A 57,671-nucleotide genomic window follows, 5' to 3' on the forward strand; every position below is an offset into this window, starting at 1 on the left:
CGCCGGCAACCGCTAAGTAGATAACGTTTGCGCGCGCAGTTCGGGGCGGTAGCGGATCGACAAAACTAAGCGTCAGGTGAACGAGGTTGTTGTTGCCATCGAATGGCGATGTAACGTGGCGTCGAGGCGACCCACTCTTATAGAGTGCAGCCGGCGCGCCGCCCTGGACGCGTCGCTGCTACTTTGTTTTTGATTGGCGGGTCAAAACTCTGCGGCCGCCCGAAGAGGCCCAGAGCTGAATAACGAGCCCTTAACTAATCAGCGCCGCAAGCGGTTCCACGATTTTGGCGTAGGACTCTTCCAGCACGTCGAAACATTCGTGGCAGGCGTCCCGTCGGCCACGCGCAATGGCCCGCACCAGCCGGAACTGCATCACCATCGACTCGGTCGCGATGCGTTGCGCGGCTGTCGGCATTGCGTCAGGGATAGCGAAACCACGCTCGCGCATCCAGACGAGGTATCTCGACATGAACTCGAAGTTCGAGCCGAGTTGCCGCATGACGTTGAACGTGTACAGATTGAAGTGCTCCGGGCCGCGCTCGAACAGCATCTCGAGATGCTCGGGAAAAGCCGCACGCCATTGCGTGATCGGATTGCGCGCCGGGCGCCGTTGCAAATGCGCAACCAGCAGATCCGCCGATGCTTCCGCCAGCGCCGTGCCGCTCAGCGGCGCCCGGGCGCGCTTGCAGAACTCGACGTAGGGAAACAGTAGCTCAGGGCGGCCATCGAGTTCCGGCAACCGGCGAAACACGCCTTCATAGTCCTCACCGTCGAGCACGAAGTAACCCGTGTTGTGGAAATAACCGAGCCGGCGCGAGCGCGGATCGATGTAATCCACGCCGATGGTCGTCTTCGTGTGATCGTTGCGGTATGACGTGGCGCGCGTATCGGGCAGGTAAAACGCATCGACTTCAGCCAGCACCGTATGGCCGCGCTGGGTCTGCGTACGCACTCGGTCTTCCAGCGAATCGTAGATGGCCAGTTCCTGAACCTGCAAACCATAGAGCTTGTCGAGGTCCTCCAGCGGAAACTTGAAGAACGTGAACTGGTCGCCTTCGAAGTCTTGCGTCACGGTAAAGGCAAGCGCTGCGCGCGGATCGAGTCCATAGCCGTGCAGCAACTCGATCCACAAGTCGACGTAGCAATTTGTTTCTGCCCAGACCCGTTCGCCCTGATGCAGGGAGTGCGATTGGTGCTTGCGCACGCGCATGTGATGCGGGTGCAGTTGCACGACCCGGCCGCGCTCGCGGCTGGAATCCGTTGCGCCGCCGCTATGGACGGCAGTCATGACAGCGCCTCGATTCCGGCGCTGATATGCGTTGGCGTATCGCTCCGGAGGAGCCCACGCGACGGCGAGCCGGCGGCGTCGAGGCTGGGGTCAAGGCCGGCGTCATCGGCGAGCGAATCAGCGGGAACGTTAAGCCGGGCGGATTCGGCAAGGATGCGGCGCAGTGCGGATTTCAAGTAATAGCCCCCCAAAGAAGCGTCACTAAAGGTGTTTCACCCAGGACCGACGGCAGCCGCTTGATATCGGCTCTGTCGTGTGTCCGGAACCGGACTGGTCGTGCAATCGGCAATCTGGCGCACGTTTGTTTTGAAAGCTGGAAGCTCATCCGTACAAGCGGTTTTCGGGCTTTTCTTCCAGCCTTTTTCTCGCGGCAGTTTGTCATTCACCGATTGCGGTTCGGTTACCCGTATTTGACGGATTGACAAGGGGTTGCGTCGGTGCGATGCCGCACGGAAGTTAAGTGGTCTACGACTTAAGGTATGAACATCAAACAAGCCGGTGTTGCCGGCTTTATCTGGATCAGGACCGGCACATGAACTGGAAAGCACTCGACTTCGAGCAAATAACCGCACGGGAGCTGTATTTGATCCTGCGGGCGCGAAGCGCTGTGTTCGTTGTCGAACAGTCCCATGTGCATCTGGACCTGGACGGACGCGATGAAACATCGCTCCATGTCTTTGCAGTCGACGATATCTCCCGGCCGATGCCCGTCATGGCCTATGCGCGCTTGCACGAGCGCAGCAGGGGGCCGGAGGCGTCGAACGTGGTTGTGGTGGACAAGATTCTCACAAGCCCGCTACGGCGCGGCGACGGCACGGCTGCGGCGCTGATTGCACGTGTTCTTGCGGAAGCCGGGGAACGGTGGCCCGGACGGGGCGTGCGCTTGCTGGCGCCGGTGAGTCTGCGCGGATTTTACGAGGCATTCGGATTTCGCAAGGATGAGGGACCGTTCGTCGAGCGCGGGGTGCGCTTGATTGGGCTGATACGCAAGAGCCGTCATAACGAGCGGATGAGCCAGCGTGCCGGCGAAGCGGATTTCGTCGATATGGTCGAAGAAGTTTGAAGTTGTCCGAAACGCAGCCGCGCAAGAAGTACACGACGTTCCTGCAATACGACTCTGAAGGACCTGACGTCGGCATAGACGTTTCCAAATGACACAGAGGACGCGAGTGACGTGCATTGCACGAACACGACGCCGACCTCGCCTTCACGGGATTTAACGATGTCGAGTGTATCCATCACGAGAGTCAACAGCCGGTGCGCGCCGCCGCCCTTCGTCCGGACAATACGGCCACCGCGGACGCTGCGGGTACGCCGTGACGTTCAGCCACGAGGACAGTGGCGCAGCAAGACATCGCGCTGCCATCCAGGCTGATGCCGCGTACATGAGCGCCGTCATCGATCGGCCCGATCAGTCCAATCATGCGGGACCCAGCCAGGTACCCGACAGCGCGACAGAACACCCAGTATCCAACGAGGACCGTTTGAATCTGCTTATCGTCACGCATACCGTCGGCAACGACGGGCAAGGGCGCGTCAACTACGAGGTCGTCCAGGCGGCGCTTGCCGCGGGCCATTCGGTCACGCTGCTCAGCACCAAGGTCGACGAGACTTTGAGCCAGCATCCGCGCGGTACTGTTGTTCGCCTACCCGCGAGCCGGGTGCCCACGCGCTTGCTGCAATACCAGATGTTCGCGTTGCGTGCCGCTGCGTGGATTCGCGCTCATCGTCATGAGTTCGACGTGGTGCAGGTCAATGGATTTATCGCGTGGACGCATTCCGATGTGAACGCCATCCACTTCGTCCATAGCGGTTGGTATAAAAGCGGCCATTACCCGTTTCGCCTGAGCGGCGGGTTGCATGCCGCGTATCAACTGCTGTGCACGCGGCTCAATGCGTGGTGCGAACGCTGGGCGTTCAGGCATGCACGCGTGCTGGTGCCGGTGTCGGAAAAGGTGAGTGCGGAGCTGGTATCGCTTGGCATGTCGCGTGACAAGATCCGCGTGATCCATCACGGCGTGGATAACGTCGAGTTCTCGCGGGACTTGTCGCAGACATCGCAGCGCGAGCGTTTCAAGTTGCCGGAAGACCCGTTCATGCTGCTGTTCGCCGGCGACCTGCGCAACGCGCGCAAGAACCTTGACACCGTGCTCCGCGCGCTCGTGAAGTGTTCGCCCAACGTACACCTCGCGGTGGCCGGCGGTGTGGCGAGCAGTCCGTATCCGGCAATGGCCGCTGCGCTCGGCGTGGCGGATCGCGTGCATTTCGTCGGGATGATCCGCGATATGCCCACGCTGATGCGTTGCGCCGATGCGTTTGTGCTCCCGTCGCGTTACGAAGCCATGAGCCTCGTGCTGCTCGAGGCGCTTGCTTGCGCGTTGCCGGTGATTACCGTGCACACGACCGGCGGCGCGGAAGTGGTCACTGAGGAGTGCGGCATCGTGCTCGACGATCCCGACAACGAAACCTCGCTGGCCGAAGCCATCTCGCTGATTGCATCTGACCCGCTGCGTACGCGCGAAATGGGACAGGCGGCTCAGGCGCTGGCCGCGACATTGTCCTGGCGGAGCATGGCAGCGCGCTATCTCGCGCTGTTCGAAGAGATTGCGAAAACGCGCAAGGCCGCTCGCCACACGGTGCGGGCTCGCCAGGAGACTGTATCGATGAAGGGATGAAGTGATCGCGAGGCTATCGACGCGAATTGAAGGAGGCGTTTTAGTCACAAGTGCCCCGCAGTCACCCGCAAGAAGCAAGAAGGGCCCCGGCGCCCCAGGCGCCGATCAACCTCGAACCAGACTAGTCATGAAAATCGTTCACATGGCCACGCATGCGCAATGCAACGGCAACGGCACCGTCAACGCGATGGTCGATCTGGCGTGCATGCAGGCGCGCGCCGGACACAACGTCGCGGTCGCTTCCGCAGGCGGCGCCTTCGAGTCGTTGCTGCGGCGCCATGGCGTCACGCATTCGCTGCTGCATCAGTCGCGCCAGCCTTGGCGTGTGCCGGCCATGGTCGCGGGGTTCGGCCGGTTGATCGAGCGCTTCAATCCCGATGTGGTACACGCGCACATGATGACCGGCGCGTTGATCTCGCGCTTCGGCAACATGCGCCGCCGCTTCGCGCTGGTGACCACCGTTCATCACGATATCCAGAAAAGCGCTTCGATGGTGCGCTTTGGTGATCGCGTGATCGTGGCGAGCCACGCCGCAGGGGACGCCATGCTGGAACGTGGCGTGCTGCCAGACACCTTGAGCGTGGTGACAAGCGGCACCATTGGTTCCCCGCGTGTTCCCGGACGACAGCCGCCATCATTGCAGTTACAGCATCCGAATGTAGTGTGCGTGGCAGCGATGTTCGAGCGCAACGGCATTGCCGACCTGCTGCACGCGTTTTCGCATGTGCGGCAGACACAAGACGCGCAGCTCTATTTGGTGGGTGACGGACCTGATCGTGGACTGATGGAAAGTCTTGCAGAACAACTTGGTATTGCTAACTGTGTCACGTTCACAGGGTTCGTCGCGGATCCCCGCGCGTATCTGGCCGAAGCTGACGTATTCGTGTTTGCTGCCCATCAGGCTCCCGGGCCGCTGGTGATCAGCGAAGCGCGGGAGGCGGGTTGTGCGATCGTCGCGACGAAGGTGGGTGGCGTTCCGGAGATGCTGGAAAACGGGAGTGCGGGGGTGCTCGTGGCGCCCCAGGAGCCGATGCAACTGGCCGCCAAACTGGGATGGTTACTGATGGATTCGCCAGTACGTGCGCAATATGCCGCGCGTGCAAAGCGAGATCTGGAGCGTTTTTCGGTGCAGCGCGTGTGCACGGAACATCTGGCGGTCTATGAACAAGCAATTTCCCAGAGCGAGCGCCGACAAAACCGTCCGTCGACACGGCGTGCGCCGGTGGCGTGACAGGGGACTCTTGCAGCCGCAGGCTCCAGGCCAGTTGATTGGGAATGAGTCCCTTGAGGAAGTCCACGTCGCGCGTGACTCCCACGCCCAGATGATGATTGCCAATCGCGTCATTTTGCATAAACGCTTTCGTCGTTATTTAGTTCGTATACCGTAACAATTGGCTATTCGAGATGTCGCCCGCCGTTCCGCAGCGACTCGGCCATTTGACTCAGGAAGTCAGTGCTGAGCGTGGCGTCATCGTCGGTGAGCGTTACATGCATGCCTGTTACCGCATCGCGCGCACAGTTGCGGTTCGCGCCGAGGCCGCGGCGGGGGGCCGTCCATGAAGACGGCACGCGGAAAGTCAGCAGCCGTCATTTCACGCGTGAGCGTATCAGTGCTGTCGTCCGAGATCACGATCGGGATGCGCCGGATACGTGGAGGCTTCGACCGAACGCAACGTCCGGAAAAGATTCCCGGGACGATTGCGCCTGCAGATACATACCGGGAAGCGCGGCGCATCAGACGGACTGGGTTGATCGACAGCGGCGCCCATGTATTTTCCCGGCATTTTCCGGTTCTGTGCCGCGCATGCGCGACACGGCGAGATGCCCTATTTGACTCGGCAACGAAAAAGCCGTCTGTTGGAGATTGAACATCGAACATCGACCGTGGAGGGAATAACGGTGGCGGGAACTGCTCGCGATGGCGGAAATATCAGGGTGTGCTCGCGCAGTGTGTGCGGGCGCACTGAATCATCGGCGTAGTGAAAGTGTAATGGGCACACCACTTAACACGCAGTCGCGATGCTCTGTCGTGTTCGTCAACCCGGGCGCGGCCCGTCGGACAGGTGAAGCTAGGTGACGCGCGCATCTCGGTCACGTTCGTCCGCCGAGTGCCTTGAACGGCAGAACGACCGAATAGCGTGCGGGCGTTCGCACGCGCACACAACGAAATAGATTTACCTGCTTAAATTGCGCATCAATCGATGCGTGTTTTTCACGCGTCCGCACCTGTAAGACGCGCTCGGCCCTCAATCAGCTTCAACGCTTCAGGAGTCACCGTGGACGTGTCCCACTATCCGCTTGCCGGCATCCCCAAGACGGGCGCCGCGAGTGTTCGCGTGCAGCCGGTCATTCTCGCCGGCGGGTCCGGCACGCGTCTGTGGCCGTTATCGCGGCAGCAGTTCCCCAAGCAACTCATCGAACTCATGGGCGCGGAATCGCTGCTCGAAGCCACGCTCCGCCGTCTTGACGGCCTCGACGGACTTGATGTGGCAACGCATGGCCACGATACCGTGCACTACACGAGCAACGACGAACTGATCGTGGTCTGTGGCACAGAACACAAGTTGCTGACTGCCCAGCAGATCGAGCGTAATGGCCGTCGGGCGCGCATTGTGCTCGAGCCCTGCGCCCGCAACACTGCACCGGCACTTACGCTCGCTGCGTTGGCAGCAGTGGCTGCCGGATCCGGCGACGATCCGGTCATGGTGGCCATGCCCGCTGATCACGCCATGTCCGATCTTGATGCGTTCCGTCGCACGATCGCCAAGGCGATCGAACATGCCGCAAGGGGTGCGCTCGTTACGCTGGGTGTCGTTCCCGACAAGATCGAAACAGGCTACGGCTATATCAAGGCCGGCGCGCCCCTGGGAACTGCGGATGATGGCGCCCCTCAAGCGCGAGTGCTCGAACGGTTCGTCGAAAAACCGCGGCGGGAAATTGCCGAACAGTATCTGGCGTCCGGCGAGTATTGGTGGAATAGCGGCATTTTCGTGTGCCGGGCGTCGGTCTGGCTTGCGGCTATCGAGCACTTCCAGCCTGCTATTCACGCCGCGTGCGTGATCGCGTATGAACGCGGCCTGCATCAGGACGGCTTCACACAACTCGATGTCGCCGCATTCGAAGTCTGCCCCTCCGATTCAATCGATTTCGCCGTCATGGAGCGGATTGCGCACACGCGGGAGTTTCCGGGCGTCGTGGTTCCGCTCGCCGCCGGCTGGTCCGATGTCGGCGCGTGGGACGCCGTATGGGACATGTCGGATAAGGACGATGACGGCAACGTTGCTCGTGGCCGCGTGATCTTCGAAGGGTCAGCAGACAGTTTCGCGCATTCCGATGGCCGGCTGGTCGCGTGCGTGGGAGTGACGGGCGTAGTCGTCGTGGAAACCGCGGATGCGATTCTGGTGGCATCGAAGGATCGTGTGCAGGAAGTGCAGGCGATGGTCGGGCGACTGAAAGCCGCCAAAGGCGCCGAGGCGCAGGATCATCGCAAGGTTCAGCGGCCTTGGGGTTTCTATGACTCCATCGATCATGGCGAGCGTTTTCAGGTAAAGCGTATTGTGGTGAAACCGGGCGCGCGGCTCTCGCTGCAGATGCACCATCATCGTGCGGAACACTGGATCGTCGTGCGCGGCACGGCGCTCGTGACCCGCGGGGAAGAGACCTTCTTGGTAAGCGAAAACCAGTCCACCTTCATTCCCCTCGGTACCACGCACAGGCTCGAAAACCCCGGTAAAACGCCGCTCGAAATGATCGAGGTGCAATCGGGGACGTATCTGGGCGAAGACGATATCGTACGTTTCGACGATCAGTACGGACGGGTACCCGAGAAGAAAGCAGCAGGCTGAACACCGATGAACGTATGGCGATTTGCCGGGCAATCAGCATCAGGCCCGGGCATCAGGAAGCACTTAAATCAAAAGTATCAAGAAGTACTTAATACAGCGATTGCCGACGCAGTATCGCGAAACGCGAGACAAAGGGATAACCCTTGCGAGGGACATTCCGACTGGCGCTAGCGGTATTGGACACGCAATTTATCGTGCACGGTGAAAGGCTGCCGAGTAGTCAGATAGATGTAATTAGTCTGACGAATAGGCAACACTTACCGGGCCTTCCGGTGAGCTTGGGGAAGCCCGCCGGGTGCGCAGGGACACAATGTAGGGCAAGGGGAGAGGGGTGATGGACGAAAACAAAGAGCGATCATTGGTGGCTAAGGTGATGGACGGCCTCGTGTCGGGCATCGTCGAACAAAAGTACGGCGCGATCCTGCCACCACAGGACGTCTTGTCGAAGGAGTTCGATGTGAGTCGGACCGTGATGCGAGAGGCCTTGAGCATGCTGCTCGCGCGTCACATGCTGGATGTGCGCCCCAAGACGGGCACGCGGATCCGGCCGATGAGCGACTGGCGATTGATCGATGAGGACGTGGTGAGCTGGCGCTTCCGTGCGACGCCGGATCAGGCGTTCCTGCGCGACGTGATCGAGTTTCGAATGCTGATCGAGCCGCGTGCGGCTGCATTGGCCGCGACTCGTGCAACGCCGGACGAAGTAAGCGGGATTCGCGATGCGTTCGACGCGCTTGCGTCGCTCACCGGCAGCGAGCCCGAGTACCAGGCCGCCGATGTCGCGCTGCATACGCGTATTGTGGCCGCGAGCGGTAACCAGTTCTTCCAGCAGATGACGGCTATCGTGCGGGGTGCGCTGGTGACGGTCTATCCGATCGTGGCGGGCATTGCGACCATGCGCGACGCGACGCTCGAAGCGCAGCGCCGCGTGGTGGAAGCGATCGAGGCACACGATGCCGGTCTGGCCGAGCGCGCGATGAGCACGCTGATCGATGTCACCGCGGAGGAAGTCGGAGGGGCTTTTGCGCTTGAACGCCGCGAGGACAGTCCGTCGCGGCCGGTCGGCGAATCCGAATCTGCCGGCGCCTGACATACGCTGGAAGCTTCGCGTCCGGGACGGTTCCGGCGTGCCGAAGCTGGCCCGAGGTTTCTGGTCACGTTGATCGTGGCCGGGCGCGAGCAGCGCCCGATTCGGGTTTTTACTGACGCAAACGTTTCACCTCATCTTCCCGCCTGACACCGACGTGTGATGGCCTGTGCGTCGAACGAACGACAATCTCCCCCGTATCCCCCTTGAGCTATGTGACCGAAACGCGATGCCTTGTGCAGGCTTCGTGCAGAGCACTTGCGTGGCGGACAATGGGACAATGTGCGCATCGCCGGCCTTGGCCGACTATTCACCAAGCATGCAGGGGAGCGGGACAGATGAACGCACAGAGCACGATCCGATGGGGCATCGTTGGCGCGGGAATGATTGCGCACAGGTTCGCCGAAGGGCTGGCCTTTGTGCCGGGCGCAACGCTGGGTGGCGTCTGGTCGCGCCGGCCCGAGCCGACGGCGGCGTTCGCCGGGAAGTTTCATACCAAGGCGTATGAGAGCTTCGACGCGCTGCTCGACAACATCGACGCGTTGTACATTGCGACGATGCAAGACAGCCATCCGCAGTACGCGTTGCGTGCTTTCCAGGCGGGACGTGCCGTGCTTTGCGAGAAACCGGCAGCCGTCAACGCGCGGGCGTTGCAGGAGATGATCGACGTGGCGCGGTCATCGAAGCTGCTGTTCATGGAAGCGATGAAACCGCCGTTTTATCCACTCTACACGCAGTTGCGCGACCATCTTGCGGCCGATCCTATTGGTGAAATCGGTCTGGTTCGGGCCGGTTGCTCGATCGCGAACGTGCCGCTTTCGCACCCCTCGTATTCGATGAATATGGGCGGCGGTGCGTTGCTCGATATTGGTATCTACGAAGCGTTTCTCGCGGTCGACTGGCTGGGTGAGCCGCTGGAAGTCCAGACCTTCGGACGCATCGGGCAAACCGGCGTGGACACCTTCGCGAGCCTGAACGTGCGGCATGAGCGTGGCGTCGCACAGTTGTTTTGCGGATTGGATCTGCAAGGCAAGGGCGATGCGTTGCTGGCCGGGACCGGCGGTACGGTGACTATCCACGAGAACTGGTGGAATCCTGCGCGCGCAACCGTCCGCTATGTGGATGGCCGCACTGTTGAGCTGGATGCACCGTTTGAGGGTGGCGGCTTGAACTACGAGACCGCGCATTTTTGCGAGCTGCTGCGCAGTGGTGCGACAGAGAGCCCGATCATGCGGCATGCCATATCCATGCAGATGATTTCCATCACCGATGCCGCTCGCCGTGACCTGGGCGTTCGGTTCCCTTTCGAAACCGAGTAAGCACGGGCTGACCGTCGAGTTAATTTAAGCGTCATTTCAGGTTTCGACGTTAAGCTGCGTCGTCCTCAACCGCCGGCATTTCCCACCATGCGACTGTTACCCCGACTCTGGCGCGAAAATCGGAACCTGATTGCGTTCCTGGTGCTGATGGCGCTGTTTCGCAGCGCCATCGCCGACTGGAATGTGGTGCCGAGCGGCTCCATGCTGCCGACCATTCGCGAGGGTGACCGGATTGTCGTCGACAAGATGGCGTACGACCTGCGCATTCCGTTCACGCATATTGCGATTGCGCGCCTGCATGATCCGCAGCGTGGGGACATTGTGACGGTGGATTCATCGGCGGCCCATGAGTTGATCGTCAAGCGGCTGATCGGGGTGCCGGGCGATGTGATCGCCATGCGCGATAACGTGCTTTATATCGATGGCAAGCGGGCGGGGTATCAGCCGGTCGATATTACGGGCGTGGAGGGCGATACGTCTTCGCCTGGCGAGTATCTCGACGAGAAGCTCGGGCGTGTTACGCATGTTGTGAGGTTGTCGGTGCTGGCGCCGAGTCCGCGGCGTTCGTTTGGGCCGGTGACGGTGCCCAAGGGCGAGTATCTGATGCTCGGTGACAACCGCGATGACAGCGCGGACTCGAGGTATTTTGGGTTTTTCCCACGCAGCGAATTGATGGGACGGGCTCGACGGGTAGCGTATTCGCTTGATCCGGATCGGCATCATATGCCACGGATGGACAGGTTTGGGGCCAAGCTGGACCAAAGTGGGACGCTCGCGCCGGTGGACGGGTCTTGAGGGTGGGTTCCCTGCGTTAACCCTCCGAACCCGCTCCCTCAATGCCGCCCCGGCAACGCCAACCTACGCTCAAACAGCCGCTGGACGAACTCCAGCACACTACACAGCACCCAATACACCACAGCGGCAGCAAGATACAACGGCAAAGGCTGATACGTAGCGGCAATGACTTCCTGCGCACTCCGTAGCAATTCGGTAACCGTGATCACCGACACCAGCGACGTATCCTTGATCAAGCTAATGAGGCTATTAGAAAGACTCGGCACGGCAATCCGCAGCGCCTGCGGACCGATCACATACCGCAACGTCTGCATCCTCGACAAACCCAAACTATAAGCCGCAAGCCACTGCCCACTCTGAATCCCGAGAATAGCGCCGCGCATGCTTTCGGACAGATAAGCCGCCACATTCGCCGACAACGCGATCACCCCCGCCGGCGTAGGATCGAGCGAAATACCCAGGCTCGGCAATCCGTAATAGATCACGAAGATCTGCACCAGCAGCGGCGTACCGCGCATCACACTCACATAAGCGCGCCCCAGGCCGACCAGCGTGCGGCTTCGGCTGATGCCCATCATGGCGAGTATCGTGCCCGCGATCAGGCCGAAGAACATCGAATAGACCGCGAACTTGATCGTCAGGACGGCGCCTTGTGCGAGCGCCGGTATGGATTGAACGAGCAGGGATGTCGTGGACATGAAGGAATAGAGTAGGTGTAACGTCGGAGGCGGGCATCAAATGCAAAGGGCGGCACCCGAAGAAGCCGCCCCGATGCCGAACGCTTGAGGGTCCGGTTTACTTCGCTGGCTTCGTTACGTCGATACCGAACCACTTGTCCGAGATCTTCGTGAACGTACCATCGGCCTCAAGCTGGGTCATTGCGTCATCAATGGCTTTCTCGAACTTCGGATTGCCCTTCTTGAACGGAATACCCGACGGATTGCCCGGGCCCACATTCGCGCCCGTGCGCAGCGGCAACTGCGAATTCTTCATCAGGTACGCAAGCATCAAGCGGTCGTTCAACGCAGCGTCCAAACGGTTCGATGCGAGATCGCGCAAGTACTCAGGCGCGCCCGGATACGTCTTTACATCGATACCCGGCACGGCCTTGGCCATGTCCATGTAGTTCGTGCCCAGACCCACGCCAAGCTTCTTGCCCTTCAGGTCGTCAAGCGTCTTGAAGTCCCGCGTGTCGTCCTTGCGCTGAATCAGTTGCGCATTCGAATACGTATAGGCAGGCGAGAAATCGAGCGTCTGCTTGCGGGCATCGGTAATGCCGACCTGATTCACGATCACATCGAACTTGTCAGCCTGCAAGCCTGCAATGATCCCGCTCCATTCGGTCGTCACGAACTCCGGCTTCACGCCGAGCTTCGCAGCAACTGCCTTCGCGATATCCACGTCGAAGCCAACCAGTTCACCTTGCGGTGTCTTCGAGTTGAACGGGGGGAACGTACCTTCGAGGCCAATGCGCAACGTACCGCGTTGCTTGACCGAATCCAGCAGGTCTGCCGCGTGAGCGGCGGCCGAGAGCGACGCGCCGATCAAGCCTGCCACGAGCACTTTCTTGAAGAGAGAGAGTTTCATGAATTTTTGCCTTTGTCCTGGTTTTTGTCAGTGATCTGAAGTGCGGCGATGATAGCTAAAACGCAAGACCGTCTTCAGATCGTTTGCTCATGTGGATATGAGCCCTGGCGTAGTGAAAAGGGAAGACCTGATTATGCGGCGGCACTCGTGCGGGCCAGCGCTTCGACGCATTCCGTCACGAGCGCCGGGCCGCGATAGATCAGGCCGGTGTAGATCTGCACGAGCGATGCACCCGCGGCGAGTTTCTCGCGCGCGTCGTCGCCCGACATGATGCCGCCCACGCCGATGATCGGCACCTCGCTGCCCAACTCCGCGCGCAACTTGCGGATCACTGCATTCGATGCTTCGAACACCGGCTTGCCCGACAAACCACCGGCTTCATCGCCGTGTTTCATGCCCGTCACAGCGGTGCGCGACAGCGTGGTGTTGGTCGCGATCACGCCATCAATCTTGTGGCGCAGCAAGGTGGCGGCAATCTCCTTGACCTGCTCGTCGTCGAGATCGGGGGCGATCTTCAGTGCGAGCGGCACCAGCTTGCCGTGCAGGTCGGACAGACGTTGCTGTTTGTCCTTCAGCGCGCCGAGCAGCGCGTCGAGTTCGCCCGCGCCTTGCAACTGGCGCAGGTTTTTCGTATTCGGCGACGAGATGTTGATCGTCACGTAGCTCGCGAACGGGTAGACGCGTTCGAGGCAATACAAATAATCTTCGGCGGCGCGTTCTATGGGGGTCTCGGCATTCTTGCCAATATTCAGCCCCAGTACGCCGCGATACCGCGCGGCCTGGACGTTCTCGACGAACTGATCGACGCCGCGGTTGTTGAAACCAAGCCGGTTGATCAGCGCCTGCGCGTCGGGCAGGCGAAACATGCGGGGGCGCGGGTTGCCGGGCTGCGCGCGCGGCGTGACCGTTCCCACTTCAATGAACCCAAACCCGAGCGACGCCAGTCCGTCAATACACGCTCCGTCTTTGTCCAGCCCCGCCGCGAGCCCGACCGGATTGCGAAAGCTCAGGCCCATGACGGTACGCGGCGAATCGGCGGCGCGCTCGGCGAGCATGCCGGCCAGGCCGGTGCGGCCGGCGGCGCCCAGCATACGCAGCGTCAAATGATGGGCATCTTCCGCATCCATGCGAAAAAGTTGCGCGCGGGCGAGCGGGTAGAGGGAGCTGAACACGAGGAGGAAGGGCCGGAGCGGCGTAAATTGAGACGCGCCATTTTAACGGCTTTGGGGAGGCACGCCGAAAAGCGATGACAAGTGGATGAAAAGGGCCTTTGGAACAGGCCATCGCAGGGCCGGCTTGGATCGTCAGCGCCGCGGTTTATCCAGTGGCATCTTGCCGGGCATGGGCGGCGTTCCGGCGGAGTGCATGGTAGTGGGATCGAGTAAGCCCCAGTGGCCGTCGATCAGGCCCTCCAGCGGCCGGAAATTGGCCTTGTACGCCATTTTGTCGCTCTCACGAATCCAGTAACCCAGATAGACGTGGGGCAAATCCAGGCTGCGCGCCTGCTCGATCTGCCACAGGATGTTGTATGTGCCGAAGCTGGTGTGCGGCAGGCCGGGCTCGAAAAACGTATAAACCGACGAAAGTCCGTCTCCGAGGATGTCGATCATGCTGATCATGCGCAGCGTGCCGCGCTCGGGCGGGTCGTCGGCGAGATTGCCGGGCTGGCCTGCATCGGGGTTATCGGGATCAGCAGGGTCAGCGGGATTCTTGGCGCGCATAGGCTCGCGGAACTCCACCAGGCGCGAGTTGATCCGGCTTTGCAGCAAAAATTGCTCGTACTGGTCGCGGCTGTCGCGATCCATGCCGCCGCCCGCATGCCGCGCCGACTGATAGCGCATATAGAGCGCGTAGTGTTCTTCGTCGTAGTGAAGCGGAGCGACGCTTGCCACCAGTCCGCCATGCTGCTTCCAGATGCGCCGCTGGGTGCGGTTCGGCTTGAAGTCGTCGATAGGCACGCGCACCGGCACGCAGGCACGGCAGCCGTCGCAATACGGGCGATAGGTAAAGACCCCGGAGCGCCGGAAACCCGCCTTGACGAGTTCGGTGTAGACGTCGGAGTTGATCAGGTGACTGGGTGTCGCCACCTGGGAGCGCGCAATGCGTCCATCCAGATAGCTGCACGGGTACGGCGCCGTTGCATAGAATTGCAACGCCGAAAGCGGTGAAAGCGGCAGCTCATTGGGGTGAGTCACGTTGGCAGCTCTCGTTCTAAGCGTCTATCTTGCTTACCGTCCCAACCGTGCCGCAGCGGTCCGATGCAGGGCGGAAAACCTCGGTTGTGTCGCTAACTTGCATGCTATATATCACGTTCGATGCATCACGTTCGATGATTCTGGATTCGTTCGCGAATTTCAAAGGGTGCATCGGTTGGCGTCCTGGACCTCGCGCCTCGTTCAAAACCAGCCTCGTTCATTCAGGCGGCAACACGGCTGGCCGAAGCGTTTCGAGCAGCGCGTATTTGTCGAATGCCCACGGGACCGGCGGTTCCCCGACCGCCCCACGCAGATGTCTCACAAATGCCTTGCGGGAGATCTCCCGGCCGCCCAGCGACGCCAGATGCGACGTATTCTGCTGGCAGTCTATCATCTCTATTTTATGGTGACGCAAGTGTCCGATCAGCGCCGCGAGCGCGATTTTCGAGGCATCGGTGCGATGCGCGAACATCGATTCGCCGAAAAACATCCGCCCGAACGACACGCCGTAAAGACCGCCCACGCGCTTGCCCTCGAACCACGTTTCAATGCTGTGCGCCCGTCCTTCGCGATGCAGCGAGGAATACGCTTCCACGATATCCGCCGTGATCCACGTGCCGCGCTGGCCTTCGCGCGGCGTCTGGGCGCAGGCGCGCATCACGCCGGCGAAATCTTCGTCCACGCGAATTTCCCACGACGCCTCGCGCAACACATGCCGCAGCGTTTTACGCAGTGAAACGGAGACTTTGAATTCATCGGGAATCAGCACCATGCGCGGATCGGGACTCCACCAGAGCACCGGCTGGCCGTCGGAATACCAAGGGAAAATGCCGCGCTGATACGCATCGACCAGACGGCTGCTCCGCAATTCAGCGCTGGCCGCGAGTAATCCGGGCGCGCCGCTTGCCTCGCCGAGCGCGCGCTCGACGGGGGGAAACGGATCGTCGGAGGCGAGCCATGGAACCATGATCCGGGGAGGCGCTCAGCCTTCGCGCAGCGAGCGGAAGATGTCGCCGGTATGCAGGGCGTAGTTGCCGGCGGCGCGGTCGGCGAAAAAGAAGCGCAGCGTCTGTCCGACTGTCGGGAACGCGATTTCGTCCCAAGGGATTTCGCTCTCGTCGAAGAGCTTCACTTCAAGACTTTCCTCGCCGGCGTCAATGTCCAGATCCAGGAGCCGTGCCAGGTAAAAAAGATGCACCTGATGCACGTGCGGCACGTTCAGCAGCGTGAAGAGACTCTGGATTTCGACGCGTGCGCCGGCTTCCTCCAGCGTTTCGCGCGAGGCGCCTTCGCTGGTGGTTTCGTTCATCTCCATGAAACCCGCGGGCAAGGTCCAGTAGCCGTAGCGCGGTTCGATCGCCCGGCGGCACAGCAGCACTTTGTCGTCCCAGACGGGCACGGTCCCAACCACGTTGCGTGGATTTTGATAATGCACCGTGCCGCAATTATCGCAAACATAGCGCTGGCGATTGTCGCCAGGCGGAATGCTCAGGCTGACCTGGTGGCCGCAGACGGAACAGAATTTCATAGGGGAGAAGTCTGAAAGTGTCGTGCGAGTGTATCACCGAGCTTGATGCCCGCGGCAGCGTGGACATCGGCCAAAAAAAGGCGCCATGCAGCCGGGGTGCGCGACGGGGCGCGCCCTTGTCCTGCACTTGTCCAGATAGCCGATCAGCCCGGATCGGACGCAACCGGGCAGACGCTTGCGGCTGGCTTCTCGCTACAATAAGTGCTTCGGATGCACCGCTTCTGGCGCTGCCGCTTTCACCATTGCACCACTCCACGGCCCATACAGATCCCCACGATGTCCACCACGCCCGCCGCTCCACGCCCGCCAATGCTGTCCACCGCCGACGCACTCGCTACTTTGCTGGCGGCCGCGCGCCGGGTGGACGGCGCACAAACCGTCGAGACCTTCGAGGCGCTCGGACGCGTGCTGGCCACAGCGGTCGTGTCGACGCTCGACGTCCCGCCCATGCGCACCAGTTCCATGGATGGCTACGCTGTGCGGGCCGCAGACCTCGCCGGCGCGTCTGATGCGAGCGCCGTGACGCTACCCGTGTCGCAGCGTGTGCCGGCTGGCCAGACGGCCGAGCCGCTGGCTGCCGGCACGGTCGCGCGCATCTTCACCGGGGCCACCGTGCCGCCGGGTGCGGACACCATCGTGATGCAGGAAATGGTTCGCGCCGACCATGCCGGCGCGACGTTTTCCCACGTGCCGCCGGAGGGCGAATGGATCACCCAGCAGGGTGCGGATATCCGTCGCGGCTCTGTGATCCTGCCGGCCGGCACGCGGCTTACGCCGCAGGCGCTGGGGCTCGCGGCATCGGTGGGAAGCGCTGCGCTCGACGTGGTGCGCAAAGTGCGCGTGGCGGTGTTTTTTACGGGTGACGAACTCACCATGCCCGGCGAGCCGTTGCGCCCCGGCGCGATCTACAACTCGAATCGTTTCACGCTGCGTGCGTTGCTTGGCGAACTGGGTTGCGACGTGACCGACCTCGGTATCGTGCCTGACCGGCTGGACGCAACCCGCGAAACCCTGCGGTGGGCGGCACGCGATCATGACCTGATCCTCACATGCGGGGGCGTGTCAGTTGGCGAGGAAGATCATGTGAAACCGGCGGTGGAAGCCGAAGGGCGCATTTCCATGTGGCAGATCGCGATGAAACCCGGTAAGCCGCTCGCGTTCGGCGCAGTGCGGCGCGAGCCGGCCGACCAAAGCGGGGGCGAGGCGTTTTTCATCGGGTTGCCGGGGAATCCAGTCTCCAGTTTCTGCACATTCCTGCTGTTCGTGCGGCCGTTCATCCTGCGGCTGGCGGGCGCCGAAGCGGTTGAGCCGCGCGTGTACGCCATGCGGGCTGATTTCACGCAGAAAAAGGGTGACCGGCGCAATGAATTCCTGCGTGCCCGCGTGAACGAAGCCGGTGGCCTGGAGGTATTCGGAAATCAAAGTTCGGCTGTGTTGACATCCACGGTCTGGGGCGACGGTCTGATCGATAACCCGCCGAATCACGCTATCCAGGCCGGTGAGACCGTGCGTTTTATCCCGTTTTCAGAACTGATGCGTTGAAGTTGCGTCGAAGGCAATCATGAAAGTCGAATTGAGGTTTTTTGCAGGCGTGCGCGAAGCGCTTGGCGTAGCGAATGAGAGCGTGGAGCTGCCGGACAGCGTGTCCAGCGTCGGCGACGTGCGGGCCTGGCTGCGCATGCGCGGCGGGGCATGGGCGGAAACGCTCGCCGAGGGCCGCTCGTTGCGCATGGCGTGCAACCACGAAATGACGGATCCGTCGCGACGCATCACTGAAGGCTGCGAAGTCGCGTTTTTCCCGCCCGTCACGGGAGGCTGAGATGACCCGAGTTCGCGTGCAGGAAGCTGATTTCGATCTCAGCACGGAAGTCGCCGCGCTGCGCGCCGACAATCCCAAGGTGGGCGCGGTGGCGTGTTTCGTCGGCACGGTGCGGGATTTGAACGAAGGCCAAACCGTTCAGGCAATGGAGCTGGAACATTATCCCGGCATGACCGAAAAGTCGCTGGAGGGTATTGCGGAGCAGGCTCGAGAACGCTGGCCGGGTTCGGATGTGCTGATCGTGCATCGCGTGGGAAAACTCTTGCCGCTCGATCAGATCGTGCTGGTTGTGACAACCGCCATGCACCGGGCGCAAGCGTTCGAATCGTGTGCGTTCGTGATGGATTATCTGAAAACGCAGGCGCCGTTCTGGAAGAAGGAAAAGACGGAACACGGCGAGAAATGGGTCGATGCCCGTGAATCCGACGACGCTGCGCTGAAACGATGGGATCTGGAGCCGCCAAAAGGGGCGGGGGCGGGGGCGGGGGCGTAGGCAACGGGCAACGGGCAACGGCAATTTGCGCTCCGCTCGGCCGTCTGCCGTTGGGTATGCGGACCGGGAAACCGCAGTTATATGCTGCGGCTTATGCGTTGCTCGATTTGTCGCGTTCCTCGGTGTTTTCATCGCCGGACAGCCTGACCGGAAAGGGTTCGCCGTGGCTGTGGTCGGGCAACTCCGTCGAAGAAGGCTCGTTCTCGCTGCGGCCTGTGCGCAGGCGCTTGAGCGACGCCATCAAAGCGAGCTGTGCGTCCGGGATGGCATAGTCCCAGCCGAATTTGCTCAGTTGCAGGCTTTGCGCAATGCGCAGCGCGGGCTCCATGAACTGCACGGCTGCGGCGGGCTCGTAGCGGGTGTCGACGGTATCGAGGAAAAGCGTGAGCCAGCGGGCGAAGTGCTGGGGTTCAATATCGCCGAGAGGCCGGTGCGCCTCTTGGACGTTGCCCCTATATCCCTTCGTTCCAAGCACGAGGCTCGACCAGAACGTCGTCATCTTCGCCAAATGCGTGTCCCAGCGCCCAGTGAGTTCACGGGCGAAGATCGGGCCAAGCAGCAGGTCATCGTCGACACGCCGGTAGAACGCGTTGACCAGTTCCCGGATATTGGTTTCGTCGGGTTGCGCGATGCGGACGAATGTGGCCGGTAGCGGGTCCGTCTTGCCAGGCGGCTCAGTCGGTGACTTGCTCATAGGATTCGATGGCGGGTTTCAGTGGGGGATTTGTATGGCTGGCGAAACGCAGATAGCGGCTCTCGAACCGGCGAACGCAATTCCGGTCTGCCGGGTATCACCAAGATGCCACACACAGAGGGTATTTGACGGAAACGGAATAAACTACGAATCTATCGACGAATGGACTCATAAATTGGGCATATAAATGGGCGCTTAAAGCGGGCTCATAGCAGGCTCTTGAAGCCAACGTTTGCTCTATGAGCCATCCGTAAATGGGGCCAGGAGTCCTGCCGACAAGGAAACCAGGCTAACAGGCTAGGACAATAAGTTCGACCTGTATGCGCGGCAAATAAACAAAAGATGTTTGATTGACATTCGGCTATCTGCTTTCATGATAATCGACCGTTACTCGTGATGCAGCGGATGATGCAAGCGGCGACTGGCCGTGGCGATCGTGGCCATGGCATGCTCGACAACCGGAATGCGGGGTTGGGTCAGGCACGCACGGCCTGGTTCGGGTCGAGCATGTGCCTGGCTATCTGTGCCGCCAGACGCCGTATCCTGTATCCGTGCGATTGACGCTGATTGACGCTTTTACTACGCTCCGGACCGACGTGACCACGCGATCGGCTCTTGCGACTGATTACGCGAACTACGCGAACACCCATGCGACTGACCGATTACACCGACTATTCGTTACGCGTCATGCTCTACCTGGCCGTCCGGCCCGAGGGGCTGTCGACCATCCAGGAGATCTCCGACGCCTACGGGATCTCCAAGAACCATCTCATGAAGGTGGTGCAGCGGCTCGGGGAGCTGGGCTGGGTAGAAACCGTACGCGGCCGTAACGGCGGCCTGAGGCTCGATCCTCGCACACCATCGCTAAGCATCGGCGAGGTTGTGCGCAAGACGGAGAACGATTTTTCGATAGTCGGCTGTTTCGCCGATGAAAGCGAGCCCCACCGGCATTGCGTGATCCAGTCACATTGCCGTCTGCGGGGCGTGTTCGCCGCCGCGCGCGATGCGTTCCTCGCGGAGCTCGACCAGCATACGGTCGGCGATCTGGCGTCGCCGGCTGACGAGCTCGCGGCCGTGCTCGGCATCGTGCGATTCATGCCGGCAGCGGCGGGCATCAGTCGCATCGCCGGACATGGCTGACTGAGCTTCCCGGCGCGGCTCGTGCTGGTTCTTCGACCTGGATCAGTCCATCGCCATCGTGATCCGATCACAATGGTCCTGTGACGTGCACATTCGACAGACGCCAACTCGCCGTGTTGCTCCCGACTCGACGTTTTTGCGCAGGATGAGCGCTACCAGCCGCAATTAAGCGCTATCGAGCGCTATCAAACCGCTCGGCGCGACCCCAGCGTGTCAACCGGCATTTCGCAGAAAAATGCGGTTTTTGGGCGGCGGAACGCTTGAAAGTGCCGGATCACGCCTCATTTTGAACACATCCCGATTTGGAGGTCTCAATATGAGAATCGACAAGCTAACTACGAAGTTCCAGGAAGCACTGGCTGACGCGCAGAGTCTCGCCGTCGGCAATGACAATCAATATATCGAACCGGTTCACTTGCTTTCCGCGCTGATTGCGCAGCAGGACGGTTCGGCGCGCTCGCTGCTCTCGCAGGCGGGCGTGCAGGTCCAGGCGCTGCAAACCGCGCTCAAGGACGCCATGACGCGTCTGCCGCAAGTCCGGGGCACGGACGGCAACGTGCAGGTCAGCCGCGATCTCGCCGGCTTGCTGAACAGCGCGGACAAAGAGGCGCAAAAGCTCAACGACACGTTTATCGCGAGCGAGATGTACCTGCTCGCCATTGCCGATGACAAGGGCGAAGCAGGGCGTATTGCCAAGCAGCACGGCCTCACGCGCAAGGCGCTCGAAGCGGCGATCAATTCGGTTCGCGGCGGTGCCCAGGTGAATAGCCAGGATGCCGAAAGCCAGCGCGGCGCGCTGAAGAAATACACCGTCGACCTGACCGAACGCGCGCGCGCGGGCAAGCTCGACCCGGTGATTGGCCGGGACGACGAAATTCGCCGTTCAATCCAGATCCTGCAACGCCGGACGAAAAACAATCCGGTGCTGATTGGTGAGCCGGGCGTGGGCAAGACCGCCATTGTCGAAGGTCTCGCGCAACGGATCGTGAACGGCGAAGTGCCGGAATCGCTCAAGAGCAAGCGCGTGTTGTCGCTCGACATGGCCGCGTTGTTGGCCGGCGCCAAGTATCGCGGGGAATTCGAAGAGCGTCTCAAATCCGTGCTGAGTGACATTGCGAAGGACGAAGGCCAGACCATCGTTTTTATCGACGAAATCCATACCATGGTTGGTGCCGGTAAAGCCGAGGGCGCCATGGATGCGGGCAACATGCTGAAGCCGGCGCTCTCGCGCGGCGAGCTGCATTGCATCGGCGCAACGACGCTTGACGAATATCGCAAGTACATCGAAAAGGACGCGGCGCTTGAGCGCCGGTTCCAGAAGGTGCTGGTCGATGAACCGTCGGTGGAAGCGACCATCGCGATCCTGCGCGGCCTGAAGGAAAGGTACGAACTGCATCACGGCGTGGAAATCACCGATCCGGCGATCGTCGCGGCGGCGGAATTGTCGCATCGCTATATCACGGACCGTTTTCTCCCCGATAAAGCCATCGACCTGATCGACGAAGCAGCGTCCCGGGTCAAGATGGAAATCGATTCGAAGCCCGAAGAGATGGACCGGCTTGATCGTCGGCTGATCCAGTTGAAGATCGAGCGTGAAGCGGTCAAGAAGGAAAAGGACGAGGCATCGCAGAAGCGCCTGCAGTTGATCGAGGAGGAAATCGTGCGGCTGGGTCGCGATTATTCCGACCTCGAGGAAATCTGGATGGCCGAGAAAGCGGCCGTGCAGGGCAGCGCGACGCTGAAGGAAGAGATCGAGAAAGTGCGTGCGGATATCGTGCGTTTGCAGCGTGAAGGCAAGCTCGAGAAGGTGGCCGAATTGCAGTATGGCAAGCTGCCCGGACTCGAAACGCAATTGAAGCAGGTCACGCAGTCGGAGACCGCGGAACAAAGCAATCCGACGCGGCCGCGCTTGCTGCGCACGCAAGTGGGCGCCGAGGAAATCGCGGAAGTGGTGTCGCGTTCGACCGGCATTCCCGTGACGCGGATGATGCAGGGGGAGCGGGAAAAACTGTTGCAGATTGAAAGTAAGCTGCACGACCGCGTGGTGGGTCAGGATGAAGCGATCGGCGCGGTGGCCGATGCGATCCGCCGCTCGCGCGCCGGGTTGTCGGATCCGAATCGTCCGTATGGTTCGTTCCTGTTCCTTGGACCGACGGGCGTGGGCAAGACCGAGTTGTGCAAGGCGCTCGCCTCGTTCCTGTTCGATTCAGAGGATCACATGATCCGGATCGACATGAGCGAGTTCATGGAGAAGCACAGCGTCGCGCGCTTGATTGGCGCGCCGCCGGGTTATGTCGGGTATGAGGAAGGCGGTTACCTGACCGAGCTGGTGCGTCGCAAGCCCTACAGCGTGATCCTTCTCGATGAGATCGAGAAGGCGCATCCGGACGTGTTCAACGTGCTGCTGCAAGTGCTCGACGACGGCCGCATGACCGACGGGCAAGGGCGCACCGTGGACTTCAAGAATACGGTGATCGTCATGACGTCGAATCTCGGTTCGCACGTGATCCAGGCGATGGTCGGCGAGCCGCACGAGGCCGTGAAGGAAGCCGTTTGGGAAGAGGTCAAGCTGCACTTCCGGCCGGAATTCCTGAATCGTATCGACGACGTCGTGGTGTTCCATTCGCTCGACCGCGAGAACATCCAGATGATCGCGAAGATCCAGTTGCAGCGGCTGCATGAGCGGCTCGCGAAGCTGGAGATGCAACTCGACGTGTCGGAGGCCGCGCTGGAACACATCGGCAAGGTGGGTTACGACCCGGTGTTTGGTGCACGGCCGTTGAAGCGCGCGATCCAGCAGCAGATCGAGAACCCGGTCGCAAAGCTGATCCTGGCAGGCAAGTTCGGACCGAAGGATGTGATCCCCGTCGATATGCGGGATGGCGAGCTAGTGTTCGATCGCGTCGTGCATTAAAGACGTGCGTTGAAGGCGCCCGACGAAGTAGGTCGGGCGTCGTTCGTCCCACAAAAAAAGGGCAACGGATTACTCCGTTGCCCTTTTTTCTACTTGCCTAAGACCTAAGCTAAAAAACGCTTACGCCTTCGGTTCTTCGCTCTTGCCGAACAAGCCTGCCAAACCCCCGAGGCCGCCCAGCGAACCCAGCAGACTGCCCACGTCGAGCTGGCCGTTCGCCGGCACTTGGCCGTCCGGCGTCGCGTGGTTCACGAGATGCGGTAACACCGAAGCCAAAATGCCGGACACTTGGTCGCCGGACAAGCCAGCTTTCTGTGCCATCTGGCTGACCGCGTCCGAACCGAGCACATTGGTCACGGTGTCCGAGCTGATCGGCTTGTTTTCGCCGTTGCCAACCCACGACGAGACGATGTCGCCCGCGCCATTTTCGTGGAAACGCTGAATCAAGCCGTTCAGGCCGCCGGGCTGGTTGTTGACGAATTCCATCGCAATGGCGACGAGGCCGGACTGGGCGCCGCCACCTTGAGACGAATTGCCGAAAGAAGAGGCGAGGGTATCGAGTAGGCTCATGGCTGTCTCACTTGAAAACGATGCTGGTTAGATGCCGCCCGGCGTCGTGCCGGTTGGCGCTTGCCGGACGGAAAACATGCTGTCCCGTGAAGGACGGCCGGTGTGTTTCTGCTGCAAGGCGACCTGGGCGGCTTGAATTCGAGCTGCGCGTTGATGGCTGTTCTACGCGGCCGTCCCACGCTCGGATTCAGCGCCGAAGTGCGTCGCCGTCCTCAGGTTGCTGCCGCGTCGCTCGCGGCTTTCTTTTTCTTGGATTTCTTCGACGCCTTGGCGCCGCTCGCGCCCGAGGCGGCGTCGGCCGTTGCTGTTGTTGCTGGCGTGGCTGTACTCGAACTAGCTGCCGCGCTGGCCTTGGCTTTTTTACCCTTCTTGCCCTTGGTGGCGGAAGCCGCGTCTGCCGTTGTTGCCGGCGTCGTGGCCGGTGTCACTGCGGGCGTGGTGGCCGTGGTCGCGGCGGGTGACGTAGCGGCGGTTGCGGCCGTGGACGATTTCACCGTCGATTTGGCGGGTGCTGCAGCGCCTGCGTTGGTGGTGGCGGCTGGCGTCTTGCTGGCCTTTGTCCCTGTCGGCGGTGCGGATGAACCGCCAACCGTCAGCCCGGCCTGCTCCAGATTCGTCACGGATTTCGTGCCGAGTCCTTTCACGCGGCTGGCGAGATCGTCGGCATCCTTGAACGGGCCATTCTTCGTCCGTTCGTCGATGATCGCCTTCGACTTCACCGGCCCAAGCCCCTTGACCGCTTCAAGCGAGGTTTGATCTGCCGTATTCACGTCGACGGCCGCGAACGCGGCGCCTATGGACAACGCAAGGGCCAGACACAGCATCAACAGCTTTTTAAGCATGACAAGTGCTCCAGGTTAAAAAAATAAAAAGAAGAATCGATGCAGGCCTTACTGGAAGCCTGGCTAGAAAGTCCAATAAGCATAGGACAAAATGCGGGTCAGGATAATGGCAGCGACCTCCGTCCGGTGTGGACGGGATTATTTTTTACAACATCGCCGGCTATTATTTTGCCGGTTGTACCCAATCCACTGGCCGGTTTCGATTCCGTTTAGCGATTATCACCAGACTCATGGCGGATGCGGGCGGCTCGGTTCAGATTTAACGTTTTCCGGATATAAGCTTGTCGGAATCGATACTTTCCCGGGTTTGATTCTTCTGGCTTGATGCTTCGGGTTTGATCTCTCGGCTTTGACCTTATTAACCTTTTGTCTTGATTTTCGCAAACGCGCCGCGTACTTCGAATTTCACTGAATCGACCACCACGCCCTGGCGGTCGACCAGCTCCAGCGTGTGATGCCCTGGCCACGGCAGCCATGCCATGCGCGTCATGGCAGGGGAAGGGCCGGCCAATTTGCCGTCCAGCCGCCACACGCTGCCCGCCGGTGAGCTTTGCGCGCTCTCGAACCAGACCCGCTGGCGCGCGGCGGGAATATCGGGATCGAGCGCGAAAATAGTGCCGTCGGTGGGAGATGAGATTCGGGCCGTGCCATTGCGCACCGCGGCACCTTCCGCACTCGCCGACAATGCGATCCGTGACATTTGCGTGCCGCTCAGGAACCAGTCGTCGCGCGCTGGCTCGATATCGTTTTGATAAACAATCTTCGTGCGCACCACGCCCGGGGGCGCGATGGGCGGCCGGCTTGGGGTCCGCCGGTGCAGATAATTAACGAGTGCGGCCCACACAGGCGCGGCGCCTGTGACGCCGGAGACGTCCCACATCGGCGCGCCGTCCGCGTTGCCCACCCACACGCCAACCGTGTAGCGCGACGTGTAGCCGACCGCCCAGTTATCGCGCATGTCCTTGCTCGTGCCGGTTTTCACGGCGCTGAAAAAGCGCGTGGCAAGGACGCTGTCGAAGCCGAAGGTACGCGTGCGCGCGTTGTTGTCGGCGAGGATGTTCGTCACGATAAAACTGGCCTGCGGGCTGAAAACGCGCGTGCCGGGCGCGATCGGTGCGATCGGTGCATGCGCCGGCAAGTCGGACATCGGCCCGGTGAGCCCGCCGTTCGCCAACGTCCGGTACGCGTTCGTGAGTGTCGCGAGCGTCACGTCGGCGCTGCCGAGCGCAAGACTGAAGCCGTAGTAATCGCCGGCTTGCGTGAGCGGCAGGCCGAGCGACACCAGTGTTTTCGCGAACCGGTGCGGCGTTACCATCACCAGCGTGCGCACGGCCGGTACATTCAACGACGAAGCCAGCGCCGTGCGCATGCTCACCCAGCCCTTGAAATCGTGATCGTAGTTCTGCGGGATATACAGGCCGCCGCCGGTGGCAAGATCGAGCGGGGCGTCATCGAGCAAAGACGCGGGAGTGAGACGTTTTTCGTCGATGGCCTGAGCGTACAAGAACGGCTTCAGCGTCGAGCCGGCCTGACGCAACGCGGCGACGGCATCGACTTCCGGTGCGTTCGACAACCCGCCCGCCGAACCGACCCACGCGAGAATCTCGCCGCTGCGGTTATCGATGACGATCGCGGCACCGTCGTGCACGTTGCGCTGATGCGCGCGCGAGTTGAGTTCGAGCAAGGTTCGCGCGAGCGAGTCGCGGGCGAACCGCTGCAGCGAGCCGTCGAGCGTGGACTGGACACGCGCGCCCGCTGCGGGATGCACTTCGCTGGCCACACGGCGCGCGAAGTGCGGCGCGAGCGCGTCGTAATCCAAGGACCGCGGCGAGGCGGATGCAGTGCGCGTGAGCGTCAATTGCACGAAGCTGTCGAGGTTCGCGCAAGGATCCGTGGCTGACGGCCGCGCCCGGTTCATGTCCCTCAAAATACCGCATGCCCGAGCGGATACCTTCGCGTAATTCGCATTCGGCGCACGCACCAGCGCGGCGGTGAGCGCGGCTTCGCGTTCGTTCAGCCCGGACGGAAGTTTGCCGAACAAAGTCTGCGACAACGCCGACAAACCCACGATCTCACCGCGAAACGGCACGAGATTGAGATACGCCTCGAGAATCTGGTCCTTGCGCCAGGCGTGATCGAGCCATAACGCGCCGACCGTCTGCGTCGCTTTCTCGCCGATTGATCGGCGCCCAGGCCGGCGATCTTCATCGATCAAACCGGTCAGTTGCATGGTCACCGTCGACGCTCCGCGCGTGCGCGTGTTCCACAGGTTCGCCCAGGCGGCGGCCGCTGCGCCGCGCCAGTCGACCCCGCTGTGCTCGTAGAAGCGCTTGTCCTCCGACACCACAATCGCCTCGCGCAACGCCGGCGATACATCCTGCAACTCGACCCAGTCGCCGCGCCGCTCGGTTGTGTCGATGCGTGTGCGCTGCAGCGGCTCGCCGTTGCGGGCGAGCAGCACCCAGTCGGAACTGCGCCAACTCGCGCGCACTTCGTCGAAGCTCGGCAGCGCATGAGCCGAGCTCGCAAGCACACAACCGATAAGGGCGAGGGCGGCGCGTTTCATCGCGTTATTTGGCCGCGGCCAGTGGCGCGACGATCATTGTTGCGTTGGGAATCGCGCCGAATACAGACGGCGCGTAGAGCGCTTCCACGCGCGTAGGCGGCAACCCGAACGTGCCCGCGTTGTTCAGCCGGACGGTGTATTCCACCTGCAATTTCCCCTTCGGCAGATAGTCGTAATACGCGCGATACCCCTCGAAACCACGCTCGATAAACGCCGGCCAAGCGCCTTGCGGGCTCTTTTCTCCTTCGGTCGCCACTTCGGAGTCGCGGCCGAGGCCCGAGCCCAGAATCGTTGCGCCGGCCGGAATGGGATCGTTGACGACTACCCATGTCATATCGCTTTGGGCATCGATGTCGAGATGCACACGCACGATGTCACCCCGCGAGAGCGCGCCCTTGACCGCCGGATCAACCGGTGTGATGGTTTTCGTGATCCGGTAACCCGCCGCGAACGGCGCTTTCAACGCGACGGCCGCGAGGCTCTCGATGGTCGCCCAGGGTTTGCCGCTGCCTTCTTGCGTCAGGTTCAGCGTGCCGGATGCCCACGGCAACGTCACGTTGCGCGGATTCGCAGGCGAGGGCGGCGCATTCCATGCGATGGCTTTCTCCGTCGTGCCCAGCGCAATGCGCGTTTGACCGCTCACCGGCGTGCTCTCGAACACCTTGGAGAAGCGCTGCACGGCGAGCTTGCCCCACAGGTTCGACGTCGTCGTTTGCCACGCGCCGTTCGTCTGCAACGCGAGCAAACCGCCGATCAGGCGCGGCATTTCGTCCTTCCATGCGGCGTTGTCGGCGAAGAGCAATGCCGTGCGTGCCGCGTTCGATTCGGGGCCGGTCATGAGCCAGTAGAGGTCGTCGTCGGCGGCGGTGGAGAAGGTTAAGCGAGTGCCCGAATACGTCAGGCGTGCCCGCAGAATCTGCTCGACCTGAGCGCGCTGATCGTCGCGTTGTGCGATGCCATCGACACGCGAAAGGATCGAGTAGTAATCGAGCAGCGCCGACGTCGGCCATTGATTCGGCGCGATGGTGATCGAGCCGAGCATGCGCGGCGTAGCCAGCCCGTAGCGCGACAACGCTTCGATCGCCGAGAGTTTTACGAAGTCCAGATCCTGCCGCGGTGACCAGAATTTCCGCTCGATCTTGCCTTCCACGAAGTTGGTCAGCGCAGCCGCGAGTTTGTCGCGCAGGTCGCCGGGCAGCGCGAAGCGGGGATCCGCTTTCGATGCTTCATCGCTGACCGCGAGCAGGTAGGCCGACAACGCAGGACTGCCGTAAGGCCGCGAATCGTCCGAGGGCGGGAAGTAGTTGGCAAGCCCGTCGCTATCCAGATAAGAGGGCATGCGTGCGATCACCGTCTGCCATTGCGTGAGGTCATCGAGACCCAGCGCGCGCGACGTTTGCTGCTCGAGGCAGCTATACGGATAACGTTCGAACCAGCGGCGCACACCCGGCAGGCCATCGGCGAGTTTCGGCTGCAACGTCACGGCAATGCCGCCGCGAATCTGTCCATCAGCCGATGCCACCGCGGTCTCCGGCGGCGCCACGGGCAACGCGAACGTGCCGTCGACCTGGGTGATCGTGGCTTGCTGCACGGTCACCGGAATCGCGGCCACCACGCGTTGGATGAGTTTGACGGCATCAGCGGCTTTCGGACCGCCTTGTTCCGCCGCGCTCACTTCCCAGTTCAACGCGCCGGTTGCCGCCATGCCGATGGCATCCGGCGTCTTCACGTCCCACGAGATTTCCTGCGATGAATCCGGTGCCAACGTCACGTTTTGCGCGGCGAGATCGAGCGTGGGAACACGCGGCGTCACGACAACCTGCATTGTCCGTGCGGTCGTATTGCGCAGCGTGAACAACGCGCGGAACTGGTCGCCTACACGTACGAGCGGCGGCAGGCCCGAGATCAATTGCAGGTCCTGCGTGCTGCGTATCGATGCACTGCCTGTGCCGAATTGGCCCGCGCCCACAGCCCCGATTGCGACAATGCGAAAGCTCGTCAACGCGTCGTTGAGCGGCACATCGACTGTAGCTTCGCCGTTCGCATCGAGTGTCACGCGCGGGTTCCAGAGCAAGAGCGTGTCGAACAGTTCGCGTGTCGCGCTATGTCCGCCGCCACCGCCCGCGGGCACGGCTTTACGCCCGAAGTGACGGCGTCCGATGATCTCCATTTGCGCCGTCGATGTCTCCACGCCATACGCGCGCCGTTGCAGCATGGCGTCGAGTACGTTCCAGCTTTGATTCGGCATCAGTTCGAGCAGGGCTTCGTCGACGGCCGCGAGCGCGACCTGCGTGCCGGCCGGCGCGGGCTTGCCGCCCGGCAGCGTCACGCGAACTTTCACATGCGCCTTCGAACGCACGGCGTACGACTTCGCATCCGGCGTGACGGTCACGCCGAGCTTGTGCGAGGCCGTTCCCACCTTGATCTCGCCGAGCCCGTAACGGAACGCAGGCTTCGACAAATCGACAAGCGGGGTAGGCGCTTCATATTGCCGCCCTTCGTACCAGAACGCGTGCACCCAATCGAGCGGCGCTTTCCAGCCCCACGTGAAGAACGAGTACCACGGCACTTCGTGAATCCGCCCGCGGATCGCGAGCACGGAGACATATACGTTGGGTCCCCACGACTCCTGCACTTTCAGCTCGACGGTCGGGTTCTTGCCATCGAGTTCCACGACCTTCGTTTCCACGATCCCTTCGCGCTCCACCGCCACCAGCGCGGTCGCGAAGCGGAACGGCATGCGTACCTGGAAGCGGGCGGTTTCGCCGGGTTCGTAGCTTGTCTTTTCAGGCAGCACGTCGATCCGGTCGGTGTTCTCGCCCCCGAACCAGAGTTGATCTTCGCGCGTGACCCAGACCGACGTGATTGCGTTCGCCACCCGGCCATCGCCGTCCTTGGCGGTGGCAATCAGGTCAACGTTGCCTGCTTCCTTCAGTTTTGCTTCGCAGGAAAGCAGGCCGTGGTCATCGCTTTTGCCGCTGCAGAGCGTGCCGAGGTCCTTGGTTTCAGTGTGATTATCGTAGGCGTAAAAACCGCCGACCATGCGCTTGCGCGAGCTGGTCATGGTCCTTGCAACGCCACGGATTTCGAGCGCAACGCCCGCTCGCGGCTTGCCTTGCAAGTCGACGGCGAGCGCCTGCACCGGCACCGCATTGCCAACCGATACCCAGTCGCCCGCCTTGATGCCGGCTGCAACCGCCGCAGGCCAGAGGGTGGCGCTACCGCGCAACGTCTGGATCTCACCGTTGGGGTCCGCGAAGGTCGCTTCCAGCGCAAGCTGCTTCGGTGCTTCGACTACGGGCAGCGACTTGAGCGTGAGGCTTCCCGTGCCATTGCGGTCGAGCGTCAGCGCGGTTTTATCGGCGATGAGTTTGGCCGTGGACGTATCTTCCTGCGCGTTGCTGGTGTCGTCCTCACCTTCAGTTGCGGGCGCGCTGGCGCCGTCATCGGTGGGCTTCTTGTACGGCCCGAAGCTAAACGATTCGAACTGCGAAGCAAAAGCTGGCGACGTGTCCTTCATCAGCGCGGACACTTGCACCGGTAGGTTCGATGCCGGTCCGCCCGACACATATTCAATCTGCACCGCCAGCGGCGCAGTGGTCGCGGCCACCAGCGCGCCGGTCTTCTGATCGCGAATGCCGATCGATCCCTTGAACACCGGCAGGCGAAATTCTTCCACGCGGAAATTGCCGGTTTCGATACTTATGTGCCGTGACGAATCCTGATCGTCACCGCTGTTATCGCTGTCGTTGTCTGAGTTCGCCGTGCCGTCGTCCAGCGTCACGCTGTATTCGCCGAGCTTCGCAGCGGCTGGAATCGGGAAGGTGGAATCGGCGCTTCGGTCGGCCGCCCATTTGAGCGGAAGATGGTATGTCTGGCCGCTGCCCTCATGACGGATCGTCACGCGCGACGGAAGGTGCGAGGGGAACGTAAAACCGTTAAGCGTTTCCTCGCGCATCAAATGTTTCATCGATACCGTTTCGCCCGCGCGCAACAATGTCCGGTCGAACACGGTCGTCGCACGCGTGGTCTGATCGCGGCTCATATCGGTCGGAACGTTGAAGCGCCACGATTCGATCCCGCGATTCCAGTCCGACCGCACGAACGCCATGTCCGGCCCGGTCTTCGGATCATCGACGCGCGCCGAGACGAAAAAGCCGGAATCGTCGATGCTGTTTTCATCACAAGTGCGTGCCGATGCCAGCGGTTTGCCGATCGTCGCGATGCCCTGCGTATCGGTTTTTGCAGCGGCGACCTGATCGCCATTGCAATCCGTGACGCGCACTTGTGCGTTCGGCACGGGTTTGCCGCTATCGAGCGCGGTCACCCAGACAATGCTGTTTTCGCGGCCTTGTTTGAAGTGCACGCCAAGGTTGGTGACAAGCACCGAGGTGCGCACGTACATGTCTTGCTGTTTGCCCAGCAACGACGCACCGAGCGCCGGCGATGCCAGTTCGACAACATAGAAACCCGGTTTCGGAAGCGGAATCCCGACCACTTCAAAAGGCCGCAGCGACTTGGGATCGGCCTGCGGCACGCTGAGGGTTTCAACGCCCGGTTGCTTTGCCAGCAACGACAGCGAGCGGATATCGATTTGCGGATCTTTCGCCGTGCTGCCCTGTGCGTAGACCGGCTTGATGCCGTTATTCAGCGCCAGCGGCATCTCCTGTTTGATCTGCGCGACGGACATGGAAAAGCCGTCGAAACGATCGACGGTTTTCATCCATCGACGGATCTCGGTGTCGGCATCGACGCGCAGTTTCGTCACGCTCGATGAACCCGCGTTGAGCCCGTTCACTTTCAGATCGGCCTCCACATGGCGCAGCGTGACGGGCAACATGGCGGGCATGTTGGGCTCGGCGAAACGCTCGATGATCCCGAATGTCGACGATGAAAACTTGGCGAGCGGCGGCATGGGCGCCGTCGAAGTCTTCAGTGGGAAAAGGTCCGCGTTGGACAGCGTGCGACCACTGGAATCCTTGAGTCCAGTTGGCAGTTCTATCGATAAATCCGCGTGCTCGGGCAACGGCGCCGCGAACTGGACGCTGGTGATGTCGTTGTCCTTTTCATCGGGATCGAACTGTGGCGAGGTCTTGCCGCCGGGGCCGCGCAGGGTGATTTTTTCAGCGTCCGCTCGCGGCACGGGCGAGCTGAAGCGGATGCGCAGCGGGCGCAACGGCGTGCAGGGCGCCTTGGCGTTTTCACGTTCGCAGGAGAAACTCGCGGTGAAGGGTTCGCGGACATCGAAGTCGAAGCGTTTCTCCACGTCGTTCGCGAGACCACTCGGGCCGGCTACGCCCGCGCCGTACACGAGTTGCATCTTCGTGGCGGACGGCAGGGTTTGCTGGCAGGCGAGCGTGAGCACGCGTGCGCTGTCTTTTTCGAGGTGGAAGTGTTTGAGGAGGTCGGCGCGTGCGTTGGCGTCGACGGTTTTAACAGGAATGCGGTTACCCAAACCACTCGATTCGCACCAGATGTCTTGCAACGCCGACGCTTCTGTAGCGGGGCCGTTCAGGCGCAGCACGAAGATCTGGTTTTCTTCTATCTCGCCGCCGCCGGGCTCGACTTGGGTGACAAAGGGACCACCGGTTTCGAAGCGGAACTGACGTGGACCGGTGAGCGCGTTGCCCGCAGTGGACTTGAGCCCGTCTTCCAGGGCGACCGAGCAGCGCATGCCGGGCGTGAGGTCTTGCGTGAAGTCGAAGGCCCAGGTTTTATCGTCGATCCAATGAGCCGAACCCGCCGCTGCTCCTCCGGTGCAATGCACCTGAGCCGGGGCTTTGGCTGCGGGGTCTCCGAACGCGATCATTGCTTCGTCGAACTTGACGACCACCTGGCGCACCTGCGTGACCTTGCCCTGTGGCGACACGCTCAGCGTGCGCGCGGCGTCTGCGCGATGCGTGGCGCCCAGGAAGCCCATTGTGAGCAAAGAGAGGGCGGTAAGCGCCGCCAGCGGCCAGCGTTGTTTTTTTATGACGCGGATCATCGCACTCGTTCCAGGGTGGCCAAAACGCTGGCGATTTTACCGGAGTGTTACGTCATCCTTGCCAATTGTTTTCAATTTATGACAGACATTCCAAACCCATTGCATTGAGCGCGCGGTTGTTGCATTGAACCTAAACTGGCTCGGCTCCGGTGCGGATGCGATCGTCTGGAATGTGCCGCGTGCTGATCCGCCGCCAGTAGAGAAACAGTCCTACGCCCGCCACGCCCAGGCTCACCGAGTTCGCGACCCAGAATCCGCGTGCGCCTTGCAGCCAGGCCGGCGCATAACCGCCCACGTTGAACCCGAGCACGTACCCGCCGCCCAGCCCGATGCCCCACAACGCGACCGCGTAGATGACCGTGGGGACGACCGCCACTTTATAGGCGCGCAGCACGAAAGCCGTGGTGATCTGGAGGGCATCGAAGAAATGATAGAACACGACAATGGCCAGCAACGGCATGGCCGCCGCGATCACCTGGCTGTCAGGCGTGTAGGCTTCGAGCAAGTACGGCCGCAGTGCAAACAGCGCCGCGCCGTACACGCATGCAATACCGCACGACAACGCAATGCCGTGGCGGGCGAGCGAACGGGCGGCATCGAAACGTTGCGCGCCGAGTGCTTGCGAGACGAGGGTCGCGGACGCCACGCCAATGGACAGCGGCGTCATGTAGAGCACCGCGCCAATGTTGCCGGTAATCTGATGCCCAGCCAGCGTGGTCGTGCCAAAGTGAGAGATGAACAGCGCCATGAAGGTGTATGACGTCACTTCGATCAGGTAGGACAGCCCCATCGGAATGCCGAGTTTCAGGAGTGCTTTCTGACGGCGCCAGACGGGCCAGCAAAATCGCGAAAACACGCCGAACGGCCGGAAGAACTCGACACGTACAAGCACCGTTATGCCGACCATGGCGATCAGCCAGTTGATCATCGTGCTGGCGATGGCGCAGCCTGGGCCACCCAGCGCCGGCACGCCGAAACCGCCGAAGATGAACCACAGGTTGAGCGGGACTTTCAGCATCAGCGCGCCGACTTGCAGAAACATGACCAGGCGCGGTTTGCCGACGGCGTTCGTGAGCGAGCTATAGACACGAAACGCGAGACCCGCGGGCAGTCCGAACGACAGGATGCGCAGATAGGCGAGAGTGCGGTCGTGCAGGGCGGGGGGTGTATCGGCGATTCGCAGGAGAGGTTGCGGGAAATACAGGCAGACAAAGCCGATCACCGACAACACCGCCGCCAGCCATAGCGCCTGCCGGACTTCCTCGCCAATCTCGGCTTCGCGCCGCGCACCGAACAATTGTCCGGCGATGGGCTGCAACGCCGTCAGGATGCCCGTCAAACCAATATAGACCGAGATGTAGATCGACGAACCGAGGCCGAGCGCCGCGAGATCCGTGGCGGAATATCGGCCGACCATGGCCGTATCGATCACGGCGAACGCGATAATCGCCAACTGGCCGATCAGCACCGGCCACGCCAGGGCCACGATCTTGCGGACGTCCGGCCACATGATCAGTTGCTTCCGCGATGCAGCGACTTCGGTCGCGGCCGTTTGACCGGCGCCACCGGCCGCTCGATGCGCACGTACAGCCGGAACCGCTCGTCACGGTCGGCCACGCGGCGGCCTTCCCAAACGAGCTTCCACTCGAACGCCGAGATTGAGGACGGCTCGCCGTAGTCCTGCGTGTCCTGGCGCAGGATCACGTCGCAGTCTTCATCGAAGGCGAAATGCATGCCGCCGAAATACGCGAAGGTCGCAAGCTGCGCATCGCCCAGACGCACCGGGGAAATGCAGGTGTAGTCAGGCGGTAAATGATCGGCAATCTGCTCGGCCACGTCGCGATACGTCCGGCTGTAGTTCACCACCGGCAGCCACAGCGTCATCAGCAGCACCCACATGAGCGTGGTTCCCGCACTCGACAGCACGACGCTGCGCCACAACACCTTCGGATGACGCGCAAGACGCCAGCGCGCGAGCGAGAACCAGCATATGGTCACGGCAACCGCACACACGAGCGACAAGATCTTGAATTCGGGCTGAAAACCCGGCGCAAGTCGCGCGAGATTGCGGGCAAGCGGCGCGGGGAATCCATACAAGCCCGCGGTCCAGACAAGCCAGACGAACGTGGCGAGCAGCGTGAAACTCAACATTGCGAACCAGTCGATAGCGTTGATCGCCCCGCGCTTGAGCGTGGGCAGCGCGAACGTGGCGAGCACGGACAACGGCGGCAGCAACAGCATGAACAGGCGGTTCGACTGATGACTTTGCAGGATCACCAGCACCAGCAGCGGCCCGATCACCGATAGCGGCACAGCTACGTGTGGCGAGCGGCGCAGGCCACTCCAGCTCACAAAGGTCCAGATGGCGAGCGGCCACGCCGGCCATGTGAAGAGAGGCAGGTTCTTGAGGGCGTAGGAGAGCGCCTGGATCGGCGAACCGGAAAACGAGTCGAAGCTGTTACGCCACCATTGGCGCAGCCACCAATCACCGTCGTCCGGATAGAAATGCAGCACCGGCCACACCCATGCGCCGATCAGGATCACTGCCACGGGCACGCCGAGCACGACCAGGTAGAACGGCCGCACTTCGCGCACGATCACCGTCATGGCGAGCGTGCAGATCAGGAGTGCCAGCACCAGCACCGGGCTGCTCGACAAACCCACGAAGCCGATTGCCGCCCCCCACACCAGCGCGCCCTGGATCGGCTTGTCGCAACTGCGCACGAGGCCGTAGAGCAGCATCGCGGTGCCGGCGAACTGAGCAAGCTGGGGCGTGGTTTCGTGGCCGCGTTCGGCCAGGCCGAAGCAGGCGAGCAGGATCAGCAGCGCGCCATCGGCGAGTGTGCGGCCGTAGTCGCGTGGCTCGGGCTCGCCGCCAAATGCGTATTTGAACGGTTGTGCCTCGTCGCGCCGGCCAAGCAGATACGCCGTGTACCAGACAAACGCGCAGGCGATACAAAACAGCAATCCGGTTATCACGCGGGATGCATTGCTTGCATCGACCCATGGGCTCAGCAGGCGGATAAAACCCGCGCCGAACCAGTACATGAACGGGCCATCGCCGGTAAGCGCCTTACCTACCAGGTTCGGCAGCAGCCAGTCTTTCACGCTGCCGTTGGCCATCGTCCACATCACGCCGAAGCCTGCTGCGTCCTCGTTTTTCCACGGGTCGCGGCCGAACAGTCCAAAAGACGCGTAGATGATACAAATGGCGAGCAGCAGCCAGCGCGGCAGGGCGCTGGTGGCGGAGGCGGTCAGACGGACGACATTTCGCATGCGTTTGGGCGATGGAACAGAACTGATGGAGCGCTGAGGGAGCAATGCGGCGGCGCTGGGGTCGTGCATGACACGCGAATCTCGTGCCTTGGCGGGTCGTGCGATTTTTACCGAATCCGGCATTGTAGACGGGCGGCGTCGCGCGCGTCATTGCGGTGCTCGTCAACGAGGGGTTTGACGGGGCGAGTTTGCCCGAATGGCTGCGGATTGCCGCGCCGCATGGGCCGAAGGCGGGGACCCTATACGGGGCCAGACGCGGGGCACAGACGAAAAAAAGGCAGCTTTCGCTGCCTTTTCTTCGAATCCAGCCTTGGCTGTTTTCTCGACTAATTACTTCTTTGCCGAGAATGCTGCGAACTTCTTGTTGAACTTCTCGACGCGGCCGGCCGTGTCCATGATCTTTTGGTTACCGGTGTAGAACGGATGCGATTCCGACGACACTTCGATCTTTGCCAGCGGGTACGTCTTGCCTTCGAACTCGCCGGTTTCGCGCGTGTTGATGGTCGAACGTGTGATGAACTTGAAGTCATTCGACATGTCGACGAACAGCACTTCGCGGTAATTCGGGTGAATGCCTTCTTTCATGGTCTTTCCTTGGTATCTGTTGGTAGCCAGCCCACCCGTTTTGAGGGTTTTGCGCGTGTTTGCAAGCCTATCTTGCAAACCGATCCTGCGAGCGCGAGCCACTTGCCTGAGGTCGAAAAACGTGGATTATGCCAGAAAATCAGCCGTTTGGCATGTTTTCAGGGCGCCCGGACCGACGTTTCCCGCCTCATTTCTGCGCCACCGCGGCCAGCGCCCCTATGCCCGCCGGGTCCTGCCGGTAATACCGCGCAAGCAAGCGATACAACTCCGGATATTCCTGCTCGAACGCCACGGGCTGCACGAACAGCGCCTCGCTGCAGACCGCAAAAAACTCCGACGGATGGTCGGCGGCGTAAGGGTCGATCAGCGATTCGCGCTCGAACCGGCCCCAGCGGCGCGTGGGAACGGCATCGACCTGAGCGCAGAAATGGTCGTAGGCGTGATCGAAGACGTCGTTCCAGGCGTTGGAATCGAGCGGCGCGTGCCAACGTCGAAAGAGTGGGGGATGGCCATCCGCCTCGCCATTCAGCATGTCGATCTTGTGCGCAAACTCGTGGATGACGACGTTGTACGCGTCCTCGCCGCCGGTCATCTGCGCGTCTTCCCACGACAGTACGACCGGCCCGCCTTCCCACGCCTCGCCGCTCGCATCGTGTTCAATCTCGTGCACCACGCCGGCTTCGTCCTCGACCGTCTTGCGGATCACGAACTCGCCCGGATACACAATCACGCCGACCCAGCCGCGGTACAACTCCAGGCTCAGATTCAGCACGGGCAGGCAGGCTTGCACCGCGATGGCGACAATCATCGCGTCGGTGAGCGTCAGATCGTGTGCGGTCGAGAACTCCTTTTCAGCGATAAAAAGCGTCGTACATTCGCGCAACCGGACGCGTTCGGCCTCGTCGAGATGGCCGAAAAACGGCAGGCGATCGAGTGTGTTTTGCCAAAGCGTGTCGTCGATGGCGTGTTTGCGCAGCGCCCGTTCACGACGATTCCCGCTGATCAGCCGGGTCAGGAAATTGGCCATGAGCTCTCTACTTGTCCTCTCGATGTTTTCTTGAAGCTCAATCGATCTGTTTCTGCCAGAGGGCGAACACGCCACCGCAAATCGCCACGCCCATCATGAAATAAAAACCGTCGAGCGAAGCGAGGAAACTCGCCTGTTGCGCGACCGTTCGGGCGATGGTCGCAATAGCGAGGGCGTGGGCATCGACGGCTGAATGGCCAGCCGCTGCGAAGCCATTCGCCAGCGCATTCGCGGCGTTCTGAAACTCAGGATTGTACGGATTCACGGCTTCGGCGAGCCGCGACTGATGCAACGCTTCCCGATGCTGTTCGACAATAATTACCGCCGCCGTCGCAAACGAGAGCGTCAACTGGCGCACGATATTCTTCAGCCGGTAGCCGTGCGTAAACTCCTCGATCTCGAAAATCCTGAATGTCAGATTCGCAACCGGCAACACGATGAAAAGCAGCAATAAGCCACGCAACAGCATGGGCAGGATCAGATCGCTTTGGGCCACGCCCGGCGACATTCGCGTCATCAGCCATCCGACTAGCGCCGCAATCGCAAAACCCGGCACGATGATCCACTTCTTTCGCGGCACATACTTCGTGAACTTGAAATACAGGAACAGCGCCGAACCCGAGATCAGCGACGTGATCCCGACCAGCCGGCCCGTGTTCTCGACCGGATAACCGAGTCCTTGTTCGAGGAATCGTGAGATCAGGTAGCTGAACCCCGTCGACTCGAAGTAATAGAACATGTACAGCAGCAGACCCACCTGAAACGAGCGCTCGCGCAGTGCATGAAGGCGCACGAGCGGTGCAGGGTGATGCCATTGATGCCACGCAAACCAGGCGAGGGCGCCAATACCCGCTACCGTCAGCAGCACGAGCGCGGGCGACGTACTGAAGTGCACGAAGCGCACTTGCTGCATCACGATCTGCAGCGCGCCCTGTGCAAATGCAAACAATAGATACGGCCAGAAACTCGTCGCGCCACGTTCCTCCCGCACCACATTGCCGGAATCAGGCAGGGCGATCATGGCCAGGACGGCGAATGCGAGCCCTGCGGGCGCGGTGCAGGCGAACAACGCACGCCAGTCGAAATGCGACACCAGCCAGCCGCCAAGCAAGGGCGCAACCGCGCTGCTGCCCACAATCAGGATCAGGAAAGCCCGCGTTGCACTGGCGCGTTTTTGCGGCGTAAAGCTCACCTGGATCAGGATGCGGCAGGCGCCCATCATCGGACCGATGAAATAGCCTTGCAAACCGCGCGTGAACATCAGTTGCAGGGAGGTTTCGGTGAGCGCAGACAACATCGCGCCGCACGCGTACAGCAGCATGCAGCCGGCCACGTATCGGCGGTGCCCGAGACGGTCCACCCACCATTGCTGCTGCAAAATCCCGAGCACGGCGGCGACCGCGTAAGCACTCGACGACCACACGAGTTCGTCAGGCGATGCATTGATGCCGCCTGCAATGTAGCTGGCGAAAAACGAGAAGATGGCGTTGTCGAAGTAATCCAGCCCGGTCACGAGCGCGAGCACCCACGGGAAAAAGTCACCGCGCAAACGCTCGACGCTGAACACCGGCGCCCGCGCGCTCATTACTTCTTGCTCCCGGCCTTTGCGCTCGCCTTCGATCTTTGTTCGAGCAGCGCATCGGCAGGCTGGCCGGCGAGCCGCGCTTCCACATAGTCCAGGTCGAGACGCAGTTCGGCGCGCACCGCCTGCGCTTCTTTCAGCTCGCGGCGCACGGATTCAATGCGCGTATCGATTGCATCAAGTTGCTGCTGCAGACCCTGGCGGATATCCGCCAGCGAATCCGGCGAATAGCGGTTCTGGCCAGCTTCCGTTTTTTCGAGCGGCCGCTTGAGCATCTCCACAATGCCATGCAGCGAAAACCCCAGCGATCGCAGCCTCAAGATCCGCCCAAAGCGTTCCAGGTCGTTTTCGTCATAGAGCCGATAACGCCCCTCGCTCCGGCTGGGCGTTACGAGACCGCGTTCTTCATAGTATTTCAGGGTGCGTGGGGTGACGCCGAGGCGTTCGGCGGCGTCGCGTACGGTGAGCAGTTCGGTGGACATGGCGCTGGCCGATGGTTTTATCGGCGAATGATGGCGTCCCGAAATTATAGACCAACATGAACGTGAACGTTCACGTCTACAATCGAGTCACTTGTTTCGACGGACGAAAAAAAGCCGCCCGCGAATGCGGACGGCTTTCATGTTTCGAACCAGCGCGTTGGATTAACTATGTTGAATTAACTATGTCGGATTAACTACCACCGCGACGCATCAAGTCGAAGAATTCAGCGTTGTTCTTGGTTTGACGGATTTTGTCGAGCAGGAATTCCATGGACTCGACTTCGTCCATGTCGTGAATGAACTTGCGCAGCACCCAGACTTTTTGCAGCAGGTCCGGCTTGATCAGCAGTTCTTCGCGACGCGTGCCCGACTTGTTCAGGTTGATCGACGGATACACGCGCTTTTCAGCAAGACGGCGTTCCAGATGCACTTCCATGTTGCCGGTGCCCTTGAACTCTTCGTAGATCACGTCGTCCATCCGGCTGCCGGTTTCAATCAGTGCCGTGCCGATGATGGTCAGCGATCCGCCTTCCTCAATATTACGTGCCGCGCCGAAGAAGCGCTTCGGGCGTTGCAGTGCATTCGCGTCCACACCGCCGGTCAACACCTTGCCCGACGCCGGGACAACCGTGTTGTAAGCGCGTGCGAGACGGGTGATGGAGTCGAGCAGGATCACGACGTCGTGCTTCATTTCGACCAGGCGCTTGGCCTTTTCGATCACCATTTCCGCGACTTGCACGTGGCGTGCGGCGGGTTCGTCGAAGGTGGAGGCAATCACTTCACCGACCACTGAGCGCTGCATTTCCGTCACTTCTTCCGGCCGTTCGTCGATCAGCAGCACGAACAGCACGATGTCCGGGTGGTTCGATTTGATCGCATGCGCAATGTGCTGCAGCATCACGGTCTTGCCCGATTTCGGCGATGCCACCAGCAACCCGCGTTGACCCTTGCCGATAGGCGAGATCATGTCGATGATCCGGCCCGTCACGTTCTCTTCACCGCGCATTTCGCGCTCGAGCGGCATCGGCTTGTTCGGATGCAGCGGCGTCAGGTTTTCAAACATGATCTTGTGCTTCGAGGCTTCCGGCGCCTGGCCGTTGACCTTGTCCACCTTGACCAGTGCAAAGTAACGCTCGCCGTCTTTCGGCGTACGCACTTCACCTTCGATGGTGTCGCCTGTGTGCAGATTGAAGCGGCGGATCTGCGACGGGCTGATGTAGATGTCGTCTGTGCTGGCGAGATACGAAGTCTCGGGCGAGCGGAGGAAGCCGAAGCCGTCGGGTAAAACTTCGAGCGTGCCGTCGCCGAAGATCGTGTCGCCGGTCTTGGCGCGCTTTTTAAGAATCGCGAACATCAATTCCTGCTTGCGCAGTCGATTGGCGTTTTCGATCTCCAGGCCATTGGCCATTTCGATCAATGCGGAGACGTGCTGAGACTTGAGCTCGGATAAATGCATACGGATTTCCCGCCAGGGAGAAGAGGTACAACAGAGAATTTGGGAGGAGAAGTGAGCTGAACGCTCAAGGACCTAAACGTCTTGCCGTCTTAAGAAACATCTTGCAGTCTTAGGATTCTAGCATAGCACATGCCGACAGGGCCTCGGGTGGCCGTGGTGACAGTGTGATTCGTTCATGTTGTGGCATCACAACAATCGGCTGGAATCTCACGTGAAGCTAACTGCTTTTGCTGTCTTTACTTGGTTTTATTGATGCTGCCCGGATTGAACCAGGCTTAAGTGTCGGGCCGTGTCGCTGGAAGGCAGTTGTTCCGCGAGAGCCGGAAATGCCATTGCTGGCTTTCCGGCTTCGAGTCACCACTTCAAGTCACAACGTCGACCCTGCCGCTTCAAATCACAGGTTGCTGTCCAGAAACGCGGTCAGTTGCGACTTGGACAATGCGCCGACCTTCTGCGCGGCAACTGCACCATTCTTGAACAGGATGAGCGTGGGGATACCGCGCACTCCAAACTTCACCGGTGTCGACTGATGCTCGTCCACATTGATCTTCGCGATCTGCAGGCGGTCGCCGTAATCCTTGGCCACTTCGTCGAGGATCGGAGCAATCATCTTGCAAGGGCCGCACCATTCTGCCCAGAAATCGAGCAAGACGGGTTTATCCGATTTCGTGACGTCCTGGTCAAAGGATGCGTCGCTGATATGTTTGATCGATTCGCTCATTATGTGAATACCTCTATGAATTCGAGGCCCGCGTTTGAATGCTCGCCACGATACACCAAAACAGGAAATAGTTCGCCGCGCTGCGGGGTGTAGAGCCGCTCGCTTGGATGGGCGCATACCGTTGCCGGAAAAGCCGCGTTCTGCCCGCCACACGGTGATTAGCCGGTGCTTCAAATTGTCATCTTAGCTTACTTTGCTATCTGTTGCCGGGTACCGATAGGCCCCTTCTGGGTGAATCTCCAGCGTGGGATTTCGATGCCTGTTTTATACAGCGAGCCTATCCGACAAGGCTGCTGGCCGCAGGTCACGCATATTGCGATTGCGCGCCTGAATTGCAATAGCGCTCACCGTGGTAGTGGGCGCGGCGATCCTTCTCTGATATGATTCTCCGTGACGGGCCTCCTCGCATGGTGGCGCGGTCAACCTGGTCAGGTCGGGAACGAAGCAGCCACAGCCGTTTTCTACCAGTGCCGAGGGTCGGGCTCGTCACCTTCGCTTTTCTTGTTTGTTTTTCGTTATCCTCTAGTTGTTCTCAGTCTTTCGTTGTATTCGTCACACCCCTCGCACACCCCCGTAGTTTCCCCAGCGTCTCATCGGTTTATCCCTCGTTTCAAGCTTCCTTTGTTCCAAGCCCCGGACGTCCTGTCAGTGTTTGTGTTTTTTCGTGCGCTCGCTTCCCCGTTTTCCATCGACCTTTTTGCCGCTCAAGAAGCCGTTGCGCCCGTATGCGGTGCAGGTTTCTGGGCGCGCCTCCATAGGCGCGTACCCCGCGGCGAAACGCTTTTGCCTCTTGACGTTGCTGATACAATTTCGGCATGACCTATCAAGTTCTCGCACGCAAGTGGCGGCCCAAATCTTTCGCTTCGCTCGTCGGCCAGGAGCACGTGGTTCGCGCGCTTACGCATGCGCTCGACGGCGGACGGCTGCACCACGCTTATTTGTTCACCGGCACCCGGGGCGTCGGCAAGACGACGTTGTCGCGGATCTTCGCCAAGGCGCTCAATTGCGAAACCGGCGTGACATCCACGCCGTGTGGCGTATGCCGGGCGTGCAAGGAGATCGATGAGGGACGGTTTGTCGATTATGTCGAGATGGACGCGGCCAGTAATCGCGGCGTGGACGAAATGGCCGCGTTGCTCGAACGCGCGGTGTACGCCCCGGTTGATGCGCGTTTCAAGGTCTACATGATCGACGAAGTGCACATGCTCACGAACCACGCGTTCAACGCCATGTTGAAGACGCTGGAAGAGCCGCCTGCACACGTCAAGTTCATCCTCGCCACCACCGACCCCCAGAAGATTCCGGTCACCGTCCTGTCACGCTGCCTGCAGTTCAATCTGAAGCAGATGCCGGCCGGGCAGATCGTGGGGCATCTGGAACATGTGCTTGGTGAAGAGCAGATTCCGTTCGAGGCGCAGGCGTTGCGGCTCTTGTCGCGTGCCGCCGACGGCAGCATGCGCGACGCGCTTTCGCTCACCGACCAGGCCATCGCGTATTCGGCGAATCAGGTTACCGAGGAGGCCGTGCGCGGCATGCTCGGCGCGCTCGACCAGAGTTATCTGATCCGCTTGCTCGATACGCTCGCGGCGGGCGACGGGCAAGGCGTGCTTGGCATCGCGGACGAAATGGCGTTGCGCAGTTTGTCGTTTTCCACAGCGCTGCAGGATCTGGCTGGCTTATTACACCGAATTGCGTGGGCGCAATACGCGCCGGCTTCGGTGCTGGACGAATGGCCGGAGGCCGCCGATATCCGCCGTTTCGCCGACTTGCTCAGCGCCGAGCACGTGCAGCTGTTCTATCAGATTGCAACGATCGGGCGCGGCGAGTTGGGTCTGGCTCCCGATGAATACGCCGGGTTCACCATGACCCTGTTGCGCATGCTTGCGTTCGAACCCGCGGGTGGTCCGGGTGGAGGCAGTGGGGGCGGCGCGCGGGTGAGGCAAGCGGTTGTGGGTTCGCCCAGTGTAGGAACGCGTGACTCGGCGCCGAGTGGTGTTGCAGCCGGTGGGGCGGGTTTGTCGGTTGCCAGTGCTTCGAAGCCGGTGATGAATCGCGTGACCTCTATCGCCGCGACCGGTTCGGATCGCGAAAAAGCGCCGTTGCTGCAGGATGCGGGTCAATCGGCGGTGACCGGGCACCGTGCTGCTGCGGATGGGCGCGATTCGGCTTCCACGCCGGTGGCGGGGACAGGATCCGTCCCGCGTGAAAATCGTGCGGCAACCAGTGACGATGTCGTGCAAAGCGTCGCGAGTGAGGCGGCGCGGGCGATCGCGGAGCCTATCGGTACCCCTGCCGTTGCGCAGGCTCGTGTCATCGACCCGGAAGATGCATTGCAACGGAAGGTCGAAGCGCCGACGGACAAGGCTGCCGCCGAGCGTGACGACGGGGCGAAGGTAGGCGCAGTGGATGTGCAGAACGCTCCAGCGACCGTTCCTGCTGAAACCAAGTCCCCTGAAGCAGCATTATCTCTAGATCCGCAGCCTTCCGCCGACACGCCTTCGTCATCTGCCAGTTCCCATGCTTCGCCCGACGTCTTGGCTGCGCCTGAGTCCGAACCTGATTCCGACTCCACGGCGCTGGCTGCTGCCGCTCAGGAACTCATCGATCGCGCCGCTGCGGATCGGCCGGAAAATCGGGTCGATAACTGTGTCGATACCCGCGTCGTGCCGCCGGCTGAAAAAATCCCATCGCCACGTGCGACCGGCGGTGCCAGCGCCGCGCTCGATGTGTTGCGTAGCGCCGGCAATCGGGTGTCGTCGGATCGCGGGGCGCGTGCTCCCGAACCCGTGCGCAAACCCGCAACCCCCAAGGCGACGCCTGCCGTGCAGGTTCCTGTGCCGCGCCGGCCGGCTGCTTCAGCTGATCGAAGCGCAGCATCCGCAGCGGGCGACGCCAGGTTCGGCGGTGCGCAGCCGAACGCGAACGGCAATGATACAAATGCCGGAGCGCCGCGCGGCGCTAACGGCGCTGGCGCTATCGCCAGCAAGAACGCCGGTGGCGCAACCCCGCCATGGGAAGAAATGCCGCTGGACGACTATCAACCGGTGTCGTCGGAAGAGGGCTATTTCATGCCGCCCGACGATGGCTTCATGCCGGCGTTTGACAGCGGCCCCGACGACCTGCGCTTCAACGATGCGCCCGCGGCCAAGCCAGGGCCCAGAGTCGATGCACGTCCGCTGCCTCCCGCCGTTCCGCTCGATGCCATTGGCGTGAACGGTGACTGGCCAACGCTTGCCGTGGATTTGCCGCTGAAGGGTATCGCTTACCAACTCGCCTTCAATAGCGAGTTGACCGCGTGCGACGACGCATCCATCACGCTTGCCGTGCCGGTCCCGCAATACGCCGAGAGCGCACAGGTCGCGAAGCTGAAGGCCGCATTAACCGATAAGCTCGGCCGGTCGATCGACGTGAACGTGAATGTCGGCCCGGCGCGTCGCACGGCCGCCGCGGTCGACGCCGCTGCTCGCGCGCAGCGCCAGCAGGAGGCGGAGCAGGAGATTACGCAGAACCCGTTCGTGCAGTCGCTGATCCGCGATTTCGGCGCGAGTATCGTGCAAGGTTCGATCAAGCCGCTGGTATCGACGCTGGTTTCTGGTAACGCGCAGGATGGCGGCCAGAACGCGGCATCGGCGAACTGATGTTTTTGCTGTGGGCGAAGAGTTCGGCGCGGTAGGGCGGCAGAACTTTGCGGACGCTGCATAGCAGGCAAGCACGCAGCGTTCAAGCGCTGAAAGCCGTTATGCTACGCAACCCGTTAGAACGATGGGAAGCGAGAAAGCCAGAACCCCCGCGGGGCGAACGAGTCAGACCGGGAGAGCTGGTAAGCACGGAGGTGAGAAATCCCTTCATGCCGGACGGCTCGAATGAATATCGAAACACGCGCTGTAAGGCATATAAAGTACGCGCTGCAAGGCATATAAAGCAAGCAAGGCAACATCCATCACCCATTTAAAGCCGGCGCGGAGCCGATCCCGAACCGCGCGGCATGCGCTCATTCTCTTTACCCCGTTTCCAGCAAGGAGCCCGACCATGATGAAGAACCAACTCGCCGGCTTGATGAAGCAAGCTCAGCAGATGCAGGACAACATGAAGAAGATGCAGGACGAACTCGCCCTGGTCGAAGTGGAAGGACAGTCCGGCGCCGGTCTCGTGAAGGTGACCATGACGTGCAAGAACGACGTCCGCCGCGTGACGATCGACCCGAGCCTGCTCGCCGACGACAAGGACATGCTGGAAGACCTCGTTGCCGCTGCGTTCAACGACGCCGTGCGTAAAGCCGAAGCCACCACGCAGGAAAAGATGAGCGGCATGACGGCCGGCATGCCGATGCCGCCGGGCTTCAAGCTGCCGTTCTAAATTCTCAACCCTCAGAGCATAGGGTTCCAAGCGCATGAAACAACCTTCCGCCTTGTCGGCGCTCGTCGAAGCGCTGCGCGCGCTGCCGGGCGTGGGTCCCAAGTCGGCTCAGCGCATGGCCTATCACCTGATGCAGCACGATCGGCCGGGCGCTGAAAAGCTCGGCCGATCGCTGATGTTCGCCACCGAGCATCTGCAGCATTGCGAGAAGTGCAACACGTTCACCGAGGCTGCGATCTGCGAAGTCTGCATCGACCCCGAACGCGATCCGGAATTGCTCTGCGTGGTCGAAACGCCCGCTGACCAGATCATGCTCGAACAGACGCTGACGTATCGCGGGCTGTATTTCGTGCTGATGGGACGGCTGAGTCCGCTCGACGGCATTGGGCCGAAAGAGATCCATTTCGATCGCCTGATCCAGCGCGCCACCGACGGCCTCGTAAAGGAAATCGTGCTCGCCACGAACTTTACGAATGAAGGTGAGGCGACCGCGCATTACCTCGCACAGACGCTCAAGTCCAAGGGCCTGAAGGTGACGCGCCTTGCTCGCGGCGTGCCGGTAGGCGGCGAGCTCGAATACGTTGATGCGGGCACGATCGCGCGTGCAATGCTTGACCGGCGCTCAGTTTAGAGCGCAGTTTGCAGACCTTAGTGACATCGCAACAAGGCAACAACATGACCGAAGCAGAAGCATTGACGCTCGCCACGCACCGGCATTACAAGGGCGGTTTATATCGCGTGATCGGCGTGGCGCGGCATTCAGAGACGGAAGAGCCGATGATTGTTTATGAGCATCTCTGGCCGCACGATCATGGCCTGTGGGTGCGTCCGGCGGAACTGTTTAACGGCGCGCTCGCCGACGGTTCGCCGCGGTTCAAGGCACTCGATATTCCGCTGTAAAGGCGGTGGGTGCTAAAGGCGGCTCCGGCCGCTTGAGCTACTTATGCCATTCAAGCCGCTGTGAAAACCGCTGTAAAAACGACAACGAAGGAGACACCATGAGCGTTTCTACGGGACCGCTCGCCGGCGTCAAGGTGCTCGAACTCGGTACGCTGATCGCCGGGCCGTTCGCCGCGCGCTTCATGGGCGAGTTCGGCGCCGACGTGATCAAGATCGAAGATCCGAACGGCGGCGATCCGCTGCGCAAATGGCGCAAGCTGTATCCGGAAGTAGGCGGGACATCGCTATGGTGGGCCGTCCAGGCACGCAATAAAAAGTCGGTGACGGTCAATCTCAAGTCTCCTGACGGCAAGGAAATCGTCCGGCGGCTGGCGAAGGAAGCCGATATTGTTGTCGAGAATTTCCGGCCCGGCTTGCTCGAAAAACTCGGGCTGGGTTATGAGGTGTTATCCGCCGAGAACCCCGGCCTCGTGATGGTGCGGCTGTCGGGCTATGGGCAGACCGGGCCGTATCGCGACCGGCCGGGTTTTGGCGCCATCGCCGAGTCGATGGGCGGATTGCGCCACATCACCGGTTACCCGGACCTGCCGCCGCCGCGCATTGGCATTTCCATTGGCGACTCCATTGCAGCGCTGCATGGCGTGATCGGCGCGTTGATGGCGCTGCATCACCGGCAAGCGAATGGCGGCAAGGGACAAGTGGTCGATGTTGCGCTGTACGAAGCCGTCTTCAATATGATGGAAAGCGTCGTACCAGAATACGGCGTGTACGGCATGATCCGCGAGCGCACGGGTGCGTCGCTGCCGGGCATCGTGCCGTCGAATACGTATCCGTGCCGCGACGGCAGCATTGTGATTGGCGGCAACAGCGATCCGATCTTCAAACGGCTCATGTTCGCGATCGGCCGCGAAGATCTGGGCAACGATCCCACGCTGGCATCGAATGACGGGCGTGTGCCGCGCACACGGGAAATTGACGACGCTATCCGCGTATGGCTTTGCACCCGTTCCATAGATGAGGCACTTGCCGTGCTGAACGCCGCCGATGTTCCCGCAGGCCGAATCTACAGCGTGGCCGATATGTTCACCGATCCGCAATACATCGCGCGCCAGATGATCCAGCATTTTCCCTGGCAGGATGGTCGGGACATCGCGCTGCCGAACGTCACGCCGAAGTTGTCGGAGACGCCGGGCGAGACGCGCTGGCTTGGCCCGCAACTCGGCGAACACACCGATGAAGTCCTGCGATCGCTCGGGTATGAGCCTGACGAGATTGCGCGGCTGCGGGCGAACAACGCGATTTAAGTCTTTCCACGTCGGCAGGCCGCCAACGAATAAAAGCTTTTGAGCCTGGTCTCGGCGCCCGAGGCCGGCTGGCGCATCCCGCAAGCTGAAAAGCGTTGTTAGTGCGCCGCGGTCATGCATCCCATCGCAAGACGTCACGGTTCGATCACGATCTTCCCCGTCACGCGCCGGCTGGCCATGTCGTTCAATGCCTCGGCGGTTTGTTCAAGAGCGTAGCGCTTCGTCACGTGCGGTCGTACCCGGCCATCCTTGATCCAGCCAAAAATCTGCTGCAACGCGGCAGTCGCCAGATCGGGCTCGCGCTGGATATGCTGGCCCCAGAAAACGCCAACTATACTCGCGCCTTTTAGCAGCGCGAGGTTGAGCGGCAGCTTCGGGATCTCGCCATTCGCAAACCCGACCACGAGATACCGGCCACGCCACCCGATGCTGCGAAAAGCCGGCTCAGCATACTCGCCGCCGACCGGGTCGTAGATGACATCCGGCCCTTTCCCGTCTGTCAGCGCCTTAATCTGGTCGCGCAGGTTTTCGCTCGTGTAGTCGATGGTGGCGTCCGCGCCGTGTTCCACGCACAACGCGAGCTTTTCCGGACTCGATGCCGCCGCAATCACGCGCGCACCGAGTGCCTTGCCAATTTCCACCGCCGCCAGCCCGACGCCGCCCGCCGCGCCCAGCACGAGCATGGTTTCACCGGCCTTCAATGCACCCCGGTCGACCACGGCGTGGTGCGAGGTGCCGTACGCAAGCGTAATGGCCGCAGCGCTGGCGAAGTCGATGTCGTCGGGCAATGGCATACACGCCGCCTCGCTCGCCAGCGCCTGCTCGGCGAATGCGCCTTGCGCCGTGTAGGCCGCGACCCGCATGCCGGGTTTCAACCGCTTGACGTCAGGGCCCACGGCCCGCACCACACCCGCGAACTCGGAGCCTGGCGTGAACGGCAGTTCGGGCTTCATCTGGTACTTGTTCTGGATCACGAGGACGTCAGGGAAGTTCACGCTGGCCGCGCGTACGTCGATCACAACCTGGCCCGGCCCGGGCTGGAGATCAGGGAGCGTTTCCAGGACGAGGGACTGCGGTGGTCCGTACTGGTTGCATCGAATGGCGCGCATGGTGTCTCCGGTGAAATTATCGTGATCTGGCAGTGTAGATCAGGGCTGCATGAGCGTCCTTCTGCTGCTGCTGCGTTAGCCGAAAGGTCTAGAAAACGCGTGCAATTTGGCGACTGTAGAGCGCCTTAGCAGACCGTTTGGCCGAGTGTCCCGCCGTCGATCCGCGGGCCTTCCTTCCTCGGTTACAATCGTCGAATGCGAATCCTACTCAGCAACGACGACGGTTATCTGGCACGCGGCCTTAACGTGCTGCACGCGGCCATGCAGCCGCTTGGCGAAGTCACGGTGATGGCGCCCGAGCAAAACTGCAGCGGCGCTTCAAACTCACTGACGCTGTCGCGGCCTCTCACCATTCACACTGCGGCGAATGGTTTCAATTACGTGAACGGCACGCCAACGGATTCGGTGCACATCGCGCTGACGGGCATGCTGGCCGAGCAGCCGGATCTGGTTGTATCAGGGATCAACAACGGCCAGAACATGGGCGAGGACACGCTGTATTCCGGCACGGTCGCCGCAGCCACCGAAGGATTTATGTTCGGCGTGCCGGCCATTGCGTTTTCGCTGGTCGGGCGCGACTGGCTGCATCTGGAGGACGCGGCGCGCGTGGCGGCGGAGATTGTCGCGCACTATCTCGCGCACCCCATGCCGGGCCATCCTCTGCTCAACGTAAATATTCCGAGTCTGCCTTATGGCGAGATGGGCGAGTGGCGCATTACGCGGTTAGGCAAGCGTCATCCATCGCAACCGGTTGTCCGGCAAAGCGATCCACGCGGTAATCCGATCTGGTGGATCGGGCCGTCCGGTGACGCGCTCGACGCAAGCGAAGGTACGGACTTTCATGCGGTGGCGAACGGCCATATCTCGATCACGCCGCTGCAACTCGATCTGACCCACACCAAACTGCTGCCCGCCACGCGCGAGTGGGCTGAGGCACGGAGCCGCCGTTCATGACGGACGAACGCGCGAAACGCTTTCCGCTGGCGCTCGCCGATCTGGTGCGCGAGCCACGCAAGGCGACTGCGCGTCCTGATGCGCGCAGCAAACCGGTATTGAAGGCGATTTCGGGCGGCAGCGGTGTTTTGAAATCCGCGGCGGCCACCCACAAGGCCTCAGCAGCTGCCCCGAAACTGGCGGGCGGAAGGGCAGTGAAACCGTCGGCCGGTACGCATCCCGGCATGAAGGCGACTACGGCGGCAAAACCTGAATTAAAGGCGCTCGCGGGTAACACTGCGGCGCGAGGCGCGGCGGGAAGTCCGGCTGCATCGACGGGAGATGGGCATCGTGCGGCCGCAAGATTGCATGCCGCGTCGAAGCCTTCCACGGTCGTCGCACATCATCAGCCCGGCGCGCTGCGTTCGGGTGCGCGTCCGAACGAAACGCGCGATGTTCAGCCAAGGTCCAGGACGCAGCTGAAGCCGGAGCCGAAATCGAACGCGCAAGCTGTGAATTTACAGCCAGCGAAGTTAAAACCGGCGCCGCAGCCGGCGGTCAAATCGAACGTCGTCCGACAGTCTGCGTCACAGGCCGGGCAGCAAAGCACGCATGCGCTGACATCGGAACGCGTGCGTGAGCGCATGGTCGAACGGCTGCGTGCCAACGGCATAACGGACGCACGCGTGCTCGCCGCCATGGCCGCGGTGCCGCGCCATATGTTCGTCGATCCCGGACTTGCCACGCAGGCTTATGAGGACGCTGCGCTGCCGATCGGTCATCATCAAACGATCTCGAAGCCGTCGGTGGTCGCGCGGATGATCGAACTGGTCGCGGCCGGACGCACGCTCAGGAATGTGCTGGAGATCGGCACGGGCTGCGGTTATCAGGCGGCTGTATTGTCGCAGGTTGCAACGGACGTGTATTCCATTGAACGGATCCGGCCGTTATCTGAGCGCGCGAAGCTGAACCTGCGACCGTTGCGCGTGCCGAACATTCGTCTGCATTACGGCGATGGCCGCCTCGGATTGCCGGCGGCCGCGCCGTTCGACGCCATTGTGATCGCTTGTGCCGGGCTTGACGTTCCGCAGGCGTTGCTCGATCAACTCGCTGTAGGCGGCAGACTTGTTGCGCCCGTCGGATCGCAGACGGCGCAAGCGCAGATACTGACACTCGTCGAGCGCGTTTCGCCCACTCAATGGCGCGAGTCGCAGCTCGATCGGGTTTTCTTTGTACCCTTAAAATCCGGAGTGATTTGACACCGATGAGTATGTTGCGTGCTAAACGAGAAGTGAGCGCGAACCCCGGTCTGTCGGTGGTTCAGCGCGGTGTATGCGTCGTGGCGCTGTCCGCACTGGCCGCCTGCGCGACCCGGATGGACCAGGCGCCCGTTGTCGACCGGACTGGGTCCGCTATCGGCACGCAGGCGGCCCAGGATGGAGCGGTGTTGCCACCGGGTCCGCCGCCGCCAGGTTACTACCGGGTAAAGCCGGGTGACACCCTATACCGGATCGCACTGGAAAACGGCCAGAATTATCGGGATATCGCGTCGTGGAACAACATGACGAACCCGAACCAGATCGAAGTCGACCAGTTGCTGCGCGTGGCGCCTCCTGGCGCTAACCTCGCGGCGGCAACACCGGGCGTTTCTACCGCTCCAATTGTCGGCGGTGGCGTGCAGGCTCAGCCACTCAATAATACGTATGGAGCGAATACGTCGACTGTACCGGGTGCAAACGGCAGCGTGCCGCCTGCGCCTAATTACGGCACGTCGTCCGGCATGGGCGCAATGCCCGGCACGGTGGCGCCAGGACTGGCCATGACGCAACCGCCGGGAACAGGTGTCGACAACGGCACGGCCGCGGTTCCGGCTGCGCAGCCGGCGTTCATCTGGCCGGCGCGCGGACCGATCCTCGGCACGTTCGACGAAGCGAAGAACAAAGGCTTGAACATTGGCGGCGCAACCGGAGATGCGGTCAACGCGGCAGCCGATGGACGGGTCGTCTACTCCGGTAACGGTCTGCGCGGATACGGCAATCTCGTCATCATCAAACACGACGCAACTTTTCTTACCGCGTACGCACATAACAGCGCTTTGATGGTAAAAGAAGGAGACGCGGTGACAAAAGGGCAGAAGATCGCCGAGATGGGCAACAGCGATTCGGACCGCGTGATGTTGCATTTCGAAGTGCGCCGGCAGGGGAAACCTGTCGACCCTCTGAAGTATTTGCCGCCGCAATAAGCGAAGCCATCATGCCTAAATCGAAGCGCCAGCCGCCGCAAGCCGAGACTGAGACAATCAGCCGACCCACGCAGACAACGGTGGAAGACGGCGCTTCGAGTCAGGCAGACGAATCTGAAGGTGAAACGGCTGAGGCCGAACTCGATTCAGACGAAGAGAGCGGCGCGAGCGGCAAGGATGCCGCCGAGGGTGCGGCTGATTCCGTTCCCGACGTCGACGACTTCAAGTCTATTTTGCAGGCCGAACTCACGGCCGACACAATCCAGCATTACCTGAACCGCATCAGCGTGAAGCCGCTGCTGACCGTCGAGGAAGAGCAGCGCTATTCGCGGCTGGCGAAAGCCGGCGAATTCGAAGCGCGCCAGGTCATGATCGAGCGCAATCTACGGCTCGTGGTCAGTATCGCGAAGGGATATCTGAATCGTGGTGTGCCGCTGCTCGATCTGATCGAGGAGGGCAATCTCGGTTTAATGCACGCCATCGAAAAATTTGATCCCACGCGTGGTTTCCGGTTTTCGACCTACGCCACATGGTGGATTCGGCAGAGCATCGAGCGCGCGATCATGAATCAGGCGCGCACGGTGCGCTTGCCTGTTCATGTGATTCGCGAACTCAATCAGGTTCTGCGTGCGAAACGTCATCTCGAAAAAAGCTCGGCGAATTCGACGGCGGCCATTGCGCCGGACCGACGCGACGCGAGCATTGATGACATCGCGCATCTCACCGGCAAAACTCCCGAGGAAGTGACGGACATCCTCGCGCTCAACGAACACACGGCGTCGCTTGATGCGCCGCTCGATCTCGATCCGGCGAGCAGCCTGCTCGATCTGCTGTCCGACGACGCAAGCCAGTCGCCGGATTCAGAAGTTCAGCATCGCGAACTGGAAACGCTCACGAAGCTGTGGCTTTCCCGTCTCTCCGACAAACACCGGCACGTGATCGAGCGCCGCTTCGGCCTGAATCATATTGAGCCGGCCACGCTCGAAGAGTTGGCCGACGAAATGGGCTTGACGCGCGAACGCGTGCGCCAGATTCAGCAAGAGGCGCTGGTCCGGCTCAAGCGTTTCTTCGCATCGAACGGTGTGCGAAAAGACGCCGTGCTCTAGCCGCTGCGTCGCTCCAGCAACACGTCCTTGCAACGCTGTCCTTAAAAAATAATGACACCCATTCTCGTATTCGACATCGAGACGATTCCCGATGTCGACGGTATTCGCCGTCTTGACAGTCTCCCCGCCACGCTGACCGACATCGAGGTCGCGGAGCATGCGTTTGCCGCGCGCCGCGAAAAGGTGGGCAACGACTTCCTGCCGCACCATCTGCAACGCATTGCCGCTATTTCGTGCGTGTTTCGCGATAACACGGGGTTTCGCGTGCGTTCGCTCGGCACGACGACCGATTCCGAGGCGTCGCTGATCCAGTCGTTTTTTCGCGTGATCGAAAAATATACGCCGCAACTCGTTTCATGGAATGGCGGCGGTTTTGACCTGCCCGTGCTGCACTACCGCGCGATGGTGCATGGCGTGACGGCGTCCCGCTACTGGGACCAGGGCAACGACGATCGCGAGTTCCGCTACAACAACTACATCAGCCGTTACCACGCGCGTCACACGGACCTGATGGACGTGCTCGCGATGTACCAGGCGCGCGCGAACGCGCCGCTCGATGCGCTTGCCAAGCTCTGCGGGTTCCCGGGAAAGCTGGGCATGGACGGCGGCATGGTCTGGCAGGCGTACTCGGAAGGACGGATAGAGGAAATCCGCAATTATTGCGAGACGGACGTGGTCAACACGTACCTGATGTACTGCCGCTTTCAACTGATGCGTGGTGGGTTTTCTCCTGAAGAGTATGCCGACGAGATCAGTTTCGTAAAGAATGCACTCGCGCTTGAGCCAGCGTCCCATTGGGCTGAATATCTGGCGGCGTTCGACAACTGAGCACCGCGCCGGGGCGCTCCCGGCATCGTCTACAATCTCGCCTTCGTTGCTCTTTTTCGGGGTCTTGGCCCCGCTTTTCGTTAGTTTTCAACTTCCCGATTGTTCACTTTTTTCACATTAGCCAGGAAGTCCGCAGGTGTCTCACGCTCGAAAAAAATCGCGTAATCGCTGGAATCCGCCCACTCGAATTGTTCCTCTGGACCCGTCGGCTGCGCCCCTTGAGATCGAAATTAAATCGCTCGATATGGAAGCCCAAGGCGTCGGCCGCGCGATGGCCGAGGACGGCTCGGAAGGCAAGGTTATTTTCGTGGAAGGCGCGTTGCCGGGCGAACGCGTGCTGTACGCGAGCTTTCGCAAGAAGGCCGCATTCGAGCAGGCGCTGCTAATAAAAATCCTGCGCGAAAGCGTCATGCGCACGCGGCCGAAATGCGCTTATTTCAGTAAATGCGGCGGCTGCTCCATGCAGCACCTCGACGTGCGGGCGCAGATCGCCGTCAAGCAACGCGTCCTCGAGGACAACCTCCAGCACATCGGCAAGCTCCACGCGGAAACGATCTATCGGCCGATTCACGGGCCGTCGTGGGGATACCGCTATCGGGCGCGGTTGGCTGTGCGGCTGATCGCGGGAAAGGGTGGGGCGTTGGTGGGTTTCCACGAGAAAAAAAGCAGTTTTGTCGCCGATATGGAAACGTGCGAAGTCCTGCACCCGAATGTATCGGCACTGTTGATGCCGCTGCGTGTGCTCGTCCGCGATTTGTCAATTCGCGACCGTGTGCCGCAGATCGAAGTGGCCGTGGGGGCCGAGGTAACCGCACTTGTGCTGCGAATTCTCGACCCGTTGACGGCAGCGGATGAAGCGCTGGTACGCACTTTTGCCGATGCTCATAGCGTCCAGTTCTGGCTTCAACCAAAGGGGCCGGAGACGGCATACCCGTTTTATCCGCTCGGGCAGGAACTGGCTTATACGCTGCCGGAATTTGGCATCCGCATGCCATTCAAACCGACCGATTTCACCCAGGTCAATCATCAGATCAACCGGGTACTTGTCAGCCGCGCGTTGCGGCTGCTGGGCGCGCAGCGCACGGATCGAGTACTGGATTTGTTTTGCGGTATTGGCAATTTCACGTTGCCACTCGCGCGCGTAGCGCGCGAGGTGGTGGGAATCGAGGGGAGTGCGGGCCTGACAGAACGTGCGCTGGAAAATGCCAGGACAAATGGCGTCCATGAGCATACGTCGTTCGCCTGCCGAAACCTCTTTGAGATCACTGCGGACGATTTTCGCGCGCTCGGTCCCTTCGACAAGATTCTTATTGATCCACCGCGTGACGGTGCGCTGGCGGTATCGAAGGCGCTGGGGGAGATTGCTCAGAGCGGCGAGGGTGTGTTGCCCAAGCGGATTGTGTACGTCTCCTGCAATCCGGCAACACTTGCACGCGACGCGGGCGTGCTTGTGCGCGATGCCGGTTATCGCATGAAAGGCGCGGGTGTGGTGAACATGTTTCCGCATACATCGCACGTCGAATCGATTGCGCTGTTCGAGCGCGACTGAATGCTCAAGCTTTGAATCCCCAAGATTTCCGAGCATAAAAAACGGGTATAAAAAAACCGGCCTTCTAAGAGGCCGGTTTTTACGAGCGAAGCATGATTAACGCGCAATCAGTTCCGGTTGCCGCCAAAGATACCGAGCAGCATCAACAGGTTCGTGAATACGTTGTACAAATCCAGATAGATCGCGAGTGCGGCGCTGATGTAATTCGTTTCACCGCCATTCACCACGCGCTGGACGTCAAACAACATGTACGCCGAGAAGATCACGATAGCCAGCACCGATACCGTCAACATCAAGGCCGGCAGGTGCAGGAACACGTTCGCAAACGCGGCCAGCAGCAACACCAGTACGCCCATGAAGAGCCACTTGCCGAGACCCGAAAAATCGCGCTTGCTGACGGTCGCAATAGTCGCCATGGCAGCGAAGATCACACCCGTGCCACCAAACGCCATCATGATGAGCTGCGGCCCGTTCGTGTAGCCGAGAATGAAGCTAAGCAAACGCGACAGCATCAGGCCCATGAAGAACGTGAACCCGAGCAACACAAAAACACCGATGCTGCTGTTCTTGGTGCGCTCAATGGCGAACATGAAGCCGAAGGCGATTGCCATGAAGGCGATGAAACTCATGGCCGGGCTGGTAGCCGCGAACAGGGAGAAGCCCGTCGCTACGCCGACCCAGGCGCCCAATACGGTTGGGACCATGGACAGCGCGAGGAGCCAGTAGGTGTTCCGTAGTACGCGGTTGCGGGTTTCGGACGACGTGACGCTACCGCTGCGGCCAAAACCGTAAGGGGATTCGTTCATGGTTGCTCCTTGCCTAAACTTGTGTAAAGCCAACTGGTTCAAAACACCGGCTCAATTGCCGTAAAA

At 61.2% G+C, this 57,671-nt stretch carries 47 protein-coding genes and 1 other RNA gene; 24 read left to right on the top strand and 24 right to left on the bottom strand.

Annotated elements, in window-relative coordinates:
• Nucleotides 1-250 precede the first annotated feature (250 nt).
• Nucleotides 251-1,210 (bottom strand): DUF1839 family protein, encoded by a 960-nt coding sequence (locus GSQ93_RS04625; protein ID WP_254073758.1) that lies wholly within the window; start codon nt 1,208-1,210, stop codon nt 251-253.
• 74 nt (nt 1,211-1,284) lie between these two features.
• Nucleotides 1,285-1,464: a hypothetical protein gene (locus tag GSQ93_RS37985; protein ID WP_254073742.1), complete on the bottom strand. Its 180-nt coding sequence runs from the start codon at nt 1,462-1,464 to the stop codon at nt 1,285-1,287.
• Nucleotides 1,465-1,820: 356 nt separating this feature from the next.
• Between GSQ93_RS37985 and GSQ93_RS04635 the strand changes: the two genes are divergently transcribed.
• The 3 genes from GSQ93_RS04635 to GSQ93_RS04645 all read left to right on the top strand — a co-directional run bounded on the left by GSQ93_RS04635 (nt 1,821) and on the right by GSQ93_RS04645 (nt 5,194).
• Nucleotides 1,821-2,351: a GNAT family N-acetyltransferase gene (locus tag GSQ93_RS04635; RefSeq protein ID WP_158934433.1), complete on the top strand. Its 531-nt coding sequence runs from the start codon at nt 1,821-1,823 to the stop codon at nt 2,349-2,351.
• Between the two features lie 421 nt (nt 2,352-2,772).
• Nucleotides 2,773-3,963, top strand: a complete 1,191-nt coding sequence (locus GSQ93_RS04640; protein ID WP_158934434.1) for a glycosyltransferase family 4 protein — start codon at nt 2,773-2,775, stop codon at nt 3,961-3,963.
• 127 nt (nt 3,964-4,090) lie between these two features.
• Nucleotides 4,091-5,194 (top strand): glycosyltransferase family 4 protein, encoded by a 1,104-nt coding sequence (locus GSQ93_RS04645; protein WP_158934435.1) that lies wholly within the window; start codon nt 4,091-4,093, stop codon nt 5,192-5,194.
• Nucleotides 5,195-5,358: 164 nt separating this feature from the next.
• Here GSQ93_RS04645 and GSQ93_RS38640 read toward each other — a convergent pair whose 3' ends face one another.
• The gene (locus GSQ93_RS38640; RefSeq protein ID WP_158934436.1) at nt 5,359-5,532 is read right to left on the bottom strand and encodes a glycosyltransferase; all 174 of its coding nucleotides are present in this window, start codon (nt 5,530-5,532) and stop codon (nt 5,359-5,361) included.
• Nucleotides 5,533-6,239: 707 nt separating this feature from the next.
• On the opposite strand from GSQ93_RS38640, the gene GSQ93_RS04655 reads away from it, so the two are divergent.
• The 4 genes from GSQ93_RS04655 to lepB all read left to right on the top strand — a co-directional run bounded on the left by GSQ93_RS04655 (nt 6,240) and on the right by lepB (nt 11,009).
• Nucleotides 6,240-7,808, top strand: a complete 1,569-nt coding sequence (locus GSQ93_RS04655; RefSeq protein WP_254073743.1) for a mannose-1-phosphate guanylyltransferase/mannose-6-phosphate isomerase — start codon at nt 6,240-6,242, stop codon at nt 7,806-7,808.
• A 334-nt stretch (nt 7,809-8,142) separates the two neighbouring features.
• Nucleotides 8,143-8,898, top strand: coding sequence for a FadR/GntR family transcriptional regulator (locus GSQ93_RS04660; protein WP_158934438.1), 756 nt, complete (start codon nt 8,143-8,145; stop codon nt 8,896-8,898).
• A 335-nt stretch (nt 8,899-9,233) separates the two neighbouring features.
• Nucleotides 9,234-10,214, top strand: coding sequence for a Gfo/Idh/MocA family protein (locus GSQ93_RS04665; RefSeq protein WP_158934439.1), 981 nt, complete (start codon nt 9,234-9,236; stop codon nt 10,212-10,214).
• A gap of 87 nt (nt 10,215-10,301) precedes the next feature.
• Nucleotides 10,302-11,009, top strand: coding sequence for a signal peptidase I (lepB, locus tag GSQ93_RS04670; RefSeq protein WP_158934440.1), 708 nt, complete (start codon nt 10,302-10,304; stop codon nt 11,007-11,009).
• A 38-nt stretch (nt 11,010-11,047) separates the two neighbouring features.
• On the opposite strand, the gene GSQ93_RS04675 is transcribed toward lepB, so the two are convergent.
• The 6 genes from GSQ93_RS04675 to GSQ93_RS04700 form a co-directional block, all read right to left on the bottom strand.
• Nucleotides 11,048-11,707, bottom strand: coding sequence for an amino acid ABC transporter permease (locus GSQ93_RS04675; protein ID WP_158934441.1), 660 nt, complete (start codon nt 11,705-11,707; stop codon nt 11,048-11,050).
• A 97-nt stretch (nt 11,708-11,804) separates the two neighbouring features.
• Nucleotides 11,805-12,596 (bottom strand): cystine ABC transporter substrate-binding protein, encoded by a 792-nt coding sequence (locus tag GSQ93_RS04680; RefSeq protein ID WP_158934442.1) that lies wholly within the window; start codon nt 12,594-12,596, stop codon nt 11,805-11,807.
• Between the two features lie 131 nt (nt 12,597-12,727).
• On the bottom strand, nt 12,728-13,768 hold the full coding sequence (locus tag GSQ93_RS04685; RefSeq protein ID WP_158934443.1) for a quinone-dependent dihydroorotate dehydrogenase: 1,041 nt from the start codon (nt 13,766-13,768) through the stop codon (nt 12,728-12,730).
• A gap of 132 nt (nt 13,769-13,900) precedes the next feature.
• Nucleotides 13,901-14,791, bottom strand: a complete 891-nt coding sequence (locus GSQ93_RS04690; protein ID WP_158934444.1) for an arginyltransferase — start codon at nt 14,789-14,791, stop codon at nt 13,901-13,903.
• A gap of 217 nt (nt 14,792-15,008) precedes the next feature.
• Nucleotides 15,009-15,758, bottom strand: a complete 750-nt coding sequence (gene aat / locus GSQ93_RS04695) for a leucyl/phenylalanyl-tRNA--protein transferase (protein WP_158934445.1) — start codon at nt 15,756-15,758, stop codon at nt 15,009-15,011.
• A gap of 15 nt (nt 15,759-15,773) precedes the next feature.
• Nucleotides 15,774-16,319, bottom strand: coding sequence for an NUDIX hydrolase (locus GSQ93_RS04700; protein ID WP_158934446.1), 546 nt, complete (start codon nt 16,317-16,319; stop codon nt 15,774-15,776).
• Nucleotides 16,320-16,595: 276 nt separating this feature from the next.
• On the opposite strand from GSQ93_RS04700, the gene glp reads away from it, so the two are divergent.
• From glp to moaE, 3 genes are read left to right on the top strand one after another with little or no spacing between them, the layout of a single operon-like run.
• Nucleotides 16,596-17,861: a gephyrin-like molybdotransferase Glp gene (gene glp / locus GSQ93_RS04705; RefSeq protein ID WP_254073744.1), complete on the top strand. Its 1,266-nt coding sequence runs from the start codon at nt 16,596-16,598 to the stop codon at nt 17,859-17,861.
• Nucleotides 17,862-17,880: 19 nt separating this feature from the next.
• Entirely contained in the window at nt 17,881-18,138 is a 258-nt protein-coding gene (gene moaD, locus GSQ93_RS04710) for a molybdopterin converting factor subunit 1 (RefSeq protein ID WP_158934447.1), read from the top strand.
• 1 nt (nt 18,139) lies between these two features.
• The gene (gene moaE / locus GSQ93_RS04715; RefSeq protein ID WP_158934448.1) at nt 18,140-18,631 is read left to right on the top strand and encodes a molybdopterin synthase catalytic subunit MoaE; all 492 of its coding nucleotides are present in this window, start codon (nt 18,140-18,142) and stop codon (nt 18,629-18,631) included.
• A gap of 91 nt (nt 18,632-18,722) precedes the next feature.
• Here moaE and GSQ93_RS04720 read toward each other — a convergent pair whose 3' ends face one another.
• Nucleotides 18,723-19,325: a group III truncated hemoglobin gene (locus GSQ93_RS04720; protein WP_158934449.1), complete on the bottom strand. Its 603-nt coding sequence runs from the start codon at nt 19,323-19,325 to the stop codon at nt 18,723-18,725.
• A 648-nt stretch (nt 19,326-19,973) separates the two neighbouring features.
• Between GSQ93_RS04720 and GSQ93_RS04725 the strand changes: the two genes are divergently transcribed.
• A complete protein-coding gene (locus GSQ93_RS04725) occupies nt 19,974-20,465 on the top strand; it encodes an Rrf2 family transcriptional regulator (RefSeq protein ID WP_158934450.1) in 492 nt (163 codons plus the stop codon).
• A 316-nt stretch (nt 20,466-20,781) separates the two neighbouring features.
• On the top strand, nt 20,782-23,379 hold the full coding sequence (gene clpB / locus GSQ93_RS04730; protein WP_158934451.1) for an ATP-dependent chaperone ClpB: 2,598 nt from the start codon (nt 20,782-20,784) through the stop codon (nt 23,377-23,379).
• A gap of 120 nt (nt 23,380-23,499) precedes the next feature.
• On the opposite strand, the gene GSQ93_RS04735 is transcribed toward clpB, so the two are convergent.
• The 12 genes from GSQ93_RS04735 to trxA all read right to left on the bottom strand — a co-directional run bounded on the left by GSQ93_RS04735 (nt 23,500) and on the right by trxA (nt 42,472).
• Nucleotides 23,500-23,949 (bottom strand): YidB family protein, encoded by a 450-nt coding sequence (locus GSQ93_RS04735; protein WP_158934452.1) that lies wholly within the window; start codon nt 23,947-23,949, stop codon nt 23,500-23,502.
• A gap of 212 nt (nt 23,950-24,161) precedes the next feature.
• A complete protein-coding gene (locus GSQ93_RS04740; RefSeq protein ID WP_158934453.1) occupies nt 24,162-24,791 on the bottom strand; it encodes a helix-hairpin-helix domain-containing protein in 630 nt (209 codons plus the stop codon).
• A gap of 358 nt (nt 24,792-25,149) precedes the next feature.
• Nucleotides 25,150-27,357 carry a penicillin-binding protein 1C gene (gene pbpC / locus GSQ93_RS04745; protein WP_158934454.1) on the bottom strand — a complete coding sequence of 736 codons (2,208 nt, stop codon included), beginning with the start codon at nt 27,355-27,357 and terminating at the stop codon, nt 25,150-25,152.
• A 4-nt stretch (nt 27,358-27,361) separates the two neighbouring features.
• Complete coding sequence (locus GSQ93_RS04750) at nt 27,362-33,343, bottom strand: Ig-like domain-containing alpha-2-macroglobulin family protein (RefSeq protein ID WP_158934455.1); 5,982 nt, start codon at nt 33,341-33,343, stop codon at nt 27,362-27,364.
• 130 nt (nt 33,344-33,473) lie between these two features.
• On the bottom strand, nt 33,474-34,853 hold the full coding sequence (locus tag GSQ93_RS04755) for an MATE family efflux transporter (RefSeq protein WP_158934456.1): 1,380 nt from the start codon (nt 34,851-34,853) through the stop codon (nt 33,474-33,476).
• 2 nt (nt 34,854-34,855) lie between these two features.
• Nucleotides 34,856-36,619, bottom strand: coding sequence for a glycosyltransferase family 39 protein (locus GSQ93_RS04760; RefSeq protein ID WP_158934622.1), 1,764 nt, complete (start codon nt 36,617-36,619; stop codon nt 34,856-34,858).
• Between the two features lie 330 nt (nt 36,620-36,949).
• Nucleotides 36,950-37,204 carry a type B 50S ribosomal protein L31 gene (locus GSQ93_RS04765; protein WP_031356448.1) on the bottom strand — a complete coding sequence of 85 codons (255 nt, stop codon included), beginning with the start codon at nt 37,202-37,204 and terminating at the stop codon, nt 36,950-36,952.
• A gap of 187 nt (nt 37,205-37,391) precedes the next feature.
• A complete protein-coding gene (locus GSQ93_RS04770) occupies nt 37,392-38,231 on the bottom strand; it encodes a zinc-dependent peptidase (protein ID WP_158934457.1) in 840 nt (279 codons plus the stop codon).
• 37 nt (nt 38,232-38,268) lie between these two features.
• Nucleotides 38,269-39,816 carry an MFS transporter gene (locus GSQ93_RS04775; protein ID WP_158934458.1) on the bottom strand — a complete coding sequence of 516 codons (1,548 nt, stop codon included), beginning with the start codon at nt 39,814-39,816 and terminating at the stop codon, nt 38,269-38,271.
• A complete protein-coding gene (locus GSQ93_RS04780; protein WP_158934459.1) occupies nt 39,816-40,295 on the bottom strand; it encodes a MerR family transcriptional regulator in 480 nt (159 codons plus the stop codon). Before GSQ93_RS04780 ends, GSQ93_RS04775 begins: the two co-directional genes overlap by 1 nt.
• Nucleotides 40,296-40,485: 190 nt before the next feature.
• On the bottom strand, nt 40,486-41,751 hold the full coding sequence (rho, locus tag GSQ93_RS04785; RefSeq protein WP_031356444.1) for a transcription termination factor Rho: 1,266 nt from the start codon (nt 41,749-41,751) through the stop codon (nt 40,486-40,488).
• A gap of 394 nt (nt 41,752-42,145) precedes the next feature.
• Nucleotides 42,146-42,472, bottom strand: a complete 327-nt coding sequence (gene trxA / locus GSQ93_RS04790) for a thioredoxin TrxA (protein WP_031356443.1) — start codon at nt 42,470-42,472, stop codon at nt 42,146-42,148.
• 392 nt (nt 42,473-42,864) lie between these two features.
• Between trxA and ffs the strand changes: the two genes are divergently transcribed.
• The 6 genes from ffs (at nt 42,865) to GSQ93_RS04820 (ending at nt 49,032) form a co-directional block, all read left to right on the top strand.
• An RNA gene (gene ffs, locus GSQ93_RS04795) (signal recognition particle sRNA small type) lies at nt 42,865-42,963 on the top strand.
• Nucleotides 42,964-43,287: 324 nt separating this feature from the next.
• Nucleotides 43,288-46,110: a DNA polymerase III subunit gamma/tau gene (gene dnaX, locus GSQ93_RS04800; RefSeq protein WP_158934460.1), complete on the top strand. Its 2,823-nt coding sequence runs from the start codon at nt 43,288-43,290 to the stop codon at nt 46,108-46,110.
• Nucleotides 46,111-46,501: 391 nt separating this feature from the next.
• The gene (locus GSQ93_RS04805; protein WP_158934461.1) at nt 46,502-46,828 is read left to right on the top strand and encodes a YbaB/EbfC family nucleoid-associated protein; all 327 of its coding nucleotides are present in this window, start codon (nt 46,502-46,504) and stop codon (nt 46,826-46,828) included.
• 34 nt (nt 46,829-46,862) lie between these two features.
• On the top strand, nt 46,863-47,459 hold the full coding sequence (gene recR / locus GSQ93_RS04810; RefSeq protein ID WP_031356440.1) for a recombination mediator RecR: 597 nt from the start codon (nt 46,863-46,865) through the stop codon (nt 47,457-47,459).
• 44 nt (nt 47,460-47,503) lie between these two features.
• Nucleotides 47,504-47,728: a DUF1653 domain-containing protein gene (locus GSQ93_RS04815; protein ID WP_158934462.1), complete on the top strand. Its 225-nt coding sequence runs from the start codon at nt 47,504-47,506 to the stop codon at nt 47,726-47,728.
• Nucleotides 47,729-47,826: 98 nt separating this feature from the next.
• The gene (locus GSQ93_RS04820; RefSeq protein WP_158934463.1) at nt 47,827-49,032 is read left to right on the top strand and encodes a CaiB/BaiF CoA-transferase family protein; all 1,206 of its coding nucleotides are present in this window, start codon (nt 47,827-47,829) and stop codon (nt 49,030-49,032) included.
• A gap of 134 nt (nt 49,033-49,166) precedes the next feature.
• Here GSQ93_RS04820 and GSQ93_RS04825 read toward each other — a convergent pair whose 3' ends face one another.
• A complete protein-coding gene (locus GSQ93_RS04825; protein ID WP_158934464.1) occupies nt 49,167-50,141 on the bottom strand; it encodes an NADPH:quinone oxidoreductase family protein in 975 nt (324 codons plus the stop codon).
• 195 nt (nt 50,142-50,336) lie between these two features.
• Here GSQ93_RS04825 and surE point away from each other — a divergent pair, with 195 nt between their 5' ends.
• The 6 genes from surE (at nt 50,337) to rlmD (ending at nt 56,799) form a co-directional block, all read left to right on the top strand.
• Nucleotides 50,337-51,095: a 5'/3'-nucleotidase SurE gene (gene surE / locus GSQ93_RS04830; protein WP_158934465.1), complete on the top strand. Its 759-nt coding sequence runs from the start codon at nt 50,337-50,339 to the stop codon at nt 51,093-51,095.
• On the top strand, nt 51,092-52,333 hold the full coding sequence (locus GSQ93_RS04835) for a protein-L-isoaspartate(D-aspartate) O-methyltransferase (RefSeq protein WP_158934466.1): 1,242 nt from the start codon (nt 51,092-51,094) through the stop codon (nt 52,331-52,333). The genes surE and GSQ93_RS04835 overlap by 4 nt, the downstream gene beginning before the upstream one ends.
• Nucleotides 52,334-52,338: 5 nt before the next feature.
• Complete coding sequence (locus GSQ93_RS04840) at nt 52,339-53,316, top strand: peptidoglycan DD-metalloendopeptidase family protein (RefSeq protein ID WP_158934467.1); 978 nt, start codon at nt 52,339-52,341, stop codon at nt 53,314-53,316.
• Between the two features lie 11 nt (nt 53,317-53,327).
• Nucleotides 53,328-54,422, top strand: coding sequence for an RNA polymerase sigma factor RpoS (rpoS, locus tag GSQ93_RS04845; protein ID WP_158934468.1), 1,095 nt, complete (start codon nt 53,328-53,330; stop codon nt 54,420-54,422).
• 51 nt (nt 54,423-54,473) lie between these two features.
• Complete coding sequence (locus tag GSQ93_RS04850; protein WP_158934469.1) at nt 54,474-55,250, top strand: 3'-5' exonuclease; 777 nt, start codon at nt 54,474-54,476, stop codon at nt 55,248-55,250.
• A gap of 187 nt (nt 55,251-55,437) precedes the next feature.
• Nucleotides 55,438-56,799 (top strand): 23S rRNA (uracil(1939)-C(5))-methyltransferase RlmD, encoded by a 1,362-nt coding sequence (gene rlmD, locus GSQ93_RS04855; RefSeq protein ID WP_254073759.1) that lies wholly within the window; start codon nt 55,438-55,440, stop codon nt 56,797-56,799.
• Nucleotides 56,800-56,906: 107 nt separating this feature from the next.
• On the opposite strand, the gene GSQ93_RS04860 is transcribed toward rlmD, so the two are convergent.
• Nucleotides 56,907-57,605 carry a Bax inhibitor-1/YccA family protein gene (locus GSQ93_RS04860; protein ID WP_031356430.1) on the bottom strand — a complete coding sequence of 233 codons (699 nt, stop codon included), beginning with the start codon at nt 57,603-57,605 and terminating at the stop codon, nt 56,907-56,909.
• Between the last annotated feature and the right edge of the window lie 66 nt (nt 57,606-57,671).

The sequence above is a fragment of the Burkholderia sp. S171 genome (assembly GCF_009766085.1).
Taxonomy (GTDB): domain Bacteria; phylum Pseudomonadota; class Gammaproteobacteria; order Burkholderiales; family Burkholderiaceae; genus Caballeronia.

Excerpts from the sequence above, each read along its gene's own strand:
- GSQ93_RS04860 (WP_031356430.1), bottom strand. The coding sequence starts at position 57,605 with ATGAACGAATCCCCTTACGGTTTTGGCCGCAGCGGTAGCGTCACGTCG.
- GSQ93_RS04625 (WP_254073758.1), bottom strand. The coding sequence starts at position 1,210 with ATGCGCGTGCGCAAGCACCAATCGCACTCCCTGCATCAGGGCGAACGG.
- lepB (WP_158934440.1), top strand. The coding sequence starts at position 10,302 with ATGCGACTGTTACCCCGACTCTGGCGCGAAAATCGGAACCTGATTGCG.
- GSQ93_RS04850 (WP_158934469.1), top strand. The coding sequence starts at position 54,474 with ATGACACCCATTCTCGTATTCGACATCGAGACGATTCCCGATGTCGAC.
- GSQ93_RS04815 (WP_158934462.1), top strand. The coding sequence starts at position 47,504 with ATGACCGAAGCAGAAGCATTGACGCTCGCCACGCACCGGCATTACAAG.
- moaD (WP_158934447.1), top strand. The coding sequence starts at position 17,881 with ATGAAAGTCGAATTGAGGTTTTTTGCAGGCGTGCGCGAAGCGCTTGGC.
- dnaX (WP_158934460.1), top strand. The coding sequence starts at position 43,288 with ATGACCTATCAAGTTCTCGCACGCAAGTGGCGGCCCAAATCTTTCGCT.
- surE (WP_158934465.1), top strand. The coding sequence starts at position 50,337 with ATGCGAATCCTACTCAGCAACGACGACGGTTATCTGGCACGCGGCCTT.
- GSQ93_RS04680 (WP_158934442.1), bottom strand. The coding sequence starts at position 12,596 with ATGAAACTCTCTCTCTTCAAGAAAGTGCTCGTGGCAGGCTTGATCGGC.
- GSQ93_RS04700 (WP_158934446.1), bottom strand. The coding sequence starts at position 16,319 with ATGAAATTCTGTTCCGTCTGCGGCCACCAGGTCAGCCTGAGCATTCCG.
- GSQ93_RS04780 (WP_158934459.1), bottom strand. The coding sequence starts at position 40,295 with ATGTCCACCGAACTGCTCACCGTACGCGACGCCGCCGAACGCCTCGGC.
- GSQ93_RS04720 (WP_158934449.1), bottom strand. The coding sequence starts at position 19,325 with ATGAGCAAGTCACCGACTGAGCCGCCTGGCAAGACGGACCCGCTACCG.
- GSQ93_RS04645 (WP_158934435.1), top strand. The coding sequence starts at position 4,091 with ATGAAAATCGTTCACATGGCCACGCATGCGCAATGCAACGGCAACGGC.
- GSQ93_RS04820 (WP_158934463.1), top strand. The coding sequence starts at position 47,827 with ATGAGCGTTTCTACGGGACCGCTCGCCGGCGTCAAGGTGCTCGAACTC.
- trxA (WP_031356443.1), bottom strand. The coding sequence starts at position 42,472 with ATGAGCGAATCGATCAAACATATCAGCGACGCATCCTTTGACCAGGAC.
- GSQ93_RS04840 (WP_158934467.1), top strand. The coding sequence starts at position 52,339 with ATGAGTATGTTGCGTGCTAAACGAGAAGTGAGCGCGAACCCCGGTCTG.
- GSQ93_RS04660 (WP_158934438.1), top strand. The coding sequence starts at position 8,143 with ATGGACGAAAACAAAGAGCGATCATTGGTGGCTAAGGTGATGGACGGC.
- clpB (WP_158934451.1), top strand. The coding sequence starts at position 20,782 with ATGAGAATCGACAAGCTAACTACGAAGTTCCAGGAAGCACTGGCTGAC.
- moaE (WP_158934448.1), top strand. The coding sequence starts at position 18,140 with ATGACCCGAGTTCGCGTGCAGGAAGCTGATTTCGATCTCAGCACGGAA.
- rpoS (WP_158934468.1), top strand. The coding sequence starts at position 53,328 with ATGCCTAAATCGAAGCGCCAGCCGCCGCAAGCCGAGACTGAGACAATC.
- GSQ93_RS04675 (WP_158934441.1), bottom strand. The coding sequence starts at position 11,707 with ATGTCCACGACATCCCTGCTCGTTCAATCCATACCGGCGCTCGCACAA.
- GSQ93_RS04635 (WP_158934433.1), top strand. The coding sequence starts at position 1,821 with ATGAACTGGAAAGCACTCGACTTCGAGCAAATAACCGCACGGGAGCTG.
- GSQ93_RS04835 (WP_158934466.1), top strand. The coding sequence starts at position 51,092 with ATGACGGACGAACGCGCGAAACGCTTTCCGCTGGCGCTCGCCGATCTG.
- GSQ93_RS04755 (WP_158934456.1), bottom strand. The coding sequence starts at position 34,853 with ATGTGGCCGGACGTCCGCAAGATCGTGGCCCTGGCGTGGCCGGTGCTG.
- pbpC (WP_158934454.1), bottom strand. The coding sequence starts at position 27,357 with ATGAAACGCGCCGCCCTCGCCCTTATCGGTTGTGTGCTTGCGAGCTCG.
- recR (WP_031356440.1), top strand. The coding sequence starts at position 46,863 with ATGAAACAACCTTCCGCCTTGTCGGCGCTCGTCGAAGCGCTGCGCGCG.
- rho (WP_031356444.1), bottom strand. The coding sequence starts at position 41,751 with ATGCATTTATCCGAGCTCAAGTCTCAGCACGTCTCCGCATTGATCGAA.
- GSQ93_RS04825 (WP_158934464.1), bottom strand. The coding sequence starts at position 50,141 with ATGCGCGCCATTCGATGCAACCAGTACGGACCACCGCAGTCCCTCGTC.
- GSQ93_RS04770 (WP_158934457.1), bottom strand. The coding sequence starts at position 38,231 with ATGGCCAATTTCCTGACCCGGCTGATCAGCGGGAATCGTCGTGAACGG.
- GSQ93_RS04765 (WP_031356448.1), bottom strand. The coding sequence starts at position 37,204 with ATGAAAGAAGGCATTCACCCGAATTACCGCGAAGTGCTGTTCGTCGAC.
- GSQ93_RS04740 (WP_158934453.1), bottom strand. The coding sequence starts at position 24,791 with ATGCTTAAAAAGCTGTTGATGCTGTGTCTGGCCCTTGCGTTGTCCATA.
- GSQ93_RS04725 (WP_158934450.1), top strand. The coding sequence starts at position 19,974 with ATGCGACTGACCGATTACACCGACTATTCGTTACGCGTCATGCTCTAC.
- GSQ93_RS04750 (WP_158934455.1), bottom strand. The coding sequence starts at position 33,343 with ATGATCCGCGTCATAAAAAAACAACGCTGGCCGCTGGCGGCGCTTACC.
- GSQ93_RS04760 (WP_158934622.1), bottom strand. The coding sequence starts at position 36,619 with ATGCGAAATGTCGTCCGTCTGACCGCCTCCGCCACCAGCGCCCTGCCG.
- GSQ93_RS04735 (WP_158934452.1), bottom strand. The coding sequence starts at position 23,949 with ATGAGCCTACTCGATACCCTCGCCTCTTCTTTCGGCAATTCGTCTCAA.
- GSQ93_RS04775 (WP_158934458.1), bottom strand. The coding sequence starts at position 39,816 with ATGAGCGCGCGGGCGCCGGTGTTCAGCGTCGAGCGTTTGCGCGGTGAC.
- aat (WP_158934445.1), bottom strand. The coding sequence starts at position 15,758 with ATGGTTCCATGGCTCGCCTCCGACGATCCGTTTCCCCCCGTCGAGCGC.
- glp (WP_254073744.1), top strand. The coding sequence starts at position 16,596 with ATGTCCACCACGCCCGCCGCTCCACGCCCGCCAATGCTGTCCACCGCC.
- GSQ93_RS04805 (WP_158934461.1), top strand. The coding sequence starts at position 46,502 with ATGATGAAGAACCAACTCGCCGGCTTGATGAAGCAAGCTCAGCAGATG.
- GSQ93_RS04665 (WP_158934439.1), top strand. The coding sequence starts at position 9,234 with ATGAACGCACAGAGCACGATCCGATGGGGCATCGTTGGCGCGGGAATG.